This window comes from Helicobacter monodelphidis (assembly GCF_003288845.1).
GTDB lineage: Bacteria > Campylobacterota > Campylobacteria > Campylobacterales > Helicobacteraceae > NHYN01.
Genome location: NZ_NHYN01000016.1, coordinates 1 through 42,245 on the forward strand (window position 1 = coordinate 1; position 42,245 = coordinate 42,245).

Consider the following 42,245-nt stretch of genomic DNA (forward strand, 5'->3'; position numbering starts at 1 on the left):
CCACCTCATGGGCAAGATTCCCATTCTCATGGTATTCTTTTATCACTCCATTTTTAGGATTTCCTTGCATATCAAAGCATAGAGTTGCACTCACTGGGAGAGAATCCACGACTTTACTTTCACATAGAGTATGCCCATAAAGATAAATCCTAACTATACCATTTGCTTCACCATTTTTTATTGGAGTTTCTGTTCGAAATTTCTCACTCTCATCACTATCTATCAATAGACAACCTTTTATCTTATCCTCTTTATTTTGACACTCTGGGAGATGACTATAATCCTCGCTTGATAGAGTGGGGATAGAATCTCCATTAGAATCCTCGCCTATCCCACAACCCACAAAATACACGCTTATCATCGCACACAATGCTATAAATGCCAACTTTTTCATATTTCAGTCCTTGATTCTCAAATATTTGCCAAACATATCCTAATGCGACTTGAGATGAGTGTCAAGAGTTTCTCACAATCGACATTCATAAATGAAATTTTCGCATTCATTATTGATAGCTTGTTCTTTTGCAAAAGAGGAGTATATCATAACTTTGTCAAATCCAATTTCTTTGAGGCATTGCTCCATTTCGCCAAGCTCATAGAGATGTGTTTGAAAGTCCATATATTGACTTTCAAGCAATGTCGCACCATCATAGAGTTCATACACGCTGGGCGAAAATTGTGTCTTGCTTTTTGTATCATAAAAATTTTTGGTTTTTGCTATCAAGTCATAGCCTTCTTGTGTCTTTGTGGCAAGTGAGGGCTTATAATCTATGTCATCTTCACACTGACAAGCAATCGTATCTACTGCAAAGACAAGCCTCCCGCCCGAAGTAAGCAAACCCTTCAGATGAGAGAGAATCTGTTTGCAGAGATTCATATCTGTAAAAAGCGAAATCGAACCTGAAGGGATAAAAATATAATCAAATTGATGATAAAAAGTGTGGTGCATAATTTCGCCGTGAATGACATTGGCATTTGGAGCTTTTTGCCACAACCTCTCAAGCATTTCGCACGAATTATCAATACCCATAATATCAAATCCTCTTTGCAAAAAAGGAATAAGAAATCGCCCACTCCCGCACAATGGCTCTAGAATCTTATCGCTTTTCTTCGCATAAGAAAGATAAAAATCTAGCTCATCACTGGGGGCTTTTTCGTGCAATATCTCATACATCTGTGTGCAAAGATTGCCATAATAGTTTTGTGCGGTTTTATTTAGCATACGCATTCCTTTGAAAAATTAAGCTAAGAATTTAATCTCTTATAGCAACCTTACCACTTATTTTTGTTTTAATTATTTTTTCATCAGCAAAATTTACACTAGCAATAATCTTGCTTGGCTTACCCATCGCAATACCTTGTTTGATAATAAAACTTTGCCATCCCTTGCGTAAAATATGACAATGACTAGCTATATAACATGCTAAAGCAGAGGCTGCAACACCAGTGGCACTATCTTCGTTGTATCCTGAATTATTTGGAAATTGCCGAGCAAACAATGTTTTAGAATGTGCAAAATCATCGCTAAAAGCAAATGGGTATAATCCGCTTGTGTGGTATGTATCACAAAGTTTCCATAACTGGTTAAAGTTTGGTTGTAAATTATCCAAAAATTCCACATTTTGTATTGGCACAATAAGCTTTGGACGAGAAGTTGAAATATTTTGTATGGGCAATTCTTGATTAATTGTAGAGTTTGTAATATTAAGTGCATCTGCTACCTCAGCACTACTTGAGATGCAGTTAAGAATCTGTGGAGAATTCTGCAAAACATATCCTTGATTGGTGCTTGAATTGTATCCCATCTCAAAGATACCTAGCTTTGTTTCTATCTTATAAGTTTTCATAAGGGTAGAATCATGAAAGTTACCAGATTCTATCTCAAGCACACTTAGGGCAGCAATACTAGCATGTACACACATTTCCATTTCCTTCAATGGTGCAAAATACATAAACATATAGTCATTGTTGCTTTTTTGGGGTGGCAAAATAAAAGCAGTCTCAATCCCGCCATATTGTTTCTGTGCTTCTTGTGCAAGGGATTGCATTTGTGTTTTATCTAAACATTCTGCTCCAGTATAAACTAAGCACGGATTCCCACCATTTTTATTGTTTTCTTCATCAACAAATACATCAATATAGTAGCTTTTCACTTTATCTCCTTATCTCCTTTTTTAAAGCATTGCAACAATAGCATCTTAATTTTAATAAAATAGCAATGCATTAAAACTTAACTGCCTATACTTTCAATTTTTCATAAATGGTAAAGTTTCTAAAAAAGATTTAAACTTTAATATGTTTTTTAGAAAATGTTCAGCAATAGTTAATCCTATAATTTTATACTCATTCGCAACATTATTGATGATGTATGAAATCGGTTTTATTCTTATTTTACATTAATGCCTCCAAACTATAAAACTAAATGAGGCATTATAACTAAAAGTTTAAATAAAATCTGTAAGCTAGAATTAAATTAATAATAAACTTACAGATATTCTCAAATGTATGTTATAATTCACGAACCTAATTCTGATGGATTTTCTTTATTAAAATCTTTTTTTAACGCTTTTTTTGCTTCATTGCAGCCCTCAGTCCATAATGAATGGCGATGAAGTGTGTAATCTGCACCAACCCGACCGCTGAACATTCCTCCTAAAAGATTGCGGTTTTCTCTGAAAATAAATGCCGCCAAATGCCCGATAATCCCTAATATAATTAAAATCATTCCAAAGTTATGTATTTGTGCACTCCAAAAATAAAGCCACTCTGGCATATTAATACCAGCAAGATTTTTGAAAGTTTTAATTAACCCCGTTATAATTAAGATGAGAAGAACTAAGCCAATACCAAAATATGCTAAACGTTGTTCCGGTAAATATTTTTCGCTTGGTGGCTCTTTTCTCCCTGTAAGCATTGCTTTGATGACTTGAATACTTTTGAGAGTATCTCCTCTTTTTGGAAAAATATCGAACTCTCTACGATAAAGATGAAAAAAAAGGTGAAAGAAAATAAAAAAAATCAGAAAAAATGCTCCAATATAGTGGACGATTAAAGTTGTGTGATAATCTCCACTCCATGCGAGAAAGGGCAACTCATTCACCATATATCGTTTTGCTACAGGCATTTGAAAAATTCCACTTAAAATTAATGAGAATGTACTGAATGCAATTCCCCAATGCACGATTCTATTTTGTAAACTTTGTCTTTTAATGTATTTTTTCATATCTTATCCTTTATTCTTTGTTTTTTTGTTACTTCTTGATACTGCAATTGCTCCGGCAATCACTCCTAAGACAGGTGCCGATAGAACACTTTTAACAAGTGTCGAATCATTGTTAATAAAGTTTTCAACTTCAATATTCATATGAGGGCGACCCATTTTTTGTGTTTTTTGATTGAAACTCTCTTCCGTTTCCCCATATTTCTTTGCAATTGCTTGATTAATTTTTTCAAAACTAACCGATGAGACATAAAATGTACTTGTCCCTCCGTTTTGTGTATCTCCATAAACAAACTTTCCACTTTCTTTCATTTTGTTAACAACTTTTAAAATTTCTCCTTTTTTATCAAAAATAATTGCGTTTTTAGGGCATTCTCTTTGGCAAGCCGGATGTTGCCCTTTTTGAATCAAGTCTGCACACATATCACATTTAAACATTGCACCGCCACCAGCAAGTTTTGGTGCTATTTTTAAATAAATTCCAACTCCAGCTTGCCTTTGTGGAATCCCCCATGGGCAAACATCCCTGCACTTAGCACCACCAAAACAAAAATGCTCATCAATATTTACCGCGTTTGTTTTGTCTTTATCGATCACGCCAAATGGGCAAATTTTTTGACAGGTTGGGTCATCGCAATGCATACAACGACGCGGAATAAAAATCTGCTGATTATCAACAGATACATTTTCAACGAATGTCCAATTATATGGTGTTAAACGCGTAATATCATCTTGATTATTTGAATAATCCTCTTTAATTTTACGAGGAAAATAATCAGGAATATTTTCAATGGGTTTTGGAAAACGATCTTGATTTTTATCGCGACAGGCACTAACACACTTTGGCATATCAAAATCTTGACAGCCATCACACAAATCAAGATTAATAATAGAAGCAAAGCCTTCCTTTTTAGGTGATAAAGCAAGGCTTGAATGAGGATTTGTGGACGCGTGACCTATCGCCCCTAACATAGAAGTCGCTGCAACAAATTTAAAAAAGTTTCTTCTTTGCATATTTTTACCTTTTTGATATAATTTGAAATGCTTTAACAAATTGTAGGCAAAAAAATGGTTTTATAATGTAACTTTATTACATAAGGTAAATATGGAATCAATCGAGCAAAATATTAATAGACTTATTCATGGCGACCAAAAAAGTCTTTCTGTATTAAAGGATTATGGAGTATTTAAGACATATAATAAGGGCGGTAGAATCTATCCTGATAAAGAAGAATATTTTGGTTTTTTTTATATTGTGAGCGGGCGAGTTCGGCTTTTTACATCCTCATTTGATGCAAAAGAAATTACAATTTTTAATATCAAATCGCAAGAGGCATGTATTTTTTCGGCAGGTTGTGTGTTAGGATATGTTGAATTTGATATAGCTCTAGAATTCATGGAAGATTCTAAACTCTTTTTATTGCCTAATCAAGCCTTTAAAGATCTCTGCCAAAGCAATGAAAATATCTTGCATTTTAATCTTTCTCTTGTTTCGAAACGTTTTAAGCAAGCTCTAGAAGTTATTAATGATATTACCTTTAAAAGCCTTAAGGAAAGAGTTATTAAGTTTTTACTCTTGAATGCACAACATGGAGTTGTTCAGATTTCTCAAGAAAATATTGCTAATAATATTGGAAGTGCAAGGGAGGCTGTTGCAAGAATTATTAAAGAGCTACGAGAAGATGGGGCTATTTCTACAAGTAGGGCACAGATTTTACTCCAGCCAAAGATTTTCGAATATATTTTGTAGTTTTTCTTTTTGTCTGTGATTGTGAGAAGTCTAATATTTTGTTGTTCGTAAATAGATACAAAAGAGTCTTGTTGATTTAAAAGAAGCAAAATGAAAAATCTACACTTATGCTCCACGCACATTGTTTGGTGTACACCTTTCCATTTTGCAAAACTGGAAAGGATATTTGATAGGTTTAATTCTAATTTTGTAAGGCTGTGTTTAACCTTGAGTGGGATTTGTGCACAGATTTTGAGTTTGGATAAATTTGGCTTTTTCAAGTTTGGGGAGATTTTATGTGAAGATATTTGACTTCATATTGAGGAAATGGGATTGTTAGATGCAATTTTATTTAAAGGTATAAGCTTAATCCCAATTATTTTTTATAAAATCATTATATATCCAACCTCCAACTTGCCCTCTTGAGAATGCAACAAAGTAAGGATTTTTTACATTTTTTTTATTGTAGCATAGGGGCTGTTTTGTGTGAATATCTAAAATTATTCCACCTGTTTCTTGCAAAATAATATCCGCTGCGGCAGTATCCCACTCTTTTGTGCCACAAAAACGCGGATAAAGGTCTGCTTCTCCATTTGCTAATGCACAAATTTTTAAAGAAGAATCTCGAATAACGCTTTGTAATTGATAGCGTTTAATAAATGCTCTTGTTTGTTCTGAACTATGGTGTGCAGAATCACAAGCAAGAGGCGTTCTGGTTGGACATTTAGATTCCCCGTCCATTTTTTGCCAATAAGATTTTAGATTTGTGCTAGAAACTTCCTGTAAGTTTTCTGTTATGCAAAATGCACCATAATTTTTAAGCCCGCAATAAAATTGCTGTAAAGCTGGTGCATAAACGACACCTAATGTCGGCTGATTATGCACAATTAAGGCAATATTAACACTGAATCCATGACTGCATTCTATAAAACCTTTTGTGCCATCTAATGGGTCAATTAACCAAAAACATTCTAAATTTTTACGCTCCTCATAGGAGAGTGCATTTTCTTCTGAAGAAGTTGCATAAGGAGTGATATCTTTTAATGCTCGACAAATATATTCACTTGCAACAATGTCCGCTTGTGTAACGGGAGACTGATCTTCTTTTAAGCTAAAATGTCTATCCCCATAAAATTCCATAATTTTTGTACCGGCACAGAGGGCAATTTCACTAACAGAGAGTAATAATTCTTCATTCATCTTTATTCCTTTTATTGTAGCTCTATTACAATGTCTAGGTCACTCTTAAAGTCAATCTCACACCAACCCCCTTGAATTTCCACTGCCCGAGCATTCTGATATTTCTCAATTAAACCCTGCAATAAACTTGTCATATACATATTTTTTATATCCTTGCCATCGTAAAATTTGCTTGTATCCAAGCTATCATAAAAGCTTAAAACCTTTTTTAAGAAAGAAGAAGAGAAATAAAAAAGTCCAATGTATTGCCCATGTATGTCGTCATAGCTTATCGGTTTTTTGCCAATCTCTGTAATTATTCCTTTGTCTAGCTTAAGCGTTTCTGCATCGCTTAGTGGGTCGTCAAATCGTTTTTCCCATAATCTTTTCCATTGTTTATCAACGATAACTTTGAAATCACCATCTGCCTCTAAAAGATTTTGAACAATAGTCTTTGAATAAACGATATCTGCATAGGAAACAATTAAATCATCATTATTTTCAGTCAAGAATTCTAGGAGTTCTCTTGCACAAAAAAATGTTGTAACCATATTTGTGGATTGATAATTTGGATTCCTAAAAAAATGTTGAATATGAAATTTTTTTTGCAAATACTGCTCTAAAGTCTCATATAAATAACCACCTACAACATTGATATGTTTGATTCCAGCTTGCTCTAAAGCTTGAATTTCGTAATCAATAATACAATGTCCACGATATTTAACCATACATTTTGGTATTGTTTGGGTTAAGGGCATAAGGCGAGAACCAAATCCTGCAGCAAGAATTAATGCTTGAGTTGACATTTTCCATCCTTTGTTTTTTATATTATAGCCTCTTGTTTTAGATTTGTCTAAAATTTATTTTTATGTGATGGACGACTATCTTGAATAGTTGAGATAATCGTATCTGGTTAAAACAATCTTGGTGCTTGAATTTGAAAAGATTTACGGTGACATGGCAGTTTTCCGTATTGCATAATTGCTTGTAGGTGTTTTTTTGTCGCATATCCACAATGATTTTTAAATAAATATTTGGGATAGAGTTGGTCAAGATCTAATGATTCTCGATCTTTTGCACATTTTGCAAGAATGCTTGCAGCTTGAATTTCTTGTAGTTGTTGGTCACCCTTAATAAGGGTTTTATAGCTTTTAATACCAAAGTTACAATTTCCATCAAAAATGTATTCATCAGCATTCAGTTGTTTTTGAATTTTAAGTAATCCAGTATGCAAACAAGCACTCAATCCTTGTGTGTCAATTTGTGTGGCATCAAAGGAGACAATAATATACTCTGAGGATTGGTGAATGTGTTTTTCTAATAAAAATCGTTGAGTGCGACTTAGCTTTTTTGAGTCATTTAAGCCATCAATGGGAGATTTCAATATCACTCCAGCCATAAAAAGGCTTCCCGCAATACAACCTCTACCTGCCTCATCAACGCCACAAATTTTATGCTTTACCATTCTTTATCTCCCAGTGCGAATTCCCAGAAAGGAAGAATGCGGTATAAGATATGTTCATTCTCGCCTTCTTGATTTAAGCCTAAAGTAATCACAAATACTTTCGAAAGAAAAGGAAACTCTTTTTTTACTTTTTTTAAACGTTTTAAAATTGCTTCAAAGCTTAAAAAAGGTGCAACAAGAACGCCAACATAACTATGTTGTGAGGAATGAAAGTTGTTAAGTAGCAGAAATTCTAAAGTATCACCGTAATAAATGTGATATTTTGTTTTGAGTAATTCTAAAAAAATCATATTTTCAAAAAGAGCACTAAAATTACGTTCATAAGAGATGGCATTAGAGAGTGAAAAATCCCAAAAATAAAGTTTTTTAGCTGCACTCGATTGGTCAAATTTTGAAAGCAAAAATAATAGCGAGGCGTCTTTATAGTACTTAATAAGGGAATAAATTGTATCTTTGCTGATAGAGAAACTTTTTTTTACTTGAGTGTAAAGATGATGAGGTGTAACTTTATGTCCCATATAAGGGAGAATGGAGAGAAGAATATTGTGTTTTCCTTGTTTTTCACATTGAATGAGCTGGATAATTTCTTGCTTACGATAATCTTTTTTATATTCTTCTAAAAGACTAATTTCTAGTAGAGTACCATCATGGAGAAAGGAATTAAACAGATGTTCTAATTCTAATGGGTGGTGGGAAAAACTTATGTATTCTTCAAAATCAATACCATAAAGTTGAAAAGTGGTAAAATGATCGATAGGTAATTTTGAAACAACTAAAATTGAAATAGGAATGTGATTGAGGAGTGATAATGTTGATTCTTGTAAAGATTCCAGATTATCCCAGTCATCAAGAATAAGTATATCGTTGCAATGCTCTTTGATGAAAGCAGGTAGGGCATCCATGATATTGGCTAAGAATGGTGTAATGCGCGGATCTTTACATTCAAGAATAAGCGGGGTTTTAAAATAATCTGCCGTCATGCGTGCCAAAACACTTTTTCCCACTCTAGGTGCTCCATAGAGGTTAAGGACTTCCCTGCTTGGAGAGTTTTCACAAAAGGGTAGGGAGAGTTTTCTCCTAAAATATTTTCCATGCTCCATTTTGTCACGCTTAAGTATTTTTTCTAATATTTCCATGACTTGATCCTGTTTTAATTTTTTAAAATTAATGAAAAGCATATTTGTAAATGTCCCTGATATTTCATTTTAACATAACTTTAGTAAAAAATAAAACAAAAGTTCAAAATTCATTTTAGTGTTTTTTGTAATTAAATGAATACTTAAAACAATAAGAATATCAAAATAGGCAAAATATTCCTTTTAAAAAGGAAATAAAAAGAGGGCTTTTGGTGGAAAAATGCCCTGTATACCTTGCATTTTTCAGAAAAAATGTTTATAATTTGGCTTTAATTTTACACAGCGGTTTTGATAGTTTAGGTATGCATTCCTTGAAATTATCATCAAAGCGTGAGTTCTTTAAAGGAAATTAAATGGAAAAAATTCGTTTTAAGCTTAAGGCTTATGATCACAGAGTGCTTGACAGAACTGTTGCCTCTATTGTTGAGGCTGTTAAAAGAACAGGTTCAGAAATTCGTGGCCCGGTTCCTCTCCCTACAAAGAAAAGACGTTATACTGTCCTTCGTTCCCCCCATATCAACAAAGATTCGCGTGAGCAATTTGAAATTCGCGTTCATGTAAGGATTATTGATATTATTTCAGCAACGCCTGAAACGGTGGATAGCTTAGCAAGGTTGGATTTAGCTCCAGAAGTGGATGTTGAAGTGCGTTCTTTGGGTAAATAATCTTAATTTTAAGAAAAATTTTAAGGATAGAGACGATGGAATTTTTAGTGGAAAAAATTGGAATGAGTCGCACTCTCTCTACGGTAAGTACACCCGTAACGCTTCTATTTGTGCGTGAAGTTAAGGTGTGTGAGATTGTGGGTGATAAGCGAGCTTTAGTGGCGTATTCGTGTGGAAAGGTATACAATAAGGCGATTGCAGGGCAACAAAAAAAGTATAACCTCTCTAAAGAGTTTAATCGATTTGCAACTTTGCAAGTGGCAGATGGTATTGCTGTAGGTGATATTGATGTCTCTGTTTTAAGTAATGCTACACGATTGAAGTTAACTTTCAAGACGAAAGGACGTGGTTTTAGTGGCGTTATGAAGCGATGGAACTTTGGTGGAGGACCTGCAGCACATGGGCATAGATTCCACAGACGAACGGGTTCTATTGGAAATCGTGAGTGGCCTGGTCGTGTTCAGCCGGGCAAGAAGATGGCCGGACACTATGGAAATGAGCAGGTAACCGTACAAGGTGAAATTGTGTCTTTTGATGCTGAAAAGAGAGTGTTGGCTGTGAAAGGTTCTGTTCCGGGTCATAGCGGGGCATTTGGAAAAATAAAGGTGGTAAAATGAGTGGAGCGGTGATTCTTGATACAAAAATGCAAAAAGGTGGGGAAATAAACTTACCTGAGCGATATAAGGATATTAATCAACATAATCTTTACCTTTATGTAAAGTTTTATCTTGCATCATTCCGCAATAATTGCGCTATGGCTAAAACGCGTAGTGAGGTTAGCGGTGGGGGTAAAAAGCCTTGGCGTCAAAAAGGCGGGGGGCGAGCTAGAGCTGGAAGTATCACTTCACCAGTTTTTGTTGGTGGTGGTGTGGCACATGGTCCTAGTAATAATCGTAACTATAATGTTAAGATTAATAAAAAGCAAAAAAAGCTTGCCTTAGAGTATGCACTTTTTGAAAAGGCACAGAGTGGTAAGCTTTACGCAATTGATAAGATTGAAGTTGTAAGTGGTAAGACAAAAGATGCAATGAGTATGTTTAAAGCGTTAAATGAACGTGATACTCTTTTTATTGCAGAGGCGATGACTAAAGATACAGCACTTGCATTTCGTAACTTAAAGTCTTGCTACTTAGTTAATGAAGCAGAACTAAATGCCTATCTTATCGCGGCTTATAGGTCAGTGGTGATTGAAAAATCAATTCTTGAAAAAATTATCAAAGAGGGCTAAGATGGCAGATATTACAGATATTAAATCTATTATGTATACAGAAAAGTCTCTTACTCTTCAAGAGAATGGCGTCCTTGTTGTTCAAACTTCTCCTAAAATTAGCAAACATCAGCTGAAAGAAGTTTTTAAAGAGTATTTTAATATCACCCCATTGAGAATTAATTCTCTTAATCAAGAAGGAAAGGTGAAGAAGTTTCGAGGCGTAAAGGGGCAAAAGGCTTCTTTTAAAAAATTCTATGTCAAGTTGCCAGAAGGCAAAAATATAGAATCTTTGGCAATTTGAGGAGTTAGGAATGGCTATTAAAACTTATAAACCTTACACTCCTAGTCGTCGTTCAATGAGTAATCTTAGCTCAAATGATATTACGGCAAAACCAAGTGTAAGAAAGCTTCTTACTAAACTTCCCGTAACTGCGGGGCGGAATAATAATGGTCGCATCACAAGTCGCCATAAAGAAGGTGGTGCGAAAAAACTATACCGCATTATTGACTTTAAACGCAATAAGTTTGGTGTTGAAGGACGTGTGAATGCGATTGAATATGATCCGTATCGAAATTGTAGAATAGCATTGGTTTTTTATGCTGATGGAGATAAACGTTATATTCTTCAGGCAAATGGTTTAAATGTTGGGGATTTGGTTCTTTCTGCGGAAGGTGGCTTGGATATTAAGAATGCTTATGCAATGAAGTTAAAAAATATTCCCATCGGGACGATTATTCACAATATTGAATTGCATCCAGGTGCTGGTGGGCAACTTGCAAGAAGTGCGGGTGCAAGTGCCCAAATTATGGGACGTGAAAAAAAATATACAATCATCAGAATGCCAAGTGGTGAGATGCGTTACATTCTAAGTGAATGTATGGCAACTATCGGTGTTGTTGGGAATGCGGATTTTGCTAATATTTCTTTAGGTAAAGCTGGAAGGAATCGTCATTTAGGTGTGCGTCCACAAACAAGGGGAAGTGCGATGAACCCTGTTGATCACCCACATGGTGGTGGTGAAGGCAAGACTGGTTCTAGTGGTCATCCTGTTTCTCCTTGGGGTATGCCAGCAAAAGGCTATAAAACAAGGCGTAAGAAAGCTAGTGATAGATTAATTATTTCGCGAAGAAAAAAATAGCAAGGTAGGAGAAATATAATGGCTCGTTCAATTAAGAAAGGTCCTTTTATTGATGATCATCTCTTGAAGAAGGTTATGAAATCAAAAGAGGCTAAAGACAATAAGCCCATTAAGACTTGGTCAAGACGCAGTACAATTATTCCAGATATGATTGGTCTTACTTTTAATGTTCATAATGGGCGTGCGTTTGTTCCTGTGTATATTACAGAAAATCATGTTGGTTATCGTCTAGGGGAATTTGCTCCGACGAGAACTTTCAAGGGGCATAAGGGCAGTGTCCAAAAGAAAATTGGTAAATAAAGGGGGTAGATGATGAGTAAAGCATTGTTACGATTTATTCGCCTTTCTCCCACAAAAGCAAGACTTGTTGCACGTGAGGTTCAAGGTATGAACGCTGAAAAAGCAATAGCAGCTTTGGAATTCACTCCTAATAAGGCAGCAAGGATTATTTCTAAGGTGATTGCTTCGGCAGTAGCAAACGGCGGATATGAAGCAGAGAATGTGGTGGTGAATTCTTGTAGGGTGGACGTTGGTCCTGTGCTAAGAAGGTTTATGCCACGTGCAAAAGGAAGAGCAACACCTATTCGTAAACCAACGGCACATATTTTTGTTGAAGTTGTGGAAGGGAAAGAAGAATCTAAAAAAAGTAAAACAAAACGAGGTGGAAAAGTGGCAAAGAGTGAGGATAAATAGTTATGGGTCAGAAAGTTAATCCAATTGGCTTGAGATTAGGTATTAATCAGAACTGGAAGTCACGATGGTTTCCTAATTTTGGAAATGCATCAGAGGGTATTGTTGAGGATTATAAAATTCGGAAGTTTCTTAAGAAAGGACTTGCTTCAGCAGGCATAAGCGAAATTGTTATTGAACGAACAGCGAAGAGATTACGCGTAACTGTTGTTGCTGCACGACCGGGTATCATTATTGGTAAAAAGGGTAGTGATGTTGAGATTCTTAAAGAATCCCTTAAACGTATTGTTGATATCAACAAAGCGGAACAGGAAAAGAAAGATATTACCATTAATATTAAGGAAGTGAAGAGACCTTATGCAAATGCACAGCTTGCAGCAGAAAATGTTGCTTTGCAGCTTGAAAAAAGGGTAGCGTTTCGTCGTGCTATGAAAAAGGTGATGAAGAATGCACAAGTGCATGGTGCAAAAGGTGTGAAGATTCAGGTTTCCGGACGTTTAGCTGGTGCAGAAATGGCGAGGACGGAATGGTATATGGAAGGACGTGTGCCTTTACATACTTTGAGGGCAAAGGTAGAATATGGCTTTGCTGAGGCGATGACCACTTATGGAATTATTGGTGTGAAGGTGTGGATATTTAAAGGTGAAGTGCTTCAAAAAGGGCTTCCCACTGAAAAACGTGAAGAGGGAAGCAATAATAATCGCGAAGCAAGAGTAGCAAGAAGACGCGGGAGACAATAGCGATGTTAATGCCAAAACGAACAAAATATAGAAAGCAGATGAAGGGTCGCAATCGTGGTAAGGCACAAAGAGGGAATTCCCTTGCATTTGGTAATATTGGAATCAAAGCTTTGGAGCATGGAAGAATTGATTCTCGTCAAATCGAAGCAGCTAGAATTGCGATGACTCGTCATACAAAAAGGACTGGACAAACTTGGATTCGAGTTTTTCCTGATAAGCCTTTAACAGCAAAACCTTTAGAGGTTCGTATGGGTAAAGGTAAGGGAGCAGTGGAAAAATGGGTCATGAATATTCAACCAGGTCGAATCATTTATGAAATGGGAAGTGTTGAAGAAAGTTTGGCACGTGAAGCACTGGCTCTTGCTCAAAGTAAATTACCTTTTAAGACAAAAATTGTAACAAGCGAGAGTGAAAATGAAATTTACTGAATTGAAAGATCAAAGCAAGGAGGCTTTGTTAAAGCTTCTAAAAGAAAAGAGGATGTCGCTGTTTGAACTTAAGCTAAAGCTGAAGACAACGCAGTTGAGAAATTCAAATGAGATTCGTATGACAAGACGAGATATTGCAAGAATTCAGACTGCTCTAAGCGACATCGCAATAAGAGAGGTATCCAATGAGCAATAAACAAGCACATAAGCGGATTATTCAGGGTGTTGTCGCAACCAAAACAGGTGATAAGAGTGTAACCATTCTTGTAGAACGTCGCGTGATTCACCCTAGATATAGAAAGATTGTGAAGAGATTTAAGCGATACATTGTTCATGATGAAAAGAATAGTGTTAAGGTTGGAGATGTGATTGAGGCTATTGAGTGTAAGCCGATTTCTAAAAGAAAAGCTTTCACACTCCATAAAGTTGTTTCTGTGGGGGTTGAATTATGATCCAGAGCTTTACACGCTTGAATGTCGCTGATAATAGCGGTGCAAAAGAAGTTATGTGTATTAAAATTTTAGGAGGTAGCAAAAGACGATATGCTACTGTGGGTGATGTGATTGTTGCTTCTGTTAAAAAGGCAATCCCAAATGGTAAAGTTAAAAAAGGGCAGGTTGTTAAAGCGGTTGTTGTTCGTACAAAGAAAGAAGTACAACGCGGGAATGGTTCTTTGATTCGCTTTGATGATAATGCGGCGGTGATTCTAGATAATAAAAGAGAGCCGATTGGTACTCGTATTTTTGGGCCTGTTGGACGTGAAGTTCGTTATGCGAATTTTATGAAAATCGTGTCCTTAGCCCCGGAGGTGCTTTAATGGCAAAGACAATCAAAAGAGGTGATAAGGTTAAAGTCATTGCAGGTGATGATAAAGGTAAGGTAGCAGAGGTGTTGCAGGTGTTTCCTAAGAAATCGCAAGTGGTTGTTGCAGGTTGTAAGGTTGCAAAAAAGAGTATTAAACCTAACGATAATCATCCTAAAGGTGGTTTTATTGCAAAAGAAATGCCTATGCATATCTCTAATGTGAAAAAAGTAGAGGAGGCATAAGATGTTTCAATTAAAGAAACTCTATAAAGAAGAGATCCGTGATAAGCTTACAAAAGAGCTTGATATTAAAAATCCTATGCTTATCCCTAAACTTGAGAAAATTGTGATTAGTGTTGGTGCTGGAGATTATGCAAAAGATACGAAGATTATGCAGAATATTGCAGACACTATCTCTCTGATTGCCGGACAAAGAGCGGTTATTACGACTGCAAAGAAATCTGTTGCGGGTTTTAAGATGCGTGAGGGTATGCCTATGGGTGTGAAAGTTACATTAAGAGGTAATCAAATGTATAACTTTTTGGAAAAGCTAGTCGTTATTGCCCTTCCTAGAGTTAAAGACTTTAGAGGTGTTCCACGTAATGGCTTTGATGGACGCGGGAACTATAATTTTGGTTTAAATGAACAATTAATGTTTCCTGAGGTTGTTTATGATGATATTATGGTTACGCATGGCATGAATATCACAATTGTTACAACGACAAATAATGATAAAGAGGCATTCAAACTTCTTGAAGCGTTTGGTATGCCATTTGCAAAAGGACGAAATAATGGCTAAGAAGTCGATGATAACGAAAGCAAATAGAAAACCTAAGTTTAAGGTGAGGGCTTATACGCGTTGTAAGATTTGTGGTCGCCCCCATTCTGTCTATCGAGATTTTGGTTTATGCCGTGTTTGTTTGCGAAAAATGGGTAATGAAGGCTTGATTCCGGGTCTTCGTAAAGCAAGTTGGTAAGGAGTAAATAATGGTGAATGATATTATTGCAGATTCTCTAACCCGCATTCGCAATGCTTCCATGAGAAGATTAGAATACACAACATTGTATTATGCAAAGATTGTAGTTTCTATCCTTGAAGTTTTTAAGGCGAGAGGGTTTATTGCAGATTATAAGGTAATCGATAAAAATAAATCTGCTGAAAATAATAAGTCTTCAATTAAAACAATCAAAGTGATATTGAAGTATGATGACGATAAAAATGAATCTGTTATCAACGAGATTAAACGTATCAGTAAGCCGGGCCGGAGAGTTTATTATAGTCGTAATGAATTGAAGAGATTCAAAAACGGCTATGGTTTGATTGTCGTGAGTACCTCAAAGGGTGTGATTAGTAATGAAGATGCTTATAGCGCGAATGTAGGCGGTGAAGCATTGTGTAGCATATGGTAGGAGTATAGAAATGTCAAGAATTGGTAAAAAGCCCATTACTATCCCTAGTGGTCTTGAGGTGAAAGTGGAAGGGACTAAAATTTACTTCACAAAAGGTAAAGACAAAAAAGAGTTAGAAACTTTTGGACGCGTCCATATTGCTTTGCAGGGTAGTGAGGTTTGTTTTTCTACAGTCAGTGATAATGCCCAAGATCGTGCTTTTTGGGGGACGTATCGTGCATTAGCAAACAATATTATTGAAGGTTTAGATAAAGGTTTCAGTAAGCAATTGGAGATTAATGGTGTGGGTTATCGTGCAGCAATGAAAGGAAAGGTTTTAGAGTTGAATTTAGGCTTTTCTCACCCGATTAATTTTGAAGTTCCTGAAGGTATTGAGATTAGTGTTGATAAAAACTTGATTAATATCAAAGGTTCTGATAAGCAGCAAGTAGGGCAGGTTGCAGCAAACATTCGTGAGTTTAGACCGCCAGAACCTTATAAAGGTAAAGGCGTGAAGTACACTGATGAGATAATCATTAGAAAAGCGGGTAAAACCTCTAAAAAATAAGGAAATAAAATGCTAGGAAAGGTATTAAAACATAAGAATGCTTTAAGAGCAAGACGAAAAGCTCGTGTTCGAGGGAGTATTTTTGGCATTAAAGAAAAGCCGAGATTATCAATATTCCGTTCTAATCGTTATTTTTATGCTCAAGCAATTGATGATAATAAAGCAACAACTCTTGCCTCTATAGATGGTAAGAAAATGGGCTTGAAAGCAAATAAAGAAGATGCAAAGAAAATTGCGTCTGCCTTTGCCGAGATTCTTAAGGCAAAAGGAATTCAAGAAGTAATCTTTGACCGAAACGGTTATCTTTATCATGGTGTTGTTGCAAGTTTTGCTGATTCTCTTCGTGAGAATGGAATTACACTTTAAGGAAAACAACAATGGAAAATAACATGGAAAAAACAGAGAGGCTACAAAAACGAGAAGGGCGTGAAAGTCGTCTTGAAGAGAGAAAAAACGAAAATAAGGACACTAAATCAGAGTCTACGAGGGAAGGAATGCGTCCGGGTTTTGAAGAAGTTGTTGTGAATATTGGACGTGTGACAAAAGTCGTGAAAGGTGGACGTCGTTTTCGTTTTAATGCACTTGTCGTTGTTGGCGATAAAAATGGAACAATTGGTTTTGGGCTAGGTAAAGCAAAAGAAGTACCTGATGCGATTAAAAAAGCAGTCGATGATGCATTTAAGAATCTTATTAAGGTGAATATTAAGGGTACAACAATTGCACACGATATTGAGCATAAATATAATTCAAGTCGTATTTTGTTGAGGCCGGCTAGTGAGGGAACAGGAGTGATTGCAGGAGGTTCTGCACGTCCTGTTATCGAATTGGCTGGTATTAAAGATATTTTAACAAAGTCGTTAGGATCAAATAACCCTTATAATGTAGTGAGAGCAACTGTTGATGCGTTATCAAGAATTAAAGCATAAAGGAATATAGATGGCATTGGAAAATCTTAAACCTGCTGAAGGTAGTGTTAAAAAACGCAAAAGAGTTGGAAGAGGTCAAGGAAGTGGAATGGGCAAAACCTCTACTCGTGGAGGAAAGGGGCAGACTGCTCGTTCAGGTTATAAAGAAAAAAGAGGTTTTGAGGGTGGTCAGCAACCCCTACAACGCAGACTACCTAAAGTTGGATTCAGGAGTCACTTTGAGAAACCATATGTTATTAATGTTGATCGAATCAAGGCTGTTGCTGAATTGAGTGAGATTACTCTTGAAAGTATCCATTCTGTTTGTGCCATTCCTTCTTTTAAGGCAAAGCATGCATTAGCAAAGACATTAAATCAAGAAAAACAAAGTCATGCAAAGAGATGGATTGCTGTAAAGTTGATTGGCAGGGGAGCGAAAGCCTTAGCAAGTAAGGTTAAAGAACCTTACATTATAGTAAGTGGGCAAGCATAATGAATAAAGCCATCGTCAATAAAATTCTTATCACGCTTGGATTTTTGTTTGCGTATAGGGTGTTGGCGTATATTCCTGTTCCGGGCGTTGATGCGACGGTTATTAAAGATTTTTTAGACCAACAGGGTAATAATGCCTTAGGGTATTTCAATATGTTTAGCGGTAATGCATTGGAGCGGGTGAGCATTATCTCTCTTGGGATTATGCCCTATATTACTTCATCGATTATTATGGAATTGCTTTCTGCGACTTTTCCTTCGTTAGCAAAGATGAAGAAAGAGAGAGACTCAATGCAGAAATATATGCAAATTGTTCGTTACATGACGGTTGTGATGACATTGATTCAGGCGATTACTGTTTCTTTTGGTTTACAGAGTGGCACAGAGTTGAGTGGAGCAATTTTATTTGGAGAAGATCAAATCTATCTCTTCGTGGCGATTGCAGCAATTTCGATGTTGGCAGGAACGATGATGTTGATGTGGATTGGTGAGCAAATCACACAACGTGGAATTGGTAATGGTATTTCTTTGATTATTTTTGCAGGAATTGTCTCAAGTATTCCTTCAGCGATTGGTGGTACTTTCAAATTAGTCAACACAAATGAGTTAAGCTATATTAAGTTAATTGGGATTGTTGCGGTGATTATTGTGACGATTTTAGCAATTATCTATGTGGAGTTGGGCGAACGACGTATTGCAATTTCCTATGCGAGAAAGGTGCTTATTCAAAATCAGCATAAGAGGATTATGAATTATATTCCAATTAAAATGAATCTAAGCGGGGTAATTCCACCTATTTTTGCATCAGCAATTTTGATGTTTCCTGCCACACTTTTACAGGCAACATCGACACCTTGGCTTTTAAGTGTTCGGGATTGGTTAAGTCCGGATAGTGTTTTTCATCATTTCTTAATGTTTATATTTGTTATATTTTTTGCTTATTTTTATGCCTCCATTGTTTTTAATGCAAAGGATATTTCTGATAATTTGAAACGACAAGGTGGTTTTATACCAGGTATTAGACCTGGTGAGATGACGGCAGAGACACTTAATAATATTGCGAGTCGTTTAACTTTATTTGGTTCTTTATATCTTGCGGTGATTTCCACACTTCCTTGGCTTCTTGTAAAAGGCATGGGAGTTCCTTTCTATTTTGGAGGGACAGCCGTATTGATTGTTGTGCAGGTGGCACTTGATACGATGAGGAAAATTCAGTCTCAAATTATTATGAATCGTTATCAAACACTTAGTGCAGTGGGGTTGTAAGATGGGAATTAATATTCGCAAACCAGCTGAAATTGAAAAATTGCGACTTGCTAATAAGATTGTAGCAGGGACACTCTCTCTTTTGAGAGAGAATGCTAAGGAGGGAATTTCTCTCTTAGAGCTTGATAAAATTGCGGAGGACTACATTCGTTCGCATGGTGCACGCCCTTCTTTTAAGGGGTTATATGGTTTTCCTAATACGCTTTGCACCTCTTTGAATACTGTGATTATTCATGGTATTCCTACAGATTATAAGCTCAAAGAGGGGGATATTATTGGCTTGGATGTTGGAACGGAACTAGAAGGTTACTATGGTGATGGTGCGATTACTGTGCCTATTGGTCGTGTAGGTAACCAAGATGAGGCATTAATTGCTTGTGCAAAAGATAGCCTTTATGCAGCCATTGATTGTATTCGTGTAGGTATGCATTTTAAGGAATTAAGTCACTTTTTAGAGCAGTTTATACTAAAGAGGGGTTTTGTACCTTTGAGAAGCTTTTGTGGACATGGTATTGGTAAGAAGCCTCATGAAGAGCCAGAAATTCCAAATTACTTAAATGGAAGCAACCCTAAGCAAGGACCAAAAATCAAAGAAGGTATGGTTTTTTGTATAGAGCCGATGATTTGTCAAAAAAGTGGAGATCCAAAAATTTTGCAGGATAAGTGGAGTGTTACTTCCGTTGATGAATTGAATGGTAGTCATTATGAGCATACTGTTGCCGTTGTTGGCGGATGTGCTGAGATTTTAACACAGGAGTAGAAATATAATGGCAAAAAATAATACTCCAAAGAAGGAGAAGGATGTTATTGAGGTTGTAGGGAAAGTTATTGAGGCTTTACCTAATGCTACCTTTAGAGTGGAGCTTGAGAATAATAAACATATAATTCTATGTCACATAGCAGGAAGAATGCGTATGCATTATATTCGTATTTTACCTGGTGATAAGGTTGACGTGGAGTTAACACCCTATAGTTTAGATAAAGGGCGTATTACTTATAGACATAAGTAATGTTTAATTGAAAACTAAGTAGAATTAGCAATTTTTGCTGTAACAAGGAGAATGTGATGAAAGTTAGACCTTCTGTAAAGAAGATGTGTGATAAATGTAAGATTGTAAAACGTAATGGTGTAGTCAGAGTGATTTGTTCTACCCCAAAACACAAACAAAGACAAGGATAGAAAATGGCACGTATTGCTGGTGTAGATTTACCGAAAAAGAAGAGGGTTGAGTATGGCTTGACTTATATTTATGGGATTGGCTTGAAAACATCAAGGGATATTCTTAAGGCAGTCAATATTTCCTTAGATAAGAGGGTTCATGAGTTGAATGAGGCTGAAATTTCAGCAATTAGCAAACAAATTCAAGAGACATGTCTCGTAGAAGGAGATTTGCGTAAGAAAGTAACTATGGACATCAAAACTTTAATGGACTTGGGTAATTATCGCGGTTTAAGGCATCGAAAGGGACTCCCTGTGCGAGGACAAACAACTAAGAATAATGCACGTACACGCAAAGGTAAGCGTAAGACTGTAGGTAGTGCAAGTAAGTAAGAGGTAAAAAATGGCGACAAAGAAAACAACAAAAAAGCGAATTGTAAGAAAGAATATTGCACGAGGTGTGATTTATATCTCTGCAACTTTCAATAATACAAGTGTAACAATCACTGATGAAATGGGTAATGTGATTTGTTGGAGTACGGCCGGTGCGTTGGGCTTTAAGGGTAGCAAAAAGTCAACACCTTATGCAGCTCAACAGGCAGTTGAAAATGCTGTAGCGAAGGCTAAAGAACATGGTATTAAAGAGTTAGGCGTAAAAGTGCAGGGGCCGGGTAGCGGTAGTGAAACTGCTGTGAAAAGTTTAGGTGCAATTGAAGGAATCAAAGTGCTTTGGTTTAAAAATATCACACCACTTCCTCATAATGGTTGCCGTCCACCTAAGAGAAGAAGAGTGTAAAGGAGAAGAATATGGCAAGATATAGAGGACCTGTTGAAAAAATTGAGAGACGTTTTGACCAATGCCTAGAATTAAAGGGCGAAAGGAGATTAAGCGGTAAGTCAGCTCTAGACAAAAGACATTACGGACCAGGACAACATGGCCAAAGAAGAAGTAAACCTTCCGATTATGCATTGCAACTTCATGAAAAGCAAAAAGCGAAGATGTTTTATGGAGTTTCTGAAAAACAATTCAGGGGTATTTTTAGAGAAGCAAGTCGTATGGAGGGAAATACGGGTTCTTTGCTTATTACTTTGTTGGAATCTCGTTTGGATAACATTGTGTATCGTATGGGTTTTGCAACGACAAGACGATTTGCACGACAGCTTGTGACGCATGGACATATCCTTGTTGATGGTAAAAGATTGAGTATTCCTTCAGCAGTTATTTTTCCGGGACAAAAGATTGAGATTGTGCAAAAGAGTAAAAATAATCCCCAAATTAAGCGGGCGATTGAGTTGACTCATCAAACTGGTATCGTTGCGTGGGTGGATGTTGACCAAGAAAAAGTGTTTGGGATTTTTACGCGTCTACCTGAGAGAGAAGAAGTCGTGATTCCTGTCCAAGAAAGACTAATTGTTGAGCTATATTCTAAATAATTAAGGATTGGTGAATGAAAACAATTAAAACTACCCCTTATACACCAACAGATATTTCAATTCAGGAGATTGATAAGAATACAACGCGCATTCTTGCTTACCCTTTTGAGAATGGTTATGCCTTGACCGTTGCACATCCTTTAAGAAGATTACTTTTAGGTAGCTCTGTGGGATTTGCACCTATTGCTATACGTATTGAAGGTGTGGCACATGAATTTGATTCTTTACGCGGAATGATGGAGGATGTGACGTTATTTATTGCAAATTTGAAGCAAGTGCGCTTCAAGATTACTTCTGATGAACAGAGAGTAGTGATGGATTATAGCTTCAGTGGTCCGACTACCCTCAAGGGAAGTGACTTGAATAGCGATGAGGTTGAAGTTGTAACTCCAGATCAATATATTGCAACCATTAATGAAAATGGAGTATTTAATTTTTCTGTTATTATTGAAAAAGGGATTGGGTTTGTTCCTAGCGAGGATATTAGAAATATCATTCCTGATGGTTTTATCCCTATTGATGCGTATTTTACGCCTGTAAGAAAAGTTACCTACCAGATTGAAAATATGCTTGTTGATGATGATCCAAATTTTGAGAAAATTGTTTTGGAGATTGAAACAGATGGACAAATTGATCCTCTCTCTGCATTCAATAATGCACTTGAAGTGATGCGAAGACAACTTTCTGTCTTTGGGCAAGAATGGAGTGTTGAGAGTGACCGCGTGGACTCTACTGAATACGAAGCTGATATTAAAGAACTCTTACAGAAAATCGATACTTTGGGTTTGAGTGCGAGGTCTTTTAATTGCTTGGAGCGAGCAAACATTAAGTTTATTGGTGAGATTATTTTAATGAGTGAGGCAGAGCTAAAAGAAGTCAAGAATTTAGGGAAGAAGTCTACAGATGAAATTAAGGATAAACTAGAGGAGCTTGGCTATCCCATTGGGGGTACTATTTCTCCAGAGATTCTTGCTGCTTTGCAAAAGAAATTGTTAAAAATGAAAAATAGTTAAGGAGAGAATATGAGACATAATCATGGTTATAGAAAATTAGGCAGGACATCTTCACACAGAAAAGCTTTATTGAAGAATCTTGCGATTGCTCTCATCGATAAAGGTAAAATTGAAACAACAGTAATGAAAGCAAAGGAATTGCAGAGTTACATTGAGCGATTAATTACGAAAGCAGGGGAGGAAACGCCAAATGCACATCGTCTTGTCTTTGCTTATTTGCAAGATAAGAAAGCGACACATAAACTTGTTGCGGATATTGCACCACAATACAGGGAGAGGCCTGGTGGTTATACGCGTATTGTCAGGACGCGTTTGAGGGCAGGTGATGCAGCACCATTAGCTTTTATTGAGCTTGTGTAAAATCATTACTTAGAGTTATCATCATAACTCTAAGTAAGAGATACTTTTGAATGGGAGATTGATTGCTTCCGCTCTTCTCTTTTTCTTTTTTTATTTAGTAATCTTTTGTAGTATTAATTCTTGAGTGAGTGTTTAAATATCCTTATTGTTTTGTTGTATAATTCTTTAAAATGTTAGAAGGAGTAAGCAATATGGAACGAAGTGAATGGAGTGCAAGTCTTTACCTTAAGTTTGAAGAAGAGAGAAGTAAGCCTGCTATAGATTTGGCGAATAGATTAAGAAAATTAAGTCCGCTAAATATAGTTGATGTTGGTTGTGGTCCAGGTAATAGTACGGCAATTTTGCATTCTTTTTTTCCCAATGCTCAATTATTAGGAGTTGATCATTCTATGAGTATGATAGAGTCCGCACGCAATCAACATCCACATCTTTCATTTAATTTCTGCGATGCTAGAGAAATATCAGGCGAATATGATTTAATTTTTGCGAATGCTTCATTGCAGTGGTTACCTTGCCATCATACTCTTATCCCATTTTTAATGGAGAAGCTTAGTTCAAATGGTGTACTTGCTGTGCAAATGCCAAATAATACTAATGAACCATTGTATTGTGTGATTGATAAAATGATAAAAAATTCAAAATGGGGTTTTAAACATACAGAGATTGAAATAAATGAAACATTGCAACCTCAAGAATATATTGAAATTCTCATGAAATGTGCAAGCCAATTTGAAGTTTGGGAGAGCATCTATTATCAATGTATGCCCTCACACCAATCTTTGATTGAATGGGTGCGGGCCACTAAACTTCGACCTTATTTGAATGCTTTGAAAGATGATTATAAACTACAATTTGAGAATGAATTATTGGAACAAATTATACCTCTTTATTCACCCATAAAGTCGCCAACACAAGATTATAAGATTTTGTTTGGATTTAAGCGATTATTTTTTATAGCAACAAAATGAATACTAAGATATATAAATTATTTATTAAATTAAGAATACACTACTCTAAATAATAAAGGTGTTTTATTTCAGTCTGTCACCTAAGATTCTTAATTTTTTAAAGCTAGCATATTTTGGAACTTTTTAATGTTTTGACTGTGGGAGTATATACAATTTTTAACTACATATTAATATTTTTATAATTATTTTATAAAAATTGGAAATTTGTGGAACTTAAGGGTGTGTAATCCAGCCTTTTTAGATACTTGTTGTTTAATATCCCTGTGTGGTTTTTTACAAACGTGTTTAGCTCTTGCAAGGTATGTAAAGAAGTGATATTTGTCTTCTGTCCTTTTTTAATCGTTTTGTTTGACGACTGAAAAACTGTTCGATAGCTTGTCTTTGGCTCATAGAATGCCCGATATAACCCTTAATCCACTCCATTAACGCATTTTGACGTCTGTGGTTAGATTCTACAAAAGGCTTACACCAGCCACTATAAGCAGGGGTGCGGATATATTCAATGTCAAGTCTTTCTAAAACCTCTTGTGTGTATAGCGACTCAAAAGCGCAGAACCATTATCACCCTTAATTTTTTGGGGCTTTCCAAACTTAGGAATATATTAGTTACCGCCCTAGCCACACCTAAAGAATTTTCAGTGTCACAGATATGAAAACTACACACACTGCTATAAGTATCCACCAAAGAAACAAGACAAAACCGCTTTTGAAAGCAATCAAACTCATTCACATGCAAACCTGAAGCCTTACTTTAGCTCTTTGACATCAATCATAGTGCCATCGATGCAAAGCAAAGATGATAGCATTAAATTTTTTATTGATTCAACACGAATCAAAGTGAATCTTACCAACATAAAGGAGGAAGAAAATGCAAGTTTTAAACATGTCATTGAGCGAATTAGAGGAGTGGTCAGAAAGGAGATTGCAAGAATCCAGGAGGAAGAGGCAACAAGCGGAGCGGAACTTAGAGGAATATATCTTAAAAGTTTTGGAAGAGAGAAGGCAGGGGAATTCATAGAGGAAGCAGACAATTATGCTCAATCTAAAGGCTTAATAACCATAGAAGTCTTAGATTGTCTCTTTGAACTAAAAGGTCTTCTCCTGACTAAAAATAGTATAAGCATTATTGTTATAAAAAGGCAAGTGGTTTTTGCGTGAGGGCTATATGATATGGGGGTATAATTTGGGTTGTTATGATTTAGTAGCTTTTTGTATGCTATAGATCGAAAGGTATTTGGGATATTGCAATACAAAGGAGTTACTGTGGTAAGGCTTGTGATTTATGGACAGTTTTGAATGGAGAGGGCGTTGGTGAGAATGGAATTTTGAAATTATTTAGTTTTACCATATATATGTTTCGATATCTCTACGAGAGAAAATGCAAAACTCCTATTTGTGAGAGATTACAAGAGAAGGTGAACTTAACCAGCTAAAGTTTTTGTAAATAGGACATGACTGCTCATCGTCACCTAACGAACGATAAGAGTGGAGCAAAAGCCAATTGTTTTGAACTTCTAGAACAGAAGCAATAGGATATAAACGTACCCAGGAGTATTTTTCTCAAAGAAACCAATCCTTAGAGAAAAACCCCCATATTGGTTTTACTCTAAGGTAGGAATATTGCTGAGGATGGTGTCTTTTTCTCTGTTTGTGACTATTTTGTAATTGCAGTTAAAGAAATTTCAACACGACGATTTTGAGCACGTCCTGCATCTGTTTTATTGTCTGCAATAAAGTTTGTTGCACCCAAGCCCTCACTGACTAATCTTTCTTTTTTAACATTCTTGCTTTGGAGGTAGTTTGCAACTGTATCCGCTCGTTTTTGAGATAAACTCTTATTTACAGCTGCAGAACCCGTGCTATCTGTAAATCCAGCAACAGTAACAATTGTTTTATCGTATTCTGTTAAAACTGCACCTACAGAGTCTAGCACACTGTAAAATTGTGGGCTAAGGTCTGCACTTCCTGTTTTGAAAGTAATATCACCGGGCATATTTAATGTAATTTCATCACCATTACGCGTTACACTTACACCTGTATTTGCAAGTTGTTTGCGTAGTTTAGCGTCTTGATAATCCATATACCCACCAACAGCACCACCAGCTACAGCACCAATTCCAGCACCAATCGCTGCACCTTTTGCACGATTTTTCTTAGAAACCAATGCACCAATTCCAGCACCTGCAGCCGCTGCAATTCCAGCACCCAACACGGTTCGACTGATTTGAGACTCACCTGTTGTGGGGTTTGTTGTGCAAGCTACCAAAAACAACGCTGAACAAGTAGCAATAGAAACTGCTGAAAATAACTTCTTATAAACTAAAACCATAACATCTCCCTTAGTAAAATGAAATTTTGTCATAGTATCATAAAAGAATAAAAAAGTCAAGCAGACATATAAATGGACTTAAGACGGTAAAAATTAGAGTTCTTATATTTTATATGCTTGAAACATTTATTTAAATCCTGTATGGGGATATTCTGTTATGGATAGTGAGAGCATGGAATATTATAATTACGCCATTTTTATTAAAGGTGCTTATGTATGAAAAACTTAGAATCCTTAGGTTATCATGATAGTGTAGCTTTGCTTATAAAGATTAAATATGGCAAAATCAATGTTCTCTTACAGGATTTTGTATCTATTATTCCCCCTACAAAGGGGGATGTGATATATCAAGTGTTATATTTCTCTCTATGTAATCTAGCTATTTTTAGAGAGATTTATATCTTTAATCACCTATGTAGACTTGTCGTGGACGTGTGATACGTGCTTGAGGATTCTTAACATGTTCTAAAAGCTGTGCACACCAGCCTGGCATTCTTCCAATTACAAAAATAGGTGTAAATAGAGGCACAGGGATTTTTAATGCAGTCAAAATAATACCACTATAAAAATCTACATTCGGATACAAGCCTCTTTGAATAAAATAATCATCAGAAAGGGCAACTTCTTCAAGTTTTTCAGCAATTTCGCTTAATCGCTGATTCATTTTAATTCCTTTTTTATTTAGTTCATCTTTGAGGTTTTTGATAGCTTTTGCACGCGGGTCATAGCTTTTATAGACACGATGTCCAAAGCCCATAAGGCGGAATGGATCACTTTTATCTTTTACACGTTCAATAAACTTATTAACATTTTTCACATCACCAATTTCGTTGAGTTGCACTAAAACTTTTTCGTTTGCCCCGCCATGTGCTGGTCCCCACAAAGCATTAATTCCTGCTGAAATTGCTGCATAGGGGTGAACACCTGTTGAAGCAACATTGCGAACAGTCGTTGTTGAGGCATTTTGTCCATGGTCTGCATGAAGAACAAAAATTTTATTCATTGCCTCAACTTCTAAGTCTGTAATTTCTTCCTCACCCTTCAAAGTATGCTTTAGGTGTCCACCGGGATATGCACGCAACATATAGAGAAAATTTTCAACATAGTTGCGTGAGACATCGGGATAAATAAAAGGTGCTCCAATGGCATTGCGGTAAGAAAATGCAACAAGTGTTGTGATTTTTGCAATAATACGACGTGCCATCGTTTGGTAGTCATTCTCTTCTTCCATTTCCTTGTGATCAAAATGGAATGTTGATAAAGCCGCAACTGCAGAACTTAGATTTGCCATTGGATGTGCATTATCCGGAAATGCACTGAAAATATTAATCAAACCCTCATGTAAAAAACTGCGATGACGTAATTCTAAGTCAAATGCTTCTGATTCTGCCTTATCTTTTGGTGCTTCTCCTGTGATGAGGAGTTTGGCGACATCAGTGAAGTTATATTTTTCAACAATTTCTTGAATCGGAATACCCTTGTAGAGGAGTTGTCCTTCTTTGCCGTTAATATAACTAACGGTACTTTTGCAACCTGCAGTAGATCCATAACCCGGGTCATAGGAAAAAATTCCCGCAGTTTCAAAAAGCTTTGAAAAATCAATCGCTTTTGGACCTCTTTTGCAATCAATTAAATCAAACTCGAACTTCTCCCCTGTTTCATTGTTAATGAGTGTAACCGTTCCCATTTGTTTATCCTTTTACTATGAATTATCTCTTTGCTGTGACAAATCGACTTCTATAATTTTGTAAGTTTTTTGCTGAACTCAAGTTTAAAAAAAAAGAATTCGAAGGACAAAAAAATGAAAAAGAGAAAAACTGAAACAATTTTAGAAGGTTTCTGCTTGCATGTGAATATGATTTTAGTGTCTTGTTTATTTATTTCAACGATAGGTATTTGTAATAATTGTTCTAATGTTGCTATGTTGTGGAGTCCAACTAAGTACCTTTTTTGCTTTTTCCACATTTCCAATTAAGGTGGCAGGACCACCTAATCGGCTTGACGTAAAACATGAATATAATTCATGAATACAAGAACCGTCGTGCGTAAGATAATCTAAACCAAAAATATCAATGAATTCTCTCTACTTAAGGGCTGTCTGTAAAATAAGCGGAATAAGATGAATTTCATGGGGATGGGATTCACCGACATTGAATGTGAGCTTGCCCCAGCTGATTAAAATAGCGTAGAATAACATATCTGATAGGAGGATATATCTGCTAAATCTGCTTAAATAAAATGAGAATGATGTTGAAGTCGTCTGCATTCCTCATTCATTTCTTGATGGATAGGTTCTAAGGTTAAGGATTCTTTGTGTCTGCAAACTAAGTTGTCTAAAACGAGAACATCTTCTCTTCTTGTACATAGCAGAGCATGGAGATGAGAGCCGACATAACCTGCCCCACCTACAATGAGAACCATCTTTTACCTCTTAAAGTGTAAAATCATAGAATGCAAAAGAAATTGTGAAGCGGTCATTATAAAACTTTACTTGTTCAATATTTTTTCCAATTTGGTTGAAAGCTCGACGATAGCCTAACTCTAAGCCAAAACCATGAGCAATATCAATAAAAATTCCGCCATTTCCAACCACACTGTAAAGGTTATATTGTTCAGTTGTAAAGTAGGGAATAGCGATATTCATTCCTTCGTATCCAACGCTGATTGACGGGATGATACGCCCATTCCATAAACGGTATCCACTGCCTATCCCTCCTGAAACGCTATATAGTCCTTTGCGATGATTTGCACCCGCTGAACCATCGAGATAGAAAAAAAGCAGTAAGTTTTGTGAGTCGCCCACCGCCAATCCGCGTTTAACAGCAAAATAAGCTGCCCCTCTATCATTTTTGTAAGGATTAAAAGGGTTGATGGCATCAGTGGTTTTACTTTGTGTAAAAACATGGGTGTAGCCAACATTTAATGCAGCAAAGCTTTTTCCTTGTTTTGATGGGCTAAAATCAAAAGCCCAAATAAATTGCAATAATAAAATAATGATAAAAAATAATCTCATTCAATCTCCTTCCTCGAATCAAAACGAATAAATAAAATAGCAATGGCTAGAATAATCAAAACTTTCAATAAAGCTTCGATAATAGAGTTATGTTCTGTGGCTACTTCTCTTTCTATTGTTGTGATAGCTGATTGTTGCAAGTTATTCTTAAGAGATTCTATTTGATAAAAATTTGCAACCTCATATGCAGCACCCTCAAGTGCTGTGAGAATTGCTTTTTGATAGAGCGATTGTTCAATGAAGTGATGTTCTTTATCAATCAGTGCAAAAACTTCTGTACTTCCTAAAATAGCTTGTAAAGACTCTGAAGGGTGAATAAAAATCTGTTTTTCTTGAATAGCTAAAATAATGAGGATATGAGACATTTGTGGGGTCTGATTCTTAAGATTTTCCATAAATAGAGTAGCATAACGATTAATTAGTGCACCTTTTAGTGAGGGGATTGTAAGGATGGTGAAGTGAATATTTTTTTTAGAGAATTCTTGATTTAAGGAAAGAATCTCTTGCTGTGTTTGTTTGTCTAATATTTTTGCTTCGTCATAAATAGCCCGTGAGAGTTCATTTTGAGAGACTTGAATAATGTCTACAGACTGAAAATAGTTTTTATAAAGCCCAATAAAGAGTGCTATTACCCCTATAGATACCAAAAAAATAAAGATAAGAGAAATAATTTTATTTAGAATTTTATCATTATTCTTGATATTTTTTTTCATTATTCTCCTTTCTTATCTTTCCTGTAGGATTCTACCATTTTCAAGCTTATAGATGTGGTCGCATTGTTCGATTGTACTTAAGCGATGTGCAATAATGAGTAATGTTTTATGTTGACTGACTGCATAAATGCTTTCCATAATTTTTGATTCTGTTTGTATATCAAGTGCACTCGTTGCTTCATCTAAAACAAGAATTTCTGGGTCCGCGTATAGTGCACGTGCAATAGCAACTCTTTGTTTTTGTCCTCCGCTGAATAAGATTCCTCCTTCCCCTACTTGTGTTTCTATGCCCTCTTTTTGGAGTAGCATTTCATAGATTCCTGCCTGTTTTAAAACATCGACGATTCTTTCTTCGTTGTATTCGCGTCCAAAAACAACATTTTCTGCAACGCTTCCATCAAAAAGATAGACATTTTGAGGAATATAGCCTACCTTAGAACGCCATGATTTAATGTTTTGAAGTGTTAAGGGTGTAGAATCAATACATACTTCGCCTGTTTGTGGGCGATACAAGCCAATGATAATATCTACGAGTGTACTTTTGCCACCACCACTTTCACCGATGAAGGCAATTCTTTTACCTTTTTGGATGTTTAAAGAAAGGTTTTCAAATAAAGGTTTACTAGATGTATATGAAAAATTTACCCCCTTTAATTCAATATTTTGCTGAAAGTTTAATTTTTCATTACCTAAATCTTGAATTGGCATCTGTAAATCTTCATAAACAACCTCTAAAGATTTATGGTAAAATAAAATATAGTTATAGCTATCTAAAATTCTATTAATAGAAGGCAATAGGCGATAGAGTGCTAAAACATAGGTGGAAAGTAGTGGTAGAAAGGTTTTAACATCACCATCTTTTGTATAAACAAGATAGGAGACAATTAAAACCATAATAGAGAATCCTACGGCTTCTAGCATTAAACGAGGAATATGTAAAAGTGTGCGGTGAATGATATTTGCACGAGCAACTTTGTACGAAACTTCCAAGAATCTATCCATAACTGGTGATGCAATACTTTGCAATTTAATGAGTTTAAAGTTTCCAAAACTAGAGTTAAGGATTTCATAGAAAACTTTTTGATTTTTTTCTCTTTCCTGACCTTCTTTTTTAATGATTTTTGAGAATCTTCCACTAATAATGAGGGCGGTAACGGCAAGAAGGATAGTAAGAGAAAGCGTAATGGTGTAATCTACAAAAATTAATAAACCATAAATAAGAATCACAACAATAATTTCAGAAAACATAAATAAAACAGCACCCAGCAGGATTGTGAAATTGGAGGCTTCATTAATGATTGTTTTTGAGAGAGCGGCAGAATTCTTGCTTGTAAAGGTTTTAAAGCTTAAGCCCAGATAGCATTTAAAAAGTTGTTGAGCGAGTTCATGGTATGTGCCATAAGAAAGTTTTGCTAAGCCATATTGATATGAGAGATTAATAAGACTTCTAAAAATATAGAAAAAAAGTAAGGCAACACCGAATAATAAAATAAAATTTTTAGGAGATTCGCAACCTAAAAATTGATATACCCATCGAAAATATGGATTTGTTTCCAAAACACCAAAATCTGTAGAAACCATAATAAAGGGCATAATCGCAGAAACGCCTACCATTTCAATAATCGAGACAACGATAGAAAATACAAACAAAAGAGCGATTCTTTTTTTATCTTGAGGTGATAAAAGTACAGAGAGTTTTTGAAACAATGGATTCTCCTTTATCTAATCTTAATAAATGTAAAATCATCACAGATTGTAGAAAACAATAGATTTTAAAATATTTTAAATAAGGTATGGATTAAAATAACATTTAAATTTCATTATTGAGGAGATTTTTATGTCAAAAAAAGAAATTGCCGTTGTTGGGCTTGGTTATGTTGGGCTTCCTCTTGCGGTAGAATTTGGAAAACATTACCCAACAAAAGGTTTTGATATTAAAACAGAGCGGATTGAGGAACTTAAGAAAGGTATTGATTCTACTTTGGAGTGTAGCACAGAGGAATTGAAGCATGCGACTCAACTTACATTTGTAACCTCTTTGGAAGAAATTAAGAATGCACAAATTTATATTGTTACTGTACCAACGCCGATTGACCGTTACAATAAACCTGATTTGCGCCCAATTCTTAGTGCTTCAAAGAGTATTGCACAAGTATTAAAAAAAGGAGATATTGTCATTTATGAAAGTACTGTATATCCCGGTTGTACAGAAGATGATTGCGTGCCTATTTTAGAACAAAGTGGCTTGAAGTATAATGTTGATTTTTTTTGCGGTTATTCTCCTGAACGCATTAATCCGGGCGATAAACAGCATCGATTACCAAGTATTAAAAAAGTTGTGAGTGGTTCTACTCCAAAAATTGCAGAGGAAATTAATGCTTTATATTCTTCTATTATTACCGCTGGAACTTACTTAGCGGATTCAATTAAGGTTGCAGAGGCTGCAAAGGTAATAGAGAATTCTCAAAGAGATATTAATATCGCTTTTGTAAATGAACTTTCTTTAATTTTTGAACGTTTGGGTATCGATACATTGAGTGTGTTAGAAGCAGCGGGGAGTAAATGGAATTTTTTGCCCTTTCGACCAGGCTTAGTAGGTGGGCATTGTATCGGTGTTGATCCATACTATCTTACACATAAAGCAGAATCCTTAGGTTATCATTCTCAAGTGATTCTTGCTGGACGACATATTAATGACTCAATGGCTTCAAAAGTCGCTTCAAAGGCAGTTAAGTTAATGATTAAGCAGGGGCATAAAATTCAATCTGCAAAAGTTGCTATTTTGGGTGTAACTTTTAAGGAGAATTGTCCTGATATTCGAAATTCTAAGGTGTTTGATGTGGTTAATGAGTTAGAAGAGTTTGGCTGTCAAGTTAATTTATTTGATACATGGGCAGATTCTAAAGAAGTTTATCGTGAGTATCAAAAGACTTTAGAACCTTTTGAGCAATTTTCTGTTAAAGATTATGATTGCATTCTTCTAGCTGTAGGGCATCAGGAATTTAAGAATCTTGATTTTAGGGATAGAAAGGGCATTCTTTATGATATTAAAGGTTTATTTCCTCAAAGCATGAGTGACGCAAGATTATAAGAATTGACGCGAACCACGATACACGCGTGTCCAATATTTAGAATTTAAATTTGCTTCTCGCACAGTTTTTCCCCTACTTGGGGCATGAATGAACTTGTCGTTGCCAACATAAATGCCCACATGATTAATGCGTCGACGTTTGGTTGCAAAGAATACAAGGTCTCCTTTTTTTAAATTCTTTTTTGCAACTGATTTGCCTGCTTTGTATTGTTCGATTGAAGTGCGTGGGATAGAAATTCCATTCAATCGATAAACTGTGTGTGTTAAGCCACTACAATCAAATCCTGATTCTGTTACTCCACCCCATTTATAAGGTACACCGATATAGCCATAGGTGCTTTCAGAAATATCTTCACGGATTTGGTTTGGATTTTTTTTGGTTCGTCGATTGATAGCTAAGTCTTGTGGTGCAACGATAAAAAATTCTTCAAAGAATCCGCGTTTTTGGAATTCTTTTGCTTTTTTAATAGCCTCTTGTTTTGTTGCATAATCACCAAAACGTACTTTGTAGGTTCTCTTACTTTTGAATAAGAAGGCATCAAGTCCATAACTATTAAGTTTATCGACAAATTTCCATGCATTGTCTGCCTTTATGAAACTTCCTACCTGCACAGAATAAGCAACTTTTTCAAATTCTTGGGTTTCCTGTGTTTGGGGTTGCGTAATGCTACAGCCAACAATAAAGGTGACAATAACACAAAATAGGAGATGAGAATACATTCTATGTATCATTAAGAGTCCTCATAATAAATTGTAGGGATTCTAGCATATCCTTTATTAAAGTTTCAAAACACCTGCAATTATGTGTTTTATGGATAAAGATAATTTTAAATAATAGGAAAAATTATCTTTATTAGTTTAAGTTTTTTGAAAGTTTTATTATAATAATATTCATTATTAAAATTATAAGGAGTCATTATGCAAAAAACCTATTTTTCCTATATTCTATCAGTATTGTTGATTGGTGGGGAGGCTTATGCTAAAGATGCTGAACGTATACAAGATGTGATTTTCAGCTCCACAGGTTTTAATATTGAGGCGGATACGGAGGCAAGGAATGTGGTTGTTGTAACAAAGGAAGAGATTGTTAGCAAAGGATACCAAAATATTGAACAAGCATTTTCAAATATGATGGGTATTACTTTTACGGATAAAGGTGGCGGTGCAAGCATTGATTTGAGAGGGCAGGGTGATAGGGCGAATTCGGCAGTTAAGGTGATGGTTGATGGCGTGAGTTTGAATGCTTTGGATTTAGCACACGGAGCTACTCCACTTAAAGCGATTGATTTAGAATCTGTAGAACGTATTGAGATTATTCCTGGTGGTGGTTCAGTTTTATACGGAAATGGAACGCGTGGAGGAGTGATTAATGTGATTACAAAAAAAGGATTTAGAGATTCGGTGAATTTTGCACTTAAAGGTGGAATGTATGAGCGCAAAAAAGGTTATGGTGGGGAAGTTGCTTTAGGCGTAAGCAAGAATATTGGAGATATTTTGAATATTCAGGGTTCGATAAATGCCTCTGAACGCAATAAATATCGTGATGATTCTCATGAGAATGGTTTGTATACAAGTCTAAAAACACGCATTCAGTTTAGTGAACAACAAAGTTTGCAGGTTTCTTACGACCACTATAGTTTAGATTATTTGGAAGCAAATACATTAACCCTTCAAGAAGCCCTAGATAATCCTAAACAAAAGGGTTCTAAGCCTATGTCTGAGGGTTTTATGAGTTATAATTTGACTGCTGCAAATTATGAAAATCAAGTCAATGATTTGCTAACTTTAAATGCGCTTGCATTTTGGAAAAATGCCCGCTCTACTGGATTCAGGGAAGAAAATATCGGCGGAACACTAAAAGGACGCATTGCATACGCTGAAGGCTCTTATTTTATTGCAGGTTATGATTATTCTCATCAAGACGCTAAGAGAACAATTACAACGCATTTTATGAAAGATACACATTCTGTATTTGCTCTTGAAAAACATCGTTTCAATTCTTTATTTTCCTTGTTGATGGGTACGCGTTATGAATTTGCAAACTATAGTGGAAAACAAACAAGTTCAGGAGTTTTAAATTATGATTTTGATGATAAAACAACTTCAAATTACGCCATTGAAGTTACTCCAACTTTCTCATATTCAGATACAGGAAATGTATATTTGAAATATGAAAGAGGTTATTTATCGCCTGGTCCTTCCAATTTTATCAATAAGAGTGAGCAGAGTGTTTATTATGTTAATAATCTCAAAGATGAAGTGTATGATACTTACGAGATTGGAATGAATGATTATTTGCTGGGAAGTGAAATTGCATTGAGTTTATATTGGACAGACACGAATAATGAAATTTACTGGGAGCAAGCAGGGAGTATTTTTGATCACAATGGATTTTTTTGGAGTTATACGAATTTAGATAAAACGCGTCGCTTAGGTGCTGAATTATCTCTTGCACAATCTTTAATTAATCAAGCTCTAACTCTAAAAGAGACATTAACCTATATTGATGCATCTGTTCTTTCAGGGGTGAATAAGGGTAAAAAAGTACCGATGGTTCCACAATATAAGGCGACAATTGGTGTCTCTTATGCCATTAATTCCTTTCTACCTTATGCTGATTTTTCCTTTTATGGAAAATCTACAGACTCAGGACACAATCCGGTAGATCCTTACTTTTTGGCTGATGTGGGTGTAACTTACACAACAAAAAACCATTTTAAGGTATCCGCTGGAGTTAGGAATTTATTTGATGAACGGTATTATAGCTACCAAAATGCTTCTTTAGATGCATATACACCAGCCGATGGACGTCATTATTTTATTGAGGGGAGATACGCATTTTAATTGCTTTAATAATTTATTGTCTTAAAATTTGTAATAATATGTGCAAAATTTGCTTTTTTTATGGTAGGATTCCCTTTTATTTATGTGAATAAGAGAGTTGGGCATAAAACAATAAATGGCTAAGCTTCAAGAGGATAATAATTGAAGCTTAGGTTAAGGAAGTAAATGCAGATGAATGATGAAGTTAACAACGAGATTGTTAAGAGTATTAAGAATCTTCCAATGATTCCAGATGCTGTCCATAAAATCCAGCGAGTGTGTAGTAATCCTCATTCAAGTATCAGTGATGTGATTAAAATTGTTGAAACAGACCCTATCCTAACCGCTAATCTCCTGCGTGCCGCTAATTCTCCTTTATATGGCTTTTCGCGGGAGGTAACAAGTATTGCACAAGCAGTTTCTTTGTTTGGAATGAGTACGGTGAAGGGTTTTGCGATTGTTGCTGCAGTAAAAAGCCGTATGCGTATTGACCTTTCGCCGTATTTTTTGACGGATCGCGAGTTTTTACGCATTGCTTCTGAGCAAAATGCTTTCATGGTGCGTTGGATGAGTCGCATTGATAAGCAACTTTTAGATATTTTAGCACCAGCTTCCTTTTTACTTGAGATTGGAATGATTGTTCTTAGTACTGTCTTGATAGAAACTGGGCAGGCAGATGCATTTAAAGAAGAATTAAAGAAAAATGATTTTAAGAATATTACAAAAATAGAAAGAGATTTTTTAAAAATAAGTTCTTATGAAGCAGCTTCAGCTCTGTTTGAATATTGGAATTTTGATGAATCCTTAGTGCAAACGATTTTTTTTACAGAATATCCCCAGAAAGCACCTAAATCGTTATGGCGTTATTGTTACCCCTTAGCCATTTTGCAGAGAGTGATTACTCCTTATGCTCAATGCCAGAGTGAGCAATTAAAGTCAGTGGAAATGTTTCTAATTGATGGACAATTGAATATGAAGATTTTTAAAGAGGAGCTATTGACATACAAAAAATTGCTTCTTAAGGACTAGAATGTTTGGCTTTTACTGGTCATTGCGTAAGGGTATTCAATTGCGTGATGTACGGTTGTCGAAGTATGCCCAAATGCTTCTTGAATTTAAAGTATTGGAGATTCGCCACCAACGTTATTTTTTGAAAGAAAAATTTATTTTAGGGCAGATTCGGAAAGAAAAAAGGGGGACTTTTTTAAAAATACCCGGTAATGCAACTAAATATTCTATTTTTGCAGATGAATGTAATGACGGTGATTGGGTTTTAGTATTTAAAAAAGCAAAGGGTTACAAGGTTCTTAGTGTTTTAAAAGAGCAAAATGTACAAAGAATTGCTTATCTTGCCTTTATAAAGGGTGTGCCTAAGATTTTTGATTTTCAAACCCATCGCCTATTGAAAAGTGGGGTTAGGGAAAAAGCTTTGAAAACCCTACCAGATGGGACAATTTTTTTATTACAAAAATCTCAAATTGTTGAAGTTTTAGGTACTTTAGATAATCCGAGAATAGATGAAAAAATTTCTTTAAATCTTTATCATAAGCAAGAAGAATTTAGTGCCTCTGTTTTGCAAGAATCCGAAAGTTTTGGGAGTGAAGTTGATATTTCTTTGTATCCTAATCGTGTAGATTTACGCCATTTACCTTTTTGCACAATCGATCCAGAAACTGCAAAGGATTTTGATGATGCAATTTTTTATGATTCTAAAAATGCTGAATTGTATGTTGCAATTGCCGATGTAAGTGCGTATGTGGCGATGTATTCGGCTTTGGACAAGGAAGCTAGAAAACGTGGATTCTCCATTTATTTGCCACATAAAAGTATTCCTATGCTTCCACACCAATTAAGTGAAAATTTATGCTCTCTCAAGCCCTTTGAATCTCGTCTTGCATATGTGTGGAAAATTCGTTTGCATAGAGGTTGTGCAAAAATACTTGATTCTCATTTATTTGAAGCCTTTATTTGTTCTCAACGTCGTTTCACTTATACCGAAGTGGATAAAATTCTTAAATCTCCACCAGAACAAGAATCACAAGAAGAATTTTTAGCTCCTATGATTCTGTCTCTTTTTAAACAGATGCAAAAAATACGCAAAAAACGTTTAGAATTTGGATATGATTTTTATAGCGAAGAAGAGAGAATATCCTTGAATGCGGATTTTGAAATTCAAGATATAAAGCTTGAAATTTCTAGCCCATCGCATGAACTTGTCGAAGAAGCGATGTTGCTTGCAAACCTTTTAAGTGCTAAACGATTGCAGGAATTTCTACCCTTAGGTATTTATCGTTCTCATAAACCCCCTAAAAAAGATAGAATTCAAGAACTTTTTAGTTTTTTAAGAACCTTAGAATATACTATTCCTAAAAAAGATTTACATAAGCAATTTTTGGCATTGCAAAAGGCTGCTCGCAAAAGGCAACAAGAAAAAGAGATTAGTCGATTAATGATTAAATCTCAATCTAATGCAGAATATACATCGGAAAATCAGGGACATTTTGGTTTAGGTTTTGAATGTTACACACATTTCACTTCCCCAATTCGTCGTTATGTAGATTTATGTGTTCATCGCCTCTTAAAAAATGTTGATCATAAAAGTAAGCATTATCTCCAGCAAGAATTGAATGCGATTTGTGATGAGGTGAATCAGCTTGAAAAAGAGAACGCAAAGGTGGAAATTGATTTCAAGGATAGAATTTATGCACGATGGGCTATGAAAAATATCGGCAGGATTCTTGATGCAATTGTTATCGATGAACATTATCCAATTTTAGGGCGGGCATGTTCTGATATTTATGGTGCAAGATTGCTGATTGAAGGCGATAATTTGGAATTTTATCAAAAAGTGAAAGTTAAAATCTCCCAAGTTGATTTATGCCAAGCAAAAATTTTTTGCGAGGTAGCAAAAGGAAATTTTAATTATGTATCGTAATGAATTTGAAAATAAATTTTTATCAAAGCAAAAGATTCCCCAGGCGATTCTCCTTTATGGCGATAGCACTTTTCTTATTGATTATTATATCAAGAAAATTTTTAGAATTTTGCAACCTGAAGAGGAAGAATTAAGTCGCATTTATTTTGATGAATATTCAACTTCTAAGGATTCTAATGAGAGTGGGGCAAAAAAATTACAGATGCTTTTAGGGACACAATCTTTGTTTTGTTCGCGTTCCATAGTCATTTTAAAATTAGAGCATAAGATTCCCAAAAAGGAATTAACTGAAATTCTTGCAAAGCAACAGAAAAATTCTCAGAGTTTTTTTATTTTTGCATTCTACCATGCAGAGAATCGAGACTCTAAGCTTTATGCCAATGATTGTCGTGAGATGGAACAAGTGTTTAGCGGACATAGCGGGATTAGTGTTCGATTTTTTCAGCCTAACCCTAAGGAAAGTATGGTGATTTTGAGGGAGATGAGCCAAGAATTAAATTTGTTGATTGAGGATCGCTTTTTGATGGAGATTTTTCACTTACAAAACGGTGATTTAAGCATTATTTATAGTGATTTAGCCAAATTGTCCACCTTGCAAAGAAGAATTGAGGCACAAGATATTCACCATCTTATTTATGGTGTAGCAAGTTGGAGTATAGAGGATTTATGTTTAGCATTATTCCAGAAAGAAAATACTTTGACAATTTTACAGCATCTATTAGAAGAAGGTGAGAGTGGAAGAAGTATTATTGTTGGAATTGAAGTATTTTTTATGCGTTTATTTTTAACTTATTCTTATGGTAGAGTGCATGGTGAGGTAAATTTTTTAGAAATTTTGGGTTTTCGACCACCCATCCAGATTGAACAACAATATAGCCATTTATCATTGCGATTAAGTGAAATGCAGTATAGGAAAATTTTTGAAGTTTTGCAAAAAAGTTTTTTGAATCTTTTGCAAAGAGATAGCCATACGGAAAGAGAGCTATTGTGTTGTTTAATTGAAATTCAAGCTATTTTTTGATACTATGGCGGTTTCTACCTTGCTCTTTTTTGAAAAAGGGCGAAAACCATAAGGAGTTTTTATGAAACATTATGAGACAATGTTTATTGTAAAGCCTACACTCACGCCAGAGGAGATTGTGGCGAAGATTGACTTTTTTAAAGAAGCTATCAGTAAAAATGGTGGTGAGAATGTGGCAACCCTGGATATGGGTATGCGTAATCTTGCTTATGAGATTAAAAAAAATAAGCGAGGTTATTATTATGTAGTTTATTTTAAAGCCCCTCCCGCACTTATTTTGGAACTTGAAAGGCTTTATCGTATCAGTGAAGATATTTTGCGTTTTATTGTTATTAAGTATGAGAACAAGAAGGAGCAAAAAGCGTGGGCAGATCTTGTAGAACGTGCAAAACGTCCTAAGGGAGATTCAAAAGAAAATCCTAAAGCTGAGGCTGTCTAGTGTTGATATTAAAAGGATTCAGAGATGTATAATCGTATTGTATTACTAGGAAATTTGACACGAGATGTGGAATTGCGTTATCTGCCTAGTGGCAGTGCGTTGGCTAAGATTGGTTTGGCAACAAATAGACGTTATAAACGACAAGATGGTACTCCTAGTGATGAAGTATGTTTTATTGATGTGAATCTTTTTGGGAGAACGGCTGAGGTGGCGAACCAATACCTCAAAAAGGGGTCAAAGGTCCTAATTGAGGGTAGGTTAGTGTATGAGAGTTGGACAGACCAAAGTGGACAGAAACGTTCTAGGCATGTGGTGGTTGCAGATTCTATGCAAATGCTAGATGGACGTCAGACACCAGAAGATGGTGGAGCATATGTCGGCGGTTATGATGCTGGCAGTAATTATAGTGGGAATTCTTACCCACAAAATAATTATAATAGCACCTCTTATCAAACGGGGAATGCAAATTATGTACAACAGCAAAACCAATCTCAAACGCAACAAAAAAAGGAAGCCTATACGGAATCTAAGATTCCCGAAATTGACATTAATGATGATGATGTCCCATTCTAAAATAAGGAAATAACAATGGCTGATAAAAAAAGATATTCAAAACGGTATTGTCGTTATACAGAGTTAAAGATCGACTTCTTAGATTATAAGGATGTGGATCTTTTAAAGCATTCTTTATCTGAAAGGTATAAGATTATGCCTCGTCGGTTGACCGGTAATTCTAAAAAATGGCAAGAAAGGGTTGAGGTAGCAATTAAGAGGGCAAGGCAGATGGCTTTGATTCCTTACACGATTGATGGTAGGAAGGTTGTAGAATCGCCACTGAAAACGACTAATTAGCACTTTTTAGAGGAAGAGGAAGCTTTTTCTTCCTCTCCTCTTGATAGTTATTGTTTTCAAGAAAGGTTGTTGCTGTGCGTATTGTTGCTTCTATTATCTTCTGTGTCGGCGTGTTGTTGGCATCAGAGATTAAAGAGATTCAATCTTGTAATGCGGGTAATATTACCGATTGTGAATTTGTTGGTATATCCTATTTTGAGGGAAGCAATGGGTTTGCAAGAGATAATGGCAAGGCACATTTATATTTGGAAAAAGCGTGTATGAGTGGAAAAAGTGCGTATGGTTGCTCTTTTTTAGGAATGCTTTATCAAGATGGTAGGGGTGTTGAAGTAGATATGCAGACTGCAATCTTGTTTTATGAAAAGGCTTGTGCTTTAAAAGAATCTTGGGCTTGTGCATATATTGGGTATTTATATTACGAAGGTAAAGACTTAAAGCAGGATTTTCAAAAGTCTTTCGAATATAGTGATTTAAGTTGTAGTTTAGGGTATGCTGATGGTTGTCTAATGATGGGGCATTTTTTTTACGGGACTGATAAGTCGGGTATACCAGCAGATGCTAAGAAAGCAAAGGATTATTTTATTCGTGCTTGTGATTTGGGTAGTGAGATGGCTTGTCAAAGGCTAAATATTTGGTAGATTGATTTAAGTGGAGGGTATGTGTTTCTGGTGAACACCGTAGGCTTCAAACCTATTGAGTGGCTAGGTGTCTGGCTGTTGGGGAGTTCGATTCTTCCACCTTCCTGCCATATAGTAGATAATTAGTTTACTTTGTTGTGGAATTTGTATCTTAAAACTTAAAAATAAATAAGATGATTTTTTAGAAAGTGTTTGATTGTCTCAAAAAGTAAAAATACAGGGTATGTATTTTATGTAAAATAAAAGATTTACTTTTAGTGTCAATAGTGTATCCATAGCAAGTCCTATATCAGTGCTTTCGTTTAAGGTTTTTCTAGCGTATTCATTTGCGGGTAAAATCAAAGTGGTATTTTGGTTTTAAAATTTTGAATGAGATTTTTAAAAATTTGAATTTTTAAGGGTGTTTTTTTGTTTAAATTGCGTGTTTATAGG

General features: G+C 35.7%; 56 protein-coding genes, 1 tRNA gene and 1 pseudogene. 42 read left to right on the forward strand and 16 right to left on the reverse strand.

The genetic code is table 11. The features are described 5' to 3' along the window. The 5 genes and pseudogenes from CCZ01_RS07110 to CCZ01_RS07130 form a co-directional block, all read right to left on the reverse strand. Positions 1 to 394: pseudogene (locus CCZ01_RS07110) on the reverse strand (hypothetical protein); the annotation flags it as partial. Positions 395 to 466: 72 nt separating this feature from the next. After that, positions 467 to 1,222 carry a class I SAM-dependent methyltransferase gene (locus CCZ01_RS07115; protein WP_112052527.1) on the reverse strand — a complete coding sequence of 252 codons (756 nt, stop codon included), beginning with the start codon at positions 1,220 to 1,222 and terminating at the stop codon, positions 467 to 469. A 31-nt stretch (positions 1,223 to 1,253) separates the two neighbouring features. Beyond that, positions 1,254 to 2,153, reverse strand: coding sequence for a PhzF family phenazine biosynthesis protein (locus tag CCZ01_RS07120; protein WP_112052528.1), 900 nt, complete (start codon positions 2,151 to 2,153; stop codon positions 1,254 to 1,256). A 362-nt stretch (positions 2,154 to 2,515) separates the two neighbouring features. Then, positions 2,516 to 3,223: a cytochrome b/b6 domain-containing protein gene (locus CCZ01_RS07125; RefSeq protein WP_112052529.1), complete on the reverse strand. Its 708-nt coding sequence runs from the start codon at positions 3,221 to 3,223 to the stop codon at positions 2,516 to 2,518. Between the two features lie 3 nt (positions 3,224 to 3,226). After that, entirely contained in the window at positions 3,227 to 4,234 is a 1,008-nt protein-coding gene (locus CCZ01_RS07130; RefSeq protein ID WP_112052530.1) for a 4Fe-4S dicluster domain-containing protein, read from the reverse strand. Between the two features lie 91 nt (positions 4,235 to 4,325). Here CCZ01_RS07130 and CCZ01_RS07135 point away from each other — a divergent pair, with 91 nt between their 5' ends. Continuing rightward, positions 4,326 to 4,970 (forward strand): Crp/Fnr family transcriptional regulator, encoded by a 645-nt coding sequence (locus tag CCZ01_RS07135; protein WP_112052531.1) that lies wholly within the window; start codon positions 4,326 to 4,328, stop codon positions 4,968 to 4,970. Positions 4,971 to 5,315: 345 nt separating this feature from the next. On the opposite strand, the gene CCZ01_RS07145 is transcribed toward CCZ01_RS07135, so the two are convergent. The 4 genes from CCZ01_RS07145 to CCZ01_RS07160 form a co-directional block, all read right to left on the reverse strand. After that, positions 5,316 to 6,149, reverse strand: coding sequence for a 3'(2'),5'-bisphosphate nucleotidase CysQ family protein (locus CCZ01_RS07145; RefSeq protein WP_112052533.1), 834 nt, complete (start codon positions 6,147 to 6,149; stop codon positions 5,316 to 5,318). An 11-nt stretch (positions 6,150 to 6,160) separates the two neighbouring features. Further along, the gene (locus CCZ01_RS07150; protein ID WP_112052534.1) at positions 6,161 to 6,934 is read right to left on the reverse strand and encodes a phosphocholine cytidylyltransferase family protein; all 774 of its coding nucleotides are present in this window, start codon (positions 6,932 to 6,934) and stop codon (positions 6,161 to 6,163) included. Positions 6,935 to 7,041: 107 nt separating this feature from the next. Next, the gene (locus tag CCZ01_RS07155) at positions 7,042 to 7,593 is read right to left on the reverse strand and encodes a ribonuclease HII (protein WP_112052535.1); all 552 of its coding nucleotides are present in this window, start codon (positions 7,591 to 7,593) and stop codon (positions 7,042 to 7,044) included. Then, positions 7,587 to 8,729, reverse strand: a complete 1,143-nt coding sequence (locus tag CCZ01_RS07160; RefSeq protein ID WP_112052536.1) for a DUF4143 domain-containing protein — start codon at positions 8,727 to 8,729, stop codon at positions 7,587 to 7,589. The genes CCZ01_RS07155 and CCZ01_RS07160 overlap by 7 nt, the downstream gene beginning before the upstream one ends. Positions 8,730 to 9,082: 353 nt before the next feature. Between CCZ01_RS07160 and rpsJ the strand changes: the two genes are divergently transcribed. From rpsJ to CCZ01_RS07315, 31 genes are all read left to right on the forward strand, one after another. Further along, positions 9,083 to 9,394 carry a 30S ribosomal protein S10 gene (rpsJ, locus tag CCZ01_RS07165; protein WP_112052537.1) on the forward strand — a complete coding sequence of 104 codons (312 nt, stop codon included), beginning with the start codon at positions 9,083 to 9,085 and terminating at the stop codon, positions 9,392 to 9,394. A 35-nt stretch (positions 9,395 to 9,429) separates the two neighbouring features. After that, a complete protein-coding gene (gene rplC, locus CCZ01_RS07170) occupies positions 9,430 to 10,011 on the forward strand; it encodes a 50S ribosomal protein L3 (protein WP_112052538.1) in 582 nt (193 codons plus the stop codon). Next, complete coding sequence (gene rplD, locus CCZ01_RS07175) at positions 10,008 to 10,622, forward strand: 50S ribosomal protein L4 (protein ID WP_112052539.1); 615 nt, start codon at positions 10,008 to 10,010, stop codon at positions 10,620 to 10,622. The genes rplC and rplD overlap by 4 nt, the downstream gene beginning before the upstream one ends. Position 10,623: 1 nt before the next feature. Further along, a complete protein-coding gene (locus CCZ01_RS07180) occupies positions 10,624 to 10,905 on the forward strand; it encodes a 50S ribosomal protein L23 (RefSeq protein WP_112052540.1) in 282 nt (93 codons plus the stop codon). Between the two features lie 10 nt (positions 10,906 to 10,915). Beyond that, the gene (rplB, locus tag CCZ01_RS07185; RefSeq protein ID WP_112052541.1) at positions 10,916 to 11,743 is read left to right on the forward strand and encodes a 50S ribosomal protein L2; all 828 of its coding nucleotides are present in this window, start codon (positions 10,916 to 10,918) and stop codon (positions 11,741 to 11,743) included. Between the two features lie 18 nt (positions 11,744 to 11,761). Beyond that, positions 11,762 to 12,043 (forward strand): 30S ribosomal protein S19, encoded by a 282-nt coding sequence (gene rpsS, locus CCZ01_RS07190; RefSeq protein ID WP_112052542.1) that lies wholly within the window; start codon positions 11,762 to 11,764, stop codon positions 12,041 to 12,043. A gap of 12 nt (positions 12,044 to 12,055) precedes the next feature. Continuing rightward, positions 12,056 to 12,436: a 50S ribosomal protein L22 gene (rplV, locus tag CCZ01_RS07195; protein ID WP_112052583.1), complete on the forward strand. Its 381-nt coding sequence runs from the start codon at positions 12,056 to 12,058 to the stop codon at positions 12,434 to 12,436. A 2-nt stretch (positions 12,437 to 12,438) separates the two neighbouring features. Then, positions 12,439 to 13,173, forward strand: coding sequence for a 30S ribosomal protein S3 (gene rpsC, locus CCZ01_RS07200; RefSeq protein ID WP_112052543.1), 735 nt, complete (start codon positions 12,439 to 12,441; stop codon positions 13,171 to 13,173). 2 nt (positions 13,174 to 13,175) lie between these two features. Beyond that, on the forward strand, positions 13,176 to 13,601 hold the full coding sequence (gene rplP / locus CCZ01_RS07205) for a 50S ribosomal protein L16 (RefSeq protein WP_112052544.1): 426 nt from the start codon (positions 13,176 to 13,178) through the stop codon (positions 13,599 to 13,601). Then, a complete protein-coding gene (gene rpmC, locus CCZ01_RS07210) occupies positions 13,588 to 13,797 on the forward strand; it encodes a 50S ribosomal protein L29 (RefSeq protein WP_112052545.1) in 210 nt (69 codons plus the stop codon). The genes rplP and rpmC overlap by 14 nt, the downstream gene beginning before the upstream one ends. After that, positions 13,787 to 14,053 (forward strand): 30S ribosomal protein S17, encoded by a 267-nt coding sequence (gene rpsQ, locus CCZ01_RS07215; RefSeq protein ID WP_112052546.1) that lies wholly within the window; start codon positions 13,787 to 13,789, stop codon positions 14,051 to 14,053. The genes rpmC and rpsQ overlap by 11 nt, the downstream gene beginning before the upstream one ends. Continuing rightward, complete coding sequence (rplN, locus tag CCZ01_RS07220) at positions 14,050 to 14,418, forward strand: 50S ribosomal protein L14 (protein WP_112052547.1); 369 nt, start codon at positions 14,050 to 14,052, stop codon at positions 14,416 to 14,418. The genes rpsQ and rplN overlap by 4 nt, the downstream gene beginning before the upstream one ends. Next, positions 14,418 to 14,648 (forward strand): 50S ribosomal protein L24, encoded by a 231-nt coding sequence (gene rplX / locus CCZ01_RS07225; protein ID WP_112052548.1) that lies wholly within the window; start codon positions 14,418 to 14,420, stop codon positions 14,646 to 14,648. Before rplN ends, rplX begins: the two co-directional genes overlap by 1 nt. Position 14,649: 1 nt before the next feature. Then, the gene (gene rplE / locus CCZ01_RS07230) at positions 14,650 to 15,204 is read left to right on the forward strand and encodes a 50S ribosomal protein L5 (RefSeq protein WP_112052549.1); all 555 of its coding nucleotides are present in this window, start codon (positions 14,650 to 14,652) and stop codon (positions 15,202 to 15,204) included. Beyond that, positions 15,197 to 15,382 carry a type Z 30S ribosomal protein S14 gene (locus CCZ01_RS07235; RefSeq protein ID WP_112052550.1) on the forward strand — a complete coding sequence of 62 codons (186 nt, stop codon included), beginning with the start codon at positions 15,197 to 15,199 and terminating at the stop codon, positions 15,380 to 15,382. The genes rplE and CCZ01_RS07235 overlap by 8 nt, the downstream gene beginning before the upstream one ends. Before the next feature lie 10 nt (positions 15,383 to 15,392). Then, entirely contained in the window at positions 15,393 to 15,815 is a 423-nt protein-coding gene (rpsH, locus tag CCZ01_RS07240) for a 30S ribosomal protein S8 (protein ID WP_112052551.1), read from the forward strand. Positions 15,816 to 15,825: 10 nt separating this feature from the next. Beyond that, on the forward strand, positions 15,826 to 16,362 hold the full coding sequence (gene rplF / locus CCZ01_RS07245; protein ID WP_112052552.1) for a 50S ribosomal protein L6: 537 nt from the start codon (positions 15,826 to 15,828) through the stop codon (positions 16,360 to 16,362). 9 nt (positions 16,363 to 16,371) lie between these two features. Further along, complete coding sequence (rplR, locus tag CCZ01_RS07250) at positions 16,372 to 16,728, forward strand: 50S ribosomal protein L18 (RefSeq protein WP_112052553.1); 357 nt, start codon at positions 16,372 to 16,374, stop codon at positions 16,726 to 16,728. 128 nt (positions 16,729 to 16,856) lie between these two features. Beyond that, positions 16,857 to 17,288, forward strand: coding sequence for a 30S ribosomal protein S5 (gene rpsE / locus CCZ01_RS07255; protein WP_112052584.1), 432 nt, complete (start codon positions 16,857 to 16,859; stop codon positions 17,286 to 17,288). Positions 17,289 to 17,298: 10 nt separating this feature from the next. Beyond that, positions 17,299 to 17,760 carry a 50S ribosomal protein L15 gene (gene rplO / locus CCZ01_RS07260; RefSeq protein ID WP_112052554.1) on the forward strand — a complete coding sequence of 154 codons (462 nt, stop codon included), beginning with the start codon at positions 17,299 to 17,301 and terminating at the stop codon, positions 17,758 to 17,760. Beyond that, entirely contained in the window at positions 17,760 to 19,025 is a 1,266-nt protein-coding gene (secY, locus tag CCZ01_RS07265) for a preprotein translocase subunit SecY (RefSeq protein WP_112052555.1), read from the forward strand. Before rplO ends, secY begins: the two co-directional genes overlap by 1 nt. 1 nt (position 19,026) lies before the next feature. After that, positions 19,027 to 19,785 carry a type I methionyl aminopeptidase gene (gene map, locus CCZ01_RS07270; protein WP_112052556.1) on the forward strand — a complete coding sequence of 253 codons (759 nt, stop codon included), beginning with the start codon at positions 19,027 to 19,029 and terminating at the stop codon, positions 19,783 to 19,785. Between the two features lie 7 nt (positions 19,786 to 19,792). Next, positions 19,793 to 20,035 carry a translation initiation factor IF-1 gene (gene infA / locus CCZ01_RS07275; protein ID WP_112052557.1) on the forward strand — a complete coding sequence of 81 codons (243 nt, stop codon included), beginning with the start codon at positions 19,793 to 19,795 and terminating at the stop codon, positions 20,033 to 20,035. Positions 20,036 to 20,091: 56 nt separating this feature from the next. After that, entirely contained in the window at positions 20,092 to 20,205 is a 114-nt protein-coding gene (gene rpmJ, locus CCZ01_RS07280) for a 50S ribosomal protein L36 (protein ID WP_112052558.1), read from the forward strand. A gap of 3 nt (positions 20,206 to 20,208) precedes the next feature. Next, positions 20,209 to 20,577, forward strand: a complete 369-nt coding sequence (gene rpsM, locus CCZ01_RS07285) for a 30S ribosomal protein S13 (RefSeq protein ID WP_112052559.1) — start codon at positions 20,209 to 20,211, stop codon at positions 20,575 to 20,577. A 10-nt stretch (positions 20,578 to 20,587) separates the two neighbouring features. After that, positions 20,588 to 20,980 carry a 30S ribosomal protein S11 gene (gene rpsK / locus CCZ01_RS07290; RefSeq protein WP_112052560.1) on the forward strand — a complete coding sequence of 131 codons (393 nt, stop codon included), beginning with the start codon at positions 20,588 to 20,590 and terminating at the stop codon, positions 20,978 to 20,980. Positions 20,981 to 20,991: 11 nt separating this feature from the next. Continuing rightward, positions 20,992 to 21,618 carry a 30S ribosomal protein S4 gene (rpsD, locus tag CCZ01_RS07295; protein ID WP_112052561.1) on the forward strand — a complete coding sequence of 209 codons (627 nt, stop codon included), beginning with the start codon at positions 20,992 to 20,994 and terminating at the stop codon, positions 21,616 to 21,618. Between the two features lie 14 nt (positions 21,619 to 21,632). Continuing rightward, positions 21,633 to 22,631: a DNA-directed RNA polymerase subunit alpha gene (locus CCZ01_RS07300; protein ID WP_112052562.1), complete on the forward strand. Its 999-nt coding sequence runs from the start codon at positions 21,633 to 21,635 to the stop codon at positions 22,629 to 22,631. 9 nt (positions 22,632 to 22,640) lie between these two features. After that, positions 22,641 to 22,991, forward strand: coding sequence for a 50S ribosomal protein L17 (gene rplQ, locus CCZ01_RS07305; RefSeq protein ID WP_112052563.1), 351 nt, complete (start codon positions 22,641 to 22,643; stop codon positions 22,989 to 22,991). A gap of 191 nt (positions 22,992 to 23,182) precedes the next feature. After that, positions 23,183 to 23,959 (forward strand): methyltransferase domain-containing protein, encoded by a 777-nt coding sequence (locus CCZ01_RS07310; RefSeq protein WP_181566361.1) that lies wholly within the window; start codon positions 23,183 to 23,185, stop codon positions 23,957 to 23,959. Between the two features lie 783 nt (positions 23,960 to 24,742). Next, positions 24,743 to 25,117, forward strand: a complete 375-nt coding sequence (locus tag CCZ01_RS07315; protein ID WP_112052565.1) for a hypothetical protein — start codon at positions 24,743 to 24,745, stop codon at positions 25,115 to 25,117. 496 nt (positions 25,118 to 25,613) lie between these two features. Here the strand turns inward: CCZ01_RS07315 and CCZ01_RS07320 are convergent, their stop codons facing one another. The 6 genes from CCZ01_RS07320 to CCZ01_RS07350 form a co-directional block, all read right to left on the reverse strand. Next, positions 25,614 to 26,288 (reverse strand): OmpA family protein, encoded by a 675-nt coding sequence (locus CCZ01_RS07320; protein WP_112052566.1) that lies wholly within the window; start codon positions 26,286 to 26,288, stop codon positions 25,614 to 25,616. Between the two features lie 403 nt (positions 26,289 to 26,691). Further along, positions 26,692 to 27,975, reverse strand: coding sequence for a citrate synthase (locus CCZ01_RS07330; protein ID WP_112052568.1), 1,284 nt, complete (start codon positions 27,973 to 27,975; stop codon positions 26,692 to 26,694). A 542-nt stretch (positions 27,976 to 28,517) separates the two neighbouring features. After that, positions 28,518 to 28,709 carry an NAD-dependent epimerase/dehydratase family protein gene (locus CCZ01_RS07335; RefSeq protein WP_112052569.1) on the reverse strand — a complete coding sequence of 64 codons (192 nt, stop codon included), beginning with the start codon at positions 28,707 to 28,709 and terminating at the stop codon, positions 28,518 to 28,520. Positions 28,710 to 28,719: 10 nt separating this feature from the next. Beyond that, complete coding sequence (locus CCZ01_RS07340; protein ID WP_112052570.1) at positions 28,720 to 29,301, reverse strand: hypothetical protein; 582 nt, start codon at positions 29,299 to 29,301, stop codon at positions 28,720 to 28,722. Further along, entirely contained in the window at positions 29,298 to 30,014 is a 717-nt protein-coding gene (locus tag CCZ01_RS07345) for a TPM domain-containing protein (RefSeq protein ID WP_112052571.1), read from the reverse strand. Before CCZ01_RS07345 ends, CCZ01_RS07340 begins: the two co-directional genes overlap by 4 nt. A 12-nt stretch (positions 30,015 to 30,026) precedes the next feature. Next, positions 30,027 to 31,721: an ABC transporter ATP-binding protein/permease gene (locus CCZ01_RS07350; protein WP_112052572.1), complete on the reverse strand. Its 1,695-nt coding sequence runs from the start codon at positions 31,719 to 31,721 to the stop codon at positions 30,027 to 30,029. Between the two features lie 130 nt (positions 31,722 to 31,851). On the opposite strand from CCZ01_RS07350, the gene CCZ01_RS07355 reads away from it, so the two are divergent. Then, positions 31,852 to 33,105, forward strand: coding sequence for a nucleotide sugar dehydrogenase (locus CCZ01_RS07355; protein ID WP_112052573.1), 1,254 nt, complete (start codon positions 31,852 to 31,854; stop codon positions 33,103 to 33,105). Here the strand turns inward: CCZ01_RS07355 and CCZ01_RS07360 are convergent. Beyond that, a complete protein-coding gene (locus CCZ01_RS07360; RefSeq protein WP_112052574.1) occupies positions 33,100 to 33,837 on the reverse strand; it encodes an NlpC/P60 family protein in 738 nt (245 codons plus the stop codon). The genes CCZ01_RS07355 and CCZ01_RS07360 overlap by 6 nt on opposite strands. Positions 33,838 to 34,023: 186 nt before the next feature. Here CCZ01_RS07360 and CCZ01_RS07365 point away from each other — a divergent pair, with 186 nt between their 5' ends. The 9 genes from CCZ01_RS07365 (at position 34,024) to CCZ01_RS10440 (ending at position 41,923) form a co-directional block, all read left to right on the forward strand. Continuing rightward, positions 34,024 to 35,949 (forward strand): TonB-dependent receptor, encoded by a 1,926-nt coding sequence (locus CCZ01_RS07365; protein WP_112052575.1) that lies wholly within the window; start codon positions 34,024 to 34,026, stop codon positions 35,947 to 35,949. 171 nt (positions 35,950 to 36,120) lie between these two features. Next, positions 36,121 to 36,957, forward strand: coding sequence for an HDOD domain-containing protein (locus CCZ01_RS07370; RefSeq protein ID WP_181566362.1), 837 nt, complete (start codon positions 36,121 to 36,123; stop codon positions 36,955 to 36,957). 1 nt (position 36,958) lies between these two features. Next, positions 36,959 to 38,863 carry an RNB domain-containing ribonuclease gene (locus CCZ01_RS07375; RefSeq protein WP_112052577.1) on the forward strand — a complete coding sequence of 635 codons (1,905 nt, stop codon included), beginning with the start codon at positions 36,959 to 36,961 and terminating at the stop codon, positions 38,861 to 38,863. Then, positions 38,853 to 39,884, forward strand: coding sequence for a hypothetical protein (locus CCZ01_RS07380; RefSeq protein WP_112052578.1), 1,032 nt, complete (start codon positions 38,853 to 38,855; stop codon positions 39,882 to 39,884). The genes CCZ01_RS07375 and CCZ01_RS07380 overlap by 11 nt, the downstream gene beginning before the upstream one ends. 61 nt (positions 39,885 to 39,945) lie before the next feature. Further along, on the forward strand, positions 39,946 to 40,323 hold the full coding sequence (rpsF, locus tag CCZ01_RS07385) for a 30S ribosomal protein S6 (protein ID WP_112052579.1): 378 nt from the start codon (positions 39,946 to 39,948) through the stop codon (positions 40,321 to 40,323). Positions 40,324 to 40,347: 24 nt separating this feature from the next. Next, positions 40,348 to 40,896: a single-stranded DNA-binding protein gene (locus CCZ01_RS07390; protein WP_112052580.1), complete on the forward strand. Its 549-nt coding sequence runs from the start codon at positions 40,348 to 40,350 to the stop codon at positions 40,894 to 40,896. Between the two features lie 15 nt (positions 40,897 to 40,911). Further along, a complete protein-coding gene (rpsR, locus tag CCZ01_RS07395; protein ID WP_112052581.1) occupies positions 40,912 to 41,175 on the forward strand; it encodes a 30S ribosomal protein S18 in 264 nt (87 codons plus the stop codon). Positions 41,176 to 41,249: 74 nt separating this feature from the next. Beyond that, the gene (locus CCZ01_RS07400) at positions 41,250 to 41,813 is read left to right on the forward strand and encodes a tetratricopeptide repeat protein (protein WP_181566363.1); all 564 of its coding nucleotides are present in this window, start codon (positions 41,250 to 41,252) and stop codon (positions 41,811 to 41,813) included. An 11-nt stretch (positions 41,814 to 41,824) separates the two neighbouring features. Beyond that, positions 41,825 to 41,923: transfer RNA gene (locus tag CCZ01_RS10440), tRNA-Sec, on the forward strand. Positions 41,924 to 42,245: the final 322 nt, after the last annotated feature.

Bases quoted from the DNA above. Each gene is read 5' to 3' on its own strand.
- CCZ01_RS07355 (WP_112052573.1), top strand. From the start codon at position 31,852: ATGTCAAAAAAAGAAATTGCCGTTGTTGGGCTTGGTTATGTTGGGCTT.
- CCZ01_RS07380 (WP_112052578.1), top strand. From the start codon at position 38,853: ATGTATCGTAATGAATTTGAAAATAAATTTTTATCAAAGCAAAAGATT.
- CCZ01_RS07130 (WP_112052530.1), bottom strand. From the start codon at position 4,234: ATGCAAAGAAGAAACTTTTTTAAATTTGTTGCAGCGACTTCTATGTTA.
- CCZ01_RS07150 (WP_112052534.1), bottom strand. From the start codon at position 6,934: ATGTCAACTCAAGCATTAATTCTTGCTGCAGGATTTGGTTCTCGCCTT.
- rpsH (WP_112052551.1), top strand. From the start codon at position 15,393: ATGGTGAATGATATTATTGCAGATTCTCTAACCCGCATTCGCAATGCT.
- rplC (WP_112052538.1), top strand. From the start codon at position 9,430: ATGGAATTTTTAGTGGAAAAAATTGGAATGAGTCGCACTCTCTCTACG.
- rplE (WP_112052549.1), top strand. From the start codon at position 14,650: ATGTTTCAATTAAAGAAACTCTATAAAGAAGAGATCCGTGATAAGCTT.
- CCZ01_RS07330 (WP_112052568.1), bottom strand. From the start codon at position 27,975: ATGGGAACGGTTACACTCATTAACAATGAAACAGGGGAGAAGTTCGAG.
- rpsR (WP_112052581.1), top strand. From the start codon at position 40,912: ATGGCTGATAAAAAAAGATATTCAAAACGGTATTGTCGTTATACAGAG.
- rplV (WP_112052583.1), top strand. From the start codon at position 12,056: ATGAGTAAAGCATTGTTACGATTTATTCGCCTTTCTCCCACAAAAGCA.
- CCZ01_RS07155 (WP_112052535.1), bottom strand. From the start codon at position 7,593: ATGGTAAAGCATAAAATTTGTGGCGTTGATGAGGCAGGTAGAGGTTGT.
- CCZ01_RS07180 (WP_112052540.1), top strand. From the start codon at position 10,624: ATGGCAGATATTACAGATATTAAATCTATTATGTATACAGAAAAGTCT.
- rpsC (WP_112052543.1), top strand. From the start codon at position 12,439: ATGGGTCAGAAAGTTAATCCAATTGGCTTGAGATTAGGTATTAATCAG.
- rpsQ (WP_112052546.1), top strand. From the start codon at position 13,787: ATGAGCAATAAACAAGCACATAAGCGGATTATTCAGGGTGTTGTCGCA.
- CCZ01_RS07335 (WP_112052569.1), bottom strand. From the start codon at position 28,709: ATGGTTCTCATTGTAGGTGGGGCAGGTTATGTCGGCTCTCATCTCCAT.
- map (WP_112052556.1), top strand. From the start codon at position 19,027: ATGGGAATTAATATTCGCAAACCAGCTGAAATTGAAAAATTGCGACTT.
- CCZ01_RS07125 (WP_112052529.1), bottom strand. From the start codon at position 3,223: ATGAAAAAATACATTAAAAGACAAAGTTTACAAAATAGAATCGTGCAT.
- rpsE (WP_112052584.1), top strand. From the start codon at position 16,857: ATGCGTCCGGGTTTTGAAGAAGTTGTTGTGAATATTGGACGTGTGACA.
- CCZ01_RS07310 (WP_181566361.1), top strand. From the start codon at position 23,183: ATGGAACGAAGTGAATGGAGTGCAAGTCTTTACCTTAAGTTTGAAGAA.
- rpsD (WP_112052561.1), top strand. From the start codon at position 20,992: ATGGCAAGATATAGAGGACCTGTTGAAAAAATTGAGAGACGTTTTGAC.
- rpsM (WP_112052559.1), top strand. From the start codon at position 20,209: ATGGCACGTATTGCTGGTGTAGATTTACCGAAAAAGAAGAGGGTTGAG.
- rplF (WP_112052552.1), top strand. From the start codon at position 15,826: ATGTCAAGAATTGGTAAAAAGCCCATTACTATCCCTAGTGGTCTTGAG.
- CCZ01_RS07345 (WP_112052571.1), bottom strand. From the start codon at position 30,014: ATGAAAAAAAATATCAAGAATAATGATAAAATTCTAAATAAAATTATT.
- CCZ01_RS07315 (WP_112052565.1), top strand. From the start codon at position 24,743: ATGCAAAGCAAAGATGATAGCATTAAATTTTTTATTGATTCAACACGA.
- secY (WP_112052555.1), top strand. From the start codon at position 17,760: ATGAATAAAGCCATCGTCAATAAAATTCTTATCACGCTTGGATTTTTG.
- rpmJ (WP_112052558.1), top strand. From the start codon at position 20,092: ATGAAAGTTAGACCTTCTGTAAAGAAGATGTGTGATAAATGTAAGATT.
- CCZ01_RS07375 (WP_112052577.1), top strand. From the start codon at position 36,959: ATGTTTGGCTTTTACTGGTCATTGCGTAAGGGTATTCAATTGCGTGAT.
- rpmC (WP_112052545.1), top strand. From the start codon at position 13,588: ATGAAATTTACTGAATTGAAAGATCAAAGCAAGGAGGCTTTGTTAAAG.
- CCZ01_RS07320 (WP_112052566.1), bottom strand. From the start codon at position 26,288: ATGGTTTTAGTTTATAAGAAGTTATTTTCAGCAGTTTCTATTGCTACT.
- rpsF (WP_112052579.1), top strand. From the start codon at position 39,946: ATGAAACATTATGAGACAATGTTTATTGTAAAGCCTACACTCACGCCA.
- CCZ01_RS07300 (WP_112052562.1), top strand. From the start codon at position 21,633: ATGAAAACAATTAAAACTACCCCTTATACACCAACAGATATTTCAATT.
- infA (WP_112052557.1), top strand. From the start codon at position 19,793: ATGGCAAAAAATAATACTCCAAAGAAGGAGAAGGATGTTATTGAGGTT.
- CCZ01_RS07360 (WP_112052574.1), bottom strand. From the start codon at position 33,837: ATGATACATAGAATGTATTCTCATCTCCTATTTTGTGTTATTGTCACC.
- CCZ01_RS07160 (WP_112052536.1), bottom strand. From the start codon at position 8,729: ATGGAAATATTAGAAAAAATACTTAAGCGTGACAAAATGGAGCATGGA.
- rplQ (WP_112052563.1), top strand. From the start codon at position 22,641: ATGAGACATAATCATGGTTATAGAAAATTAGGCAGGACATCTTCACAC.
- rplB (WP_112052541.1), top strand. From the start codon at position 10,916: ATGGCTATTAAAACTTATAAACCTTACACTCCTAGTCGTCGTTCAATG.
- rplO (WP_112052554.1), top strand. From the start codon at position 17,299: ATGGCATTGGAAAATCTTAAACCTGCTGAAGGTAGTGTTAAAAAACGC.
- rplR (WP_112052553.1), top strand. From the start codon at position 16,372: ATGCTAGGAAAGGTATTAAAACATAAGAATGCTTTAAGAGCAAGACGA.
- CCZ01_RS07135 (WP_112052531.1), top strand. From the start codon at position 4,326: ATGGAATCAATCGAGCAAAATATTAATAGACTTATTCATGGCGACCAA.
- rplD (WP_112052539.1), top strand. From the start codon at position 10,008: ATGAGTGGAGCGGTGATTCTTGATACAAAAATGCAAAAAGGTGGGGAA.
- rpsS (WP_112052542.1), top strand. From the start codon at position 11,762: ATGGCTCGTTCAATTAAGAAAGGTCCTTTTATTGATGATCATCTCTTG.
- rplP (WP_112052544.1), top strand. From the start codon at position 13,176: ATGTTAATGCCAAAACGAACAAAATATAGAAAGCAGATGAAGGGTCGC.
- CCZ01_RS07390 (WP_112052580.1), top strand. From the start codon at position 40,348: ATGTATAATCGTATTGTATTACTAGGAAATTTGACACGAGATGTGGAA.
- CCZ01_RS07145 (WP_112052533.1), bottom strand. From the start codon at position 6,149: ATGAATGAAGAATTATTACTCTCTGTTAGTGAAATTGCCCTCTGTGCC.
- CCZ01_RS07235 (WP_112052550.1), top strand. From the start codon at position 15,197: ATGGCTAAGAAGTCGATGATAACGAAAGCAAATAGAAAACCTAAGTTT.
- rpsJ (WP_112052537.1), top strand. From the start codon at position 9,083: ATGGAAAAAATTCGTTTTAAGCTTAAGGCTTATGATCACAGAGTGCTT.
- CCZ01_RS07370 (WP_181566362.1), top strand. From the start codon at position 36,121: ATGAATGATGAAGTTAACAACGAGATTGTTAAGAGTATTAAGAATCTT.
- CCZ01_RS07115 (WP_112052527.1), bottom strand. From the start codon at position 1,222: ATGCTAAATAAAACCGCACAAAACTATTATGGCAATCTTTGCACACAG.
- CCZ01_RS07365 (WP_112052575.1), top strand. From the start codon at position 34,024: ATGCAAAAAACCTATTTTTCCTATATTCTATCAGTATTGTTGATTGGT.
- rplX (WP_112052548.1), top strand. From the start codon at position 14,418: ATGGCAAAGACAATCAAAAGAGGTGATAAGGTTAAAGTCATTGCAGGT.
- CCZ01_RS07340 (WP_112052570.1), bottom strand. From the start codon at position 29,301: ATGAGATTATTTTTTATCATTATTTTATTATTGCAATTTATTTGGGCT.
- rpsK (WP_112052560.1), top strand. From the start codon at position 20,588: ATGGCGACAAAGAAAACAACAAAAAAGCGAATTGTAAGAAAGAATATT.
- rplN (WP_112052547.1), top strand. From the start codon at position 14,050: ATGATCCAGAGCTTTACACGCTTGAATGTCGCTGATAATAGCGGTGCA.